Below are 49,080 nucleotides of genomic sequence, written 5' to 3'. Positions count from 1 at the left end.
CCGACCACTGCTCACCAGAAAGATCCCCACGCCCCACACCATGATCATCACGGCGCAAGGCGCGGGCCGGAACCCCGATCTAAAACACGGCCTAGTCGTCGGAGCGGGGCCGGTCGGTGGTGGCGAGCAGGGCGTGCACGGCCGTCTCCATGGTGCTCGCTGCCGCTTCGGCGCTCAGGCCGCTGCTGCGCCAGTGGTACCAGGCGCCCCAGGTGGTCACCGCGTCCAGCCCGTAGAGGACTTCGGTCCCGCGTGCGGCGGGCAGACGTTCGAGTTCCTCCGCGAAGATCTCGGCCAGCCGTGCCCGGGCGAGGTCCAGCACCTCTCGGGTGACCTCGGCAACGCGGCCCCCGGGGGCTTCCAGGCGCATCAGGGTCAGCTGGGCCGGTGTGATCCACTCCAGGATCCGGGCCCGCTGTTCCGTCAGGGCCGCTACCCGGGTGTCACGCGGGCCGGAGGTCGGAAGCGGCCTGATCTGCTCGATCAGCTGCTCCAGCCGGCGGGTGATGGCCGTCTCCACCAGCTCGGACATGTCGGCGAAGTGGTGGAACACCAGGCGCCGGGACACGCCCGCGCGCTCGGCCACCCGCTCGGCGGGGAAGCTGGATTCCCCGTCGTCGAGCAGGGACAGTACGGCCTCGGCGATCTTCACCCGGGACTGGCGGCCGCGCTCGGCACGGCCGTCGGCGGCACGGCCGTCCATGGCGCGCCCCTCGGTCCGCGGCCGTCGAGCCGGCTGATTCACGGTGCCCCTCCCAACCTCGCCGGGTGCCATTGTCGCAAACGAGACGGCGGGTGGCCGTGTGGGCGGGTGCCGACCGTACGGGTGGCAGACCGCGACCGTCCCGGGGAGCCGCGTGGCGCGCCTGTTTGGTTCGACACGTACGTGTCTACGAATCGCGGGCCGGTGTTCGAGGAACGGCCCGGCGTGCCCTCCGCTTCCGAAGGAGACCACCCCACCATGCCCAGAAACCCGCGATGGCTCGTCGCGCTGGCGGCCGGAGCCGCCGTGCTGAGCGCGGGCCCGGCCGTAGCGTCGGCAGCGCCGCCGGCCGCGGTCAACCCGGCCCCCTTCTCCACCATCACCGTCGACCGCAGCACGGTGGCACACGGCGAGAGCTTCACCGTGTCCGCCAGCCGCTACTGGCCGAACGAGGAGGTGTACGTACGGCTGATCCCGGAAGGCCGGGCCGACGAAACCCGCACCGTGGAGGGATCCGACGGGAACGGCGACCTGCGCGCCGGCCGGCGCATCGTCACCCTCGCCATCCTCCTCGCGAACGGCGACGGAGAGGTCTCCGGCACGGTCAGGGTCCCCGAGCGGCACGGCCGGTACCACCACCTCCGGGGCGAGTACCGCCTGGAGCTGGCCGGGCACAGCTCCCAGCTGTGGCAGTCGATCGCCTTCAGGGTGGTCCCGGCGGAGTTCGGCGGGCACCAGAAGCCGGGGCACCGCCCGGCCGAGGAGCACGGTCAGGGTCCGCACGAGGAGCCGGCGACGAATCCCCGCGAGGAGCCGACGACGGATCCCCACGAGGAGCCGGACACGAAGCCCCACGGGGGCGCGCACGAGGACTCTCCGGAGAAGTCTCCCGAGGCCTGACCGCGGTACGGCGGCGCCCTGGAACGACGGTGTTCCGTGGCCGCCCGCACGACCTGCGTGCGGGCGGCCACGGAGCCTGCGGGGACTGCGAAGCCGGTCCCGGGCAGGTCGCGCGGCGCGGAACCCGCACTGCCCGGCGCAGCGGCGGCTCATTCCGAGTCGCCCTAGGCCGGGCGTCGTATGACAGTCACTCAAAAGGGAGCAGAGCGGACGCGGACGAGCCCCCAGAGGGTAACGATGGCGCGACCCGCTCTCCCCTTCCCCCAAGAAAGCAGAAGCTCCTTGATGCGCTCTGATCTCCCTCGGCGAGGCCGTTCGGGGCCGTTGCCCGGTCGGCGGATCCCCCAAGTCTGCGGGGCTTTCGCAGTGCTCACCGTGGCCGCGGCCGGGCTCGCGGGTACCGCGGCATCGTCCCCGGTGCAGGCGGCGCGGTCCTCGGCCGTGGCGCAGGCGGACCCCGATCCGAACGGGCTCTGTCCGTCCTGGGTGAACTGCGGACCCTTCCTGTCCGGACCCCCGCACGACCGGCCGCCACCGCACCGCGAGGACGGCCCGCCGCAGGACGAGGATTACGAGGACGGACCGCCGCACCACGGGGACCACGACGGACACAAGCGTCCGGGTCCCAGCGGCCCGCCGGGCCCGGTCGGACCCAGCGGTCCTTCGGGTCCTCCCGGTCCTTCGGGTCCTCCGGGTCCCAGCGGTCCTGCGGGTTCCACGGGGCCTTCGGGTCCTCCCGGTCCCAGCGGTCCTGCGGGTTCCACCGGGCCTTCGGGTCCTCCCGGTCCCAGCGGTCCCGCGGGCTCCACCGGGCCCTCGGGTCCTCCCGGTCCCAGCGGTCCCGCGGGCTCCACCGGGCCCTCGGGTCCCCCCGGTCCCAGCGGCTCTCCGGGTGCCACCGGGCCGGCCGGGCCCGTGGCCACCACCGAGACCGTCGGCGATCCCATCACCGTGGCCCCCGGCAATGAGGCCACCGTGTTCGCCACCTGCCCGGCGGGGAGCACCCTCGTGAGCGGCGGCTACCTCATGAGCGGCTCGCTGCAGGTCCTGCTGACCTCGCGGGCGGCGACTCCCAACACCTGGACCGTCACCGTCCTGAACCCCTCGGCAACGGCCTCCGCCACCGTGGCGGCCGTCGCACAATGCGCGCCGTGACCGCACGCCGGGCCCATCCGCCCGCCCCTGAAGGGAATTGCATGCTCAGATCGGAAAGGGTCGTCAAGGCCCTGGGGACCGGCGCATGCCTGGTCTCCGTCCTGGCACTCTCCGCACCGACCGCCTCGGCGACGACGACCGACATCTCGTGCGGCGAGATCCAGTCCGGCGTGGTGTCCTGCCAACTGCCGGACGGCCTCTCCTCGTACGACACCACGGCCCTGCTGGCGGCGGCGCAGAACGCGACGCAGACCCCGCTGACCACGACCACGCCCATGGTCGTGACGGCGTACGGCGGTGCCGGACGGTACGGCAGCAACGGCGGCGGCCTCTACCGTGGCGGTGACGGCGGCTACGGTGGCAAGGCGCAGACCGTCACGTCGGTCGCGAGCTTCCAGACCGCGTTCGGACAGACCCTGTACTACTACATCGGCCAACTCGGCGCGACGTCCGCCGGCGGTCGCGGCGGTGCCTCCACCCTGGTCTCCGGCGTGGACCTCACCACGCAGAACCCGTGCATCGAGGGCTACGGCTCGTGCACCACGACCACGCTGCTCGCCGACGCCGGCGGTGGCGGCGGTGGTGGCCAGGGCAATGCCAACGGCAACGGCGGCGCCGGCGGCAACGGCGGCACCGCGGTCTCGGGTCAGATCATCTCGGGCGGATCCGCGGGCAGCGACGGCAAAGCGACCACCGGCAGCCTGACGCGCACCGGCGCGGGTGGCAGCGGCGGCAGCAACGGTGACGGCGGTTCAGGCGGCCGTGGCGGCTCCGGGGTGGACCACAAGGCCGGGACCAGCGGCATCGACGGCATCGGCGGTCTGGGCGGCCCGGTCCACACCGGCAACGGCCCCAACGCCGGTGCGACGTGGACGAACAACTCCTCCCTCTTCTTCGGCAATGCCGGGCAGGGCGGCGAGGGCGAGTGGCGGACCAACGGCACCAACTACGGCAGCGGCGGCGGTGGTGGCGGCGGCTGGGGTGGCGGCGGTGGCGGTGGCGGCGGCGGTGAAGCCATCACCGGTGGTGGCGGAGGCGGTGGCGGCAGCTGGGCGGTGGCGAACACCGACACGGCCTCGAGCGTCCCGGTGATCTCCAACGGCAACAGCGGTGAGAACGGCGCCGTCTACGTGACGTTCGTCGGTTCGGGCAGCTGACACCCGGCGCGGCCGGCGAAGGCGCGCCCCGTGCCCCGGGGCTCCCTTCGCCGGCCGTGCCCCGCTGTGGGGACGATCCCGGTTCCCGCGACGCAGCGATGGACGCACGAAACGCCCTGCGGCCCCGCCCCCTCTCGGGGCGGGGCCGCAGGGGCGTCGACGGGGCGGGGTCAGCCGACGCAGGACGTCACGGGTGCCGGGCTGTAGAGGCAGTTCGTCGGGGTGTTGTTGGCGATCGTGGTGGTCGTGACCGAGGTGATCGCGGTGCTCGTCCAGATGCCGCCGGGCGCGGGGGCGTCCGGCGCGACGTTGAACTGGACCGAGGCGTCGGTCAGGTTGTAGGTGCCGGACGCGTTGTAGATGCCGCCGGCTCGTGAACCGGTGCCGGAGACCTTGTTGCGGTCGACGGCGGAGCCGTTCACGTTCACCGCCGGGGTGGTGGCGAGGCTGGCCGTGTAGATCCCGCCGCCCAGCGAGTAGCGGCCGGCGGCCAGGTTCTCCGTCACGTCCGAGGCGTTCAGGAGGTTCAAGGTGCCTCCCAGCGCGTTGATTCCGGCCCCGTGACCGGCCTCTCCGATGAGCTTGTTCCCCTTCACCTTGGTGTTGTCCAGCGTGAGCGTTCCGCCGTGCACGGAGATGCCGCCTCCGCCGTCGTCCGCGGATTGGACCGTCACCGTGTTTCCCTCGATGACGGAGTCGGTGATGGTCCGGTTGCCGCTGAACCCGATGTACACCCCGCCGCCGGAGCCCGACCCGAGACCGCCGGTGGTGACGCGGTTGTCGGTGACGGCGGTCCCCGTCATGTTCAGGGTGCCGCTTCCGTCGGAGGAGATACCGCCGCCGAAGTCGAAGGCGGTGTTGTGCTTGATGCTGCCGCCGTTGACGGTGAGCGTCCCGGCGGAGTGCCCGATACCGCCGCCGACGCGCGCACGATTGCTCGTGATGTGGGTGTTGGTGAGGGTGAGCTGCCCGTCGGACTGCAGCCCGCCCCCGCCGCTCGCCCCACCGCTGGTCTGGTTGTCCGAGATGCGGCTGTCGGTCAGGGTTCCCGTGGTGCTGGACCGGAACCTGATGCCGCCGCCGAGGTTCGCCGTTGCTCCCTGGAAGGCGACGTTGGTTCCCGCGAAGGTGCTGTTTTCCCTGACCAGCACGTTGCCGCCGCCGATGGCGTTGGAGGGCTTCCCGTTCATGACGGTCAGGTCGTTGAGTGTCAGGTTGCCCTGGGTGACGGGGTCCGGAGCGCCCGTACCGACCTCGAACAGGCGGAAGGATGCGGAGCCGACACGCTTGATGGTCGCGTTGTGGCCGTTGATGGTCACGCCGGTGGTGTTGTTGGTGATAGGCGGAAGTCCGGTGTCGGTCGAGTACGCGGCCGAGACCTCGTAGAGGCAGTACGGCTCCAGGTCGATGACCGTGTCCACGCCCGCGTTGGCGTTGACGATCGCGGCGATCAAAGCCGCGGTGTCGCACGGCACGGTGACCGCGTGGGCGGGGACCACGGCGGTCGCCGTCGCCGCGCCGGTCAGGGCAAGGGTGACAAGGGAGCTCAATCCCCGGTGACGCGTGCTGCGCCGTCTCATCGTCGTACCTTTCGTGAAGCCGTTCGTGGAGCCGTCCGTGGTGCGGTACGCGGACCGGCGCGATGCCGTCAGGCTCTGCCGCGCTCCTGCGCCGAGGAGGCCGGGACCCGGGGAAGGGGTAACCGTCCGGGGCGCGGTTCATGCCCCGTACCGCAGCGTGGCCGCGGTCTGTCACACGTCCGGGCCCAGCCGGAGACCCGTACGGCGGGTCGGGCAGCGGGTCGGGCGGCCGGGTGGGGCGCCGGGTCGGGTGCCGCGTCGGGCTGGCCGTTCGCGCGGGTCAGGAGTCCTTGATCCGGACGAGGCCGCCGACCACGCCGACATAGGCGGAGCCGTCCCTGGCCAGGGTCACCGGCGCGTAGTGGTTGTTGAACAGGGGCCCGGCGCCGACCAGCCGGCTCCACACCCGCTTGCCGGTCCGTACGTCCAGTGCCGTGAGGTACCACGCGTCGGGCATTGCGGCAGTGCCCGTCCGGTGGGCGGAGCGCAGTTCGTCCGCGGTGGGGTGGGTGAAGGTGTACAGGAGGCCCGTCGCGAGGGAGACCTTGCTGACGACGCTGGGAACCCGTTCGGTGCTGTCGGACCAGGCCAGGGAACAGGTACGGGTGGTGTAGTCGACGTGGACCCGGGCCAGGCCGGGTTCGGTGTCGACCTGGCGCCCACCGAGCATTCCCTTCAGGAGGGCGTGCTCTGCGACGACGTACCCGTAGTTGTTCTCCACGACGAGGTCACCGCCCACGGCGACGAGGCTGTTCTCGTCGGCACTCCTGCCCGGGGCGAAGACCGGCTGTTCGCACACCTTCGCGGGCCCGGTCTTCCCGCGCTCCATCACGAGCACCTTCATCCGGGGGTCGGCGTTGTCGGTGACGGCGACGTACCCTCCGCCCGGGCCGGATGCCGGGCCGATGAGCGTGGGAGTGGTCCCACTGCCCTGGCTGAGCTGGCCGGGCTTCTGCCGCGAGCCCCTGTCGTACGGGGCCCGCCAGGTGACGACGGGTCGGCCCTCGGCGGACGCGTCGAAGCGGTAGAGGGCGTGGTCGCTGACGACGAAGACGCCGCCGGACTCGTCGACCGCGATGCTGTTGGCGATTCCCTCCCCCCGCAGCACGTGGGTGGAGACCGCGCCGGTGGCGGGATCGAGGACGCCGACCACACCGCTGCCGGTCACGAACCACGTCCTCCCCGACCAGTCGGGGAGGACGGACACGATGCCGCTGGTGCCGATCACCGGCTTGAGGTCGTAACGCGCCTCCGTCACGAGTGCGTCGCGCCGGACGGCCACGACCTGGATGGTGCCGTCCTTCGTGGGGACGACGGCCCGGTCGAGCTGATCGAGGTAGAAGTAGCCGCCTCCCGAGACTTCCGTGGGGCTGGTGCCCGCCGTTCCGGGCAGCGTGAGGGAGGAAACCGCTGCGAGGTCGTGCGGATCGAGCAGCATCAGCCGGGGAGAGCGTCCGGGGGTCATGCAGACGGTGACGATCCGGCCCCTGGAGTCGAAGGTGACCGAGCCGCAGAGCCCGCCCTGGAGCCTGCTGCGTACGGCGAGATCGCGGCCGGTGGGGCCGGGGCCTTCGTACGTGTCGCTCTGGTAGGCGTCGCCGTGCAGGTTGCTGGAGCCGTTTGCGGCCATGAACGGGTGCTGCGGGACCGGGGGGACGGAGACCGGCCGAGGCGCGACGGCGTGACCGGTGAACGGGTCCAGTCCGGCTCCGCGCGGATCCCCGGGTATGGACAGGGCGGGCACGGTCACCGCTCCGGCCGGGGCCGCGGCGGTGAGGGACGGTAAGACGGCGGCTGCCACCAGGACAGCCAAGACACGGAGGAACGTACGCATACGTGGGCCTTTCCTTCCGCCGAAATCATTGCACTACTAGTGCAAGAATGATGATGCGGTAGGGGCCGACGGGCTGTCGAGGGGGCGGGATGGCTCGGTAACGCGCCCCGAGCCATGGCTTCGCGGCCTGGGCGTGGGGGCCTTGACCTGTAATGTCGCCGTCCGGCAGGCGGCCGCCGGGGCCTCCGTGCATGCTGGGGAAACCGGGGCGCCGGATTCGGCCGGCGACCAGTGTCAGAACGACGACGGCGGCGGATCGCACGAACGGTCCGCCGATCCCGCGAGCCGTGCGAGGACACATCATGAGCCAAGCCATGCTCCGGCAGATCCTCGACTACTCCAGCCGCGCCGATCCGTACCCGCTGTACGAGGAGCTGCGCAAGACGCCGGTGTTCCACGACGCGGACGGGCCGTATGTCGTCAGCACGTACTACGAGATACAGAGCCTGCTGCACGATCCGCGCATCAGCTCCGACCCCCGCAACCTGACACTGCCGTCGAGCGACCCGCTGGCGCAGGAGGCCGGGGACGACTCGGCGCTGCCCCCGGTGTTCCTCAAGCTCGACCCGCCGGACCACGACCGGCTGCGCCGCATCACGAACCGGCCGTTCGGGCCGCCGCACTCGCCGCACAAGGTCCATGACATGCGCGGCGAGCTGGCCGGCATCGTCTCGAGCCTTATCGAAGGCATCGTCGACGCGGGATCCCCGGAACGGATCGACCTGGTCGACCAGTTCTCCTACCCCTTCCCGGTGACGGTGATCTGCCGGCTGCTCGGTGTGCCGCACGAGGACGAGCCCCGCTTCCACGGCTGGGCCGACACCATCGCCGCCAGCCTGGACCCCGATCCCGACGCCGACCCCGGCGAGAAGCCGAAGGCCGCCGCGGACGCACAGATGGAGCTCGGCATGTACCTGGCCGGGCTGATCGAGGAGCGCCGCAAGGATCCGGGCGAGGACATGCTGTCCCAGCTGGCGGCCGCCACCGAGGAGGCGGACGGGTCCATGAGCACGCTGGAGGCCATCAGCACCGCGGCGCTGCTGCTGATCGCGGGCCACGAGACCACGGTCAACCTGATCACGAACGGCATGCTGACCCTCCTGCGCCACCCGGACGTCCTCCAGCGGCTGCGCGAGGACCCGCAGCTGTCCGTACCGATCGTCGAGGAACTGCTGCGGTACGAACCGCCCGTGCAGCTCCTGCCGCGGCGCAGCACGCTCGACGACATCGAGGTGGCCGGGGTGACCATCCCCAAGGGGGCCACGGTTTCGCTGATCCTGGCCTCCGGGAACCGCGACCCGAAGCGGTTCGAGCACCCGGACCGCTTCGACCCCGACCGCGGGGACATCCAGCACCTCGGCCTCGGCAGCGGCATCCACAGCTGCTTCGGCGCCCCGCTGGCACGCATGGAGGCCCAGCTGGCCCTCAGCGAGCTGGCCCGCAGACTGGAGAACCCGCGGCTGCTGGAGGACCCGCCCCCGTACCGCCAGAACGCGGTGCTCCGCGGGCCCCGCCATCTGCCGATCGCCTGCGACGGCATCCGCCCCTGACTCCAGGGGGAACCGCCGCACCCCCACGGGAACGGGCGCACCCCCACCCCGCTCAGGCGGCCGCTGTGCCGGGCTCGAGGACGGCCTCGACGTCGACCGTGACGTCGACCATGGGGCTGACGACCACTCCGCCGCGGTCGACCACATCGTTCCAGCTCACCCCGAACTCGTGTCGGTCGATGCGCGCCGTGGCGACGAATCCGGCGCGTCGCCGGGGGCCGAGGTCCCGCCCCTCCTCCCACCAAGGGGTGTCCCACTGTCCCAGGTAGGTGACGTCGAAGGTCACGGGGCGCGTCACGCCGCGTACCGTGAGATCTCCGGTGACCTCGAACTCGGTTCCGCTCACCTGGTGAACGCGCGACCCGACGAACGTCCACGTCGGGTGGTGCTCGACGTCGAAGAAATCGGCACTGCGGAGGTGGGCGTCGCGCTGGGGCTGACCGGTGTACACCTCGGTCGCGTCGATGGTCGCCTCGACGCGTGCCTCCTCCGGCCTGTCGGGATCGACCACCAGCGACCCGTGCACGTTCTTGAGCTGTCCCCGCACGTACGTGACCATCATGTGTCTCGCCCGGAACTCCGCCGCGGTGTGGCCGGGTTCGAAGAGCCATGTGGTCATGGCCATAGGCGCCCCTGACGAGCCCTCTTCACCGGTGTTCGTGTCCGGTCACGCCGTCGGCCACGAGGGCGACGCCGATGCCCAGCAGCCAGAGGTCCTTGGCCAGGGTGATTCCCTGCTCGGTCGGGCGCAGGCTGCCTTCCTCCCGCATCCCCGGAGTACGCAGGTAGAGCCCGAGGGTGCCCACGGAGAACGCGGTCAGCGCGGCCCCGGCGACAGCGGCGGGGACGAACGGTACGAGCAGTGCGGCGGCGATGGCGAGCTCCCCGGCGGAGAGCAGCCTGGCGAACTTCTGAGCGTCCTGCTTCTTCAGGAACGGGTAGGTCATGGCGGCGAACTGCTGCAGCTTCTCAGCCGTGGCCTCGTCCGCACCGAGCTTCGAGATCCCGGAGTTCAGCAAGAACGCGCCCGTCGTCAGCCGCAGCGGAAATTGTCGCGCGGCAGCACACCGTGCCGAAGCGGATAGCATGCGGAACCTCCCAACACGTACCCCACGTACCACCCTGCCACCCCCTCGGGGCATGTCAAACGGGGGTCGAGCAGCCCCACCCCCGCCGGCTACCAGGAGGCACCCCGCCCGAGCAGTTCCCTTCCCGGCCCGGAGGTGAGCGGGAGGAGGGGGGTGTCCGTGGCGAGGAGGGCCCGGAGGGCGGGGATGTCCGCCCAGGCGAGGCCGAGGGAGCGGGCGGCGTGGCGGAGGGTGATGTGGTCGGCTCCGCCAGCCGCTTCGCACAGGGTCTTCATGGCCTCGTCCCGGTCGAGGAGGGCGATCCCCCCGGCGGGCGGGTCCGGCCGGGGGGATCGGGTGCGCTCGCTCTCCAGCCCCGGGATGCCGGTGATCCGGCGGGAGAGGTCGGCGGCGGCGTCCAGGGTGGCCGGGCGCTCGTCCACGAGGGCCCGGGCGACGGGGTTGTGGCCGATGGCCTCCCGGAGCGGCAGGGGGTACAGCCGCGGGGAGACGTCCGTGAGGCGGATGACGCTGTTCACGGTGCGGACCGTGCCCCGGGCGCCGTGCACGGCGGCCGCCCACAACGCGGATGCCTCGGAAGGGTGCCAGGCCAGTGCGCGGCCGGCCGCCGCTGCCGCGTCCCGGTCCGGGGTGAGGGGGCGGCTTCCGGCGAGGCGTTCGAGGAGGGGCCGTTCACCGATCTCTCCGTCGAGGCCGGGGCCCGCGATGTGGACGGTGGCGGGGATGCCGGTGAGGCGGCAGGCCGCGAGGGTGAGGGCGTCCCCGAACGGACTGCACAGGCCGGGCTCGTTGCCGTGGGTGAGGATGTCGCCGCCGATGTCGACGACGCGGATCCGGCCGCCTGTCGCTTCGGCCATCGATGAGATCTGCCGTGCCAGGGAGGAGAGTCCCCGGGCGGGGTCGAGGAGCAGCAGCCGGGCGGGCAGGTCCCTGGCGAGGGCGGGCATGGTGGACCCGGCCGGCGGGCGGGCGCGGGTGGCCGGTGTGAACGTCGCGAAGCCGCCCCCGAAGCCGCCGCCGAAGTCGCCCCCGAGGCCTCCGTCCTCGTCGTGGGCGAGGCCGTCGAAGTCGCCTGCCCCGAGGGGGCGGGCGGTCGGGTCGACCTCCGGGCGCTCCCACGCGTAGGTGGCGATCCACGGGGGATCCGCCGGGCCGGCCCGGTCCGCCGTGAGGGCGCGGGCGGCGATGAGGGTCCCGACGGGGTCCCCTCCGCCGCCCGCCGCGATGTACAGGTCCCTCACGCGGCTCCCTCGCGCTCCCGCAGGTCGATGCCGGTGATCCGTACCGGTGTCGCCCCCATGTTCTTCCGGGCGCGCTTGTTCGCCGCGTGGAGCTCCTCGTAGTACTCGCGGTCGAGGTCCTTGACGGACCGGGAGTAGAACATCCAGGACAGTACGTCGCGGTACTTGAAGCCCTTGGGGGTCAGCTGGACGCGGCGGCCGAGACGGTGGACGAGCCCGTTGGACTCGGCCGCGTCGAGGACGGGCTCGAACTCGGCGGCGTGCTTCCGGTAGCCGAACCGGTCGAGCTCCGTGAGGTCGAGGTCGAACATGTCGAGGACGAGGCGCTTGCGGACGAGCTCCTCACCGGTCAGTTCGAAACCGGTGACGGGCGAGAGCTCGTGGTTCCTGGCCCTCTTGATGTAATCGGCGACCTCGGCCGCCGAGGGCTTCACGCTGCCGCACATGTAGTCCAGCACGCTGGTGTACGAGCGGGCGCCGACCCCGAGACCGAGCAGGGGAACGCCGTGGAAGGTGAGCACCTTCTGGACGTAGCCGCCGCGCCCGGGCTTCTTGTAGCGGACGGAGCCCTCCTGGACGTAGCCGTGGTCGAGGAAGACCTGGCGGGCGTAGTCGTAGCGCTCGTAGAGCTCGGGCTGCCACATGTACTGGTAGGCGCCGGTCCTGGAGAACCAGGCGTCCGGCCGCACCGTGAGGAAGTAGGTGCTGATGGTGGTGGGCCGGAGCGCGGCCAGCTCGTCCACGCTCTGGCGCCAGGTTTCCGGGGTCTGTCCCGCGAAGCCCATGATCAGGTCGGTGGACAGGTCCGGCAGGCCGAGTTCGTGGGCGGTGCGGACGGCGCGGCGGATGACGTCCTCGTCCTCGCTGCCGCGGCCGGCCTCGCGGATCTCACGCGGGACGAGGGACTGGATGCCGACGTTGGCGCGGGTGAGGCCCATGTCGATGAGGGCCTTGAAATCGCCGGGCGCGTCGGCGATCGACGACGGGGTGGCTTCCACGGCGACTTCCTCGGCCGTGGAGCGCCAGTTGGGGTAGATCTCGCCGATGGTGGTGAAGATCTGCTCGAAGTGGCGGGGCTTCAGCAGGGCGGGGGTGCCGCCGCCTATGTAGATCGTGCGTAACCGCCGGGCCTGGATGATCTCCGCGTGATCGCGGATCTGCGTACAGAGGGCGTCGGTATAGGCGTCGTAGACGTCCTCGTCGGTGCTGATGATCGTGTACAGGTTGCAGAAGCCGCATTTGCGGTCGCAGAAGGGGACGTGCAGGTAGAGATTGAGCTCGGGGACCTGGTGGTTGGCGAGATCCCTCGCCCACACGTCGGGGACGCTCCACCTGCCCTCCGGGAGCGGGCGGTACGTGGAGCGGGGCGGGTACGAGTACTGGTAGGGCGGAATGACGCCCTGGTCGATGTGGTCGGCGAGCTCCTGGTGCAGGCTGCTGGTCACGGTGTTGCCCTCCCGTACGGGGTGCCGGCGCGGGTTTTCCCGGCCTGGCGATCCGATCACGGGACACTTGTCCGGTTCCATCGGGTGGGCGCACCAAATACCCATCCCGTACTGGCCGGTTCGTTGGCAGTTGCTCCAAAGGCCCACGCTGCGGGGGGACTTCTTTTCGTCTGTCAGGCCGATAGCCGCCGCGCCCGCCCCCCGGCTTTGCTGGAGGAATGACAATCGGGGTGGGCCCGCGCGGGCCGGGAGTGCTGGTGATCGAGCCGATGGGGAACGCCGGGCGGTTCCTCGTCGAGGCGGCCGACCGGCTGGGAGTGCGCCTGTACGCGGCCACCCGCAAGGACGTCCACGACGGCTATCCCGACCGGCTGCGGGCCGGCCTCGCGGGGGTGTGCGCAACGGACCTGGCGGACACGCCGAGGGCCCTGGACGACATGGCCGCCTTCTGCCGGCAGCACGCCATCACCGGTGTCGCCCCCTGCTTCGAGCTGCTGACCCCGCTCGCCGCACTGCTCGCCGAACGGACCGGCCTGCCCGGCAACGATCCCCGGCTCGCGCGGGCCGCCAGGAACAAGATCGAGATGGGTGAGGCGTTCGCGGCCGCCGGCATCCCCGCACCCCGCTGGGCGGTCGCGCACGATGCCGCCGAGGCGTACCGAGAGGCACAGGAGCGCGCGCTCGGATGGCCGCTGGTGGTCAAGCCGGCGGAGCAGGGCGGTTCGTGGGGCGTGTCCGTGGTCGAAGGCCCCGATCAGCTCGCCGACGCGGTCGGCGCGGCCCAGCGGTTCACGCACGCCCACCCGCACGGCCTGGAGCTCGATACGCGGGCCCTGCTGCAGGAGTACGTCCCAGGGGGGGAGTACTCCTGCGACACGGTGGTCGCGGGCGGGGTGGCCTACCCCCTGCCCGTCGTCGCGAAGGACACCACCGAGGGCCGGTACCGCATCGAGACCGGGCACACCTGCCCCTCCGGTCTGCCCGCGCCGCTGGTCAGGAAGGTGCAGCACATCGCGGCGCGGGCGGCGCTCGCCGTCGGCGTCCGCAACGGGATCGCGCACACGGAGCTGAAGATTCCGCCGGGCACGGAAACCCCGTACGTGATCGAGACCGGCGCCCGGCTGCCGGGGGACAACCTGTGCGAGATCGTCGAGGCCGCGACCGGCGTGAGCGAAGCCGAGGCCCAGCTCCAGGCCGTCCTCGGTCTGGTGCCCGACACCGTGCCCACCCGTACGGACGCGGCGTCGATCCGGTTCCTGCTGCCGGAGCGCGGAGGCGTGGTGCGGCAGGTGGTCATCCCGGAGCTGCCCGGTACGCGGGGCGAGGTGCATCTCGGGCCCGGGGAGGCGGTGCCGGACCCGGCGGATTCGGCCTGCCGGATCGGGCACGTGGTGGCCCGTGCGGAAACGGCCGAGCGGGCGCGCGGGCTGGCCGACCGGGTGGCCGCCCGGTCCCGAGTGGAAGTGGGCTGAAGCCGGTGCGGAAGATCGCTTTCTTACGGTCGGTGGGCATCCAGCGCGCCGATCCCTACGTCCAGCAGGCCGTACGCGGGCTCGCGGCGGACGGGATCGAGGCCGGGCTGTTCCACACCAGCGGCATCGCCGGTGACGAGGACTTCCCCGGCTACCGGGAACGGCTCGACCGGGGCGTGACGCCCCGGGAGCTCGCGGACGCGGTCGCCGCCTGGGGGGCGGACGCGGCGGTGTCGATCTCGCTGCCGTGCGAGAACGCCCTGCGCGACGCCGCGGCCAAGGCCTTCCTGGACGCGGTGGGCATCCCGACGGTCATGACGCCGCTCGCCGCGACGATGCTGCTGGTGGACAAGTGGGAGACCAAGCAGCTCTGCGAGCGGGCCGGGCTGCTGGTGCCCGACGGGTTCCGGGTCGACTCCGATCTGCTGGCGGGCCGGGGTCTCGCGGTGCCCGGCTACCGGGACGCGCTGCGCGTGCAGGCCGAACGGATCGGCTATCCGCTGATGTCGAAGCCCGTATGGGACTCGACCAGCATGGGCATCCGCACCCTGCGCTCACCCGCCGACCTCGATGCCTACCTCGCATCCGGCACGCCGGTGTCGGGGCGGTCGTCGGCGGTGGTGTCCGCGGTGGTGGAACAGGTCGTCGAAGGTGACCTGTGCAGCGTGGACATCGTGGGGCGCCCCGGCGCCTACCAGGTCCTTCCCCTGTGCTGGACCGGCCGCGCCGGGGCCGAGCCGGTGTTCACCTTCGCGGACCTGCGCTGGTGCGGCCCCCGCGAGGAGGCCGACGCCGCCTTCGCCGAAGTGGCCCGCACCCTGGTGGACTTCTGCGGGGGCCTGGGAGTGCACGGGTCGGTGAACATCGACATGATCTACACCGGCGGGCGGTTCGTGATCCTGGAGATCAACCCGCGCATCGGCGGCGCCACCACCCTCTCCTGCGCCGCGTCCGGCACCAACACCTTCACCTCCCTCGCCCGCCTGGCCCGCGGCCTCCCCTTCACCGGAGGCACGGCACGACGGGCCGGCTGGGCGATCGAATTCCTCGCCGGGGACGGCATCCCGCCGGCGGTACTGACCGAGCTCCGCCGGTGCGTCCGGGTGGTCACCGCGCACGACCTGGTCATCGACGGCGCCTCCCACGGGGACATCGTGGTGATCACCCTCGCCGAAGGCGAGGAGGACCCGACCGTGAAGGCCCTGACGCGGCTGCACGAGGCGACCGGCTTCCCCGCGGCCGAGGTCATGGGCAAGATCAGCTCCCTGCTGAACCGGTGAGCGCGGCCACCGACACCCGCCGCCCGCGCACCGCGGCGGACCGTCTCGGCCTGCCCGGACTGCGCGGGCACGGCCTCTTCGTCACCGGCAACCTGATCGACTCCGTCGGCAACGGCATGCTCCTGCCGCTGGGACTGCTGTACTTCACCGACGTCCAGGGGCTGCCCCTGGCGCGGGTGGGCGCGGCCATGACGATCGGTCAGGCCCTCGCCCTGCCCGTCACGTTCCTCGCCGGACGCCTCATGGACCGCGTCGGGCCGAAACGCGTCGTGGTGTGGGCGAACATCCTCTCCGCCGCCGGGTTCGCCCTGTTCCTGCTCGCCCGCGAGCCGTCGCACGTCGCCGGCGTGTACCTCCTCGTACAGGCCGGCATCAACATGTACTTCACCGCGCAGCGCACCCTGATCACGCACGTCACCCAGGCCGGCGAACGCCGCTCCTGGTTCGCCTTCACCGGCTCGCTGCGCAACATCGGGCTCGCCGCCGGGTCCGCCGCCGCGGCGGGTGCCCTGACCGTGTTCGGGAACGGCTCGCTGCGCTGGATGATCGCGGTCGATGCCGCCACCTACCTCGTGGCCGCCGCCTGCTTCGCCGCCCTCACCACCACCCCAGCGGAACCGGACGGGACGCCGCCGGGTGCCCTCGTGACCCGGGCCGACCACACCCGCCGCTACCTGCTGCTCGTGGCCGTCAACATCCCCTACGTCCTCGCGCAGGCCGTCCTCGCCGTCCTCGCCGCCGTCTACACCACCCGCGCCCTGGGGCTCCCCGCCTCGGCGGCGAGCCTGCTGTTCGTCATCAACACCGTCATCGTCTCCGCGTGTTCGACGGTCGTCACCGCGCACGTGGCGCCGAAGGTGCCCCGCCGCGCCGTGACCGCCGGATACCTGATCATGGCCGTCGGGATGTGGGCGTTCGCACTGCCCGCACTGCCCGCCCTGCCCGGACTGCCCGTACTGCCCTCGCCGCCCGGTGCCGCCTCCGCCGCCTGGGCGGCCCTCGTCGTGGCGGTCGTGCTGTTCAGCGTGGCGGAGATCCTCCTCGGCCCGGCGCTGAGCGAACTGTCCGTGAGCCTCACCCCCCAGGCGGCCGGCGGCTTCACACAGGGCCTGTACCAGTTCTCGTGGGCCGTCGGCATGGTCGCCGCCCCCGCCCTGTTCACCCTGCTGCTGGAGGCCGGCCCGCTCTTCCCGTGGGCTGTCGAAGCCGCCGCCTGCCTGATCGCCGTACTCGCCGCGCCCGCCCTCAAGGCCCCGAACCGCCACCGCCGGAGGAACCCCCGTTGATCACGAGCACCGTCGAGTCCGTCCATGAGGTCCCCGCCGCCGAGTGGGAGCACCTCGCCCGGCCGGCCGGCCTCTACCTCTCCCACCGGTGGCTCGCAGGCGAAGAGGAAGACCCCACCGCCACCTGCGCGTACGTGCTCGTCCGGGACCCCGGAGGCACACTGCTCGCCGCCACCCCCCTCTACCTGGTGCGGGACGAGCCGAACGACAGCTACCAGCCCGAGACCGTACTGCCCCCGTACCTGAGGCCCCGCGTGATCGCCGGCGCCCGGCGCGGCTACCACAACACCCCGCTCACCGCCCCCGGCCTCGGCCCCGGCCGGCGCGACGCCTGCCTCGCCCTCCTCCGGGACGCCGTACGCCGCTTCGCCGACCACCACGGCACGACGCACTGGTGGCCCTACCTCACCGCCGAGGCCGCCACCCGGCTCGCCCCCCTCTACCCGGACCCCGCCCTGCACCTGGAGGACGACGCCCTCATCCCGCTCCCCGGCACAGACTTCGACGACTACATCTCCTCCCTGCCCTCACAGCGCCGCGCGGGCATCCGCCGTGAGCGCCGCGAATTCGCCGCGGCCACCGGCCTCGACGTACGCCGCCAGGTACTCGCCGACTGCTGGGAGGACGCCGCGGTCCTGCTTGCCGGACACCAGCAGGGCCACGGGCACGACCGGGACGGCCTCGACGCGATGACCGGCCTGCTGAAACGGCAGGCCACGGCGATGGGCAGCGAAGCGCGTGTGGTGGCCGCCTACGACGGACCCCGGATGACCGGCTTCTGCCTCTTCTACCACTACGGGACCACGACGTGGATCCGCGCGGTCGCCCTCGACCGCCGCCACCCGGCGCCCCGCCTGTACTTCAACCTCATGTACTACCTGCCCATCGAGGACGCCTACGCCCACGGAACGACCGCCCTCCACGCGGGCATGAAGGCCATCGAGGCCAAGCGCCGCCGCGGGGCCGGGGTGTCCGGCCTGTACGCCCTGGCCGACCCACCGTCCTGATGTTCCGCGTGCCGCACCGGTGCTCACGGAGAAGCACGGAATGCTGTGGGTGCGCCGAGGGCGGGTGCCTGCCCGCCCTCACCGGCCGGGCCACGAGGCGGCGGCCGCGCCCGTACGCACGCCCTCCATCCGGGAGTTCCTGATGTCCAGAGCCATCACCTTCTCCGAGTACGGCGCGCCCCAGGTGCTGCGCCTGTCCGACGTCACCCCGCCGGAGCCCGGTCCGGGCCAGGTCCGGATCCGGGTGCGGGCCGCCTCCGTGAACCCGTTCGACATGAAGCTCCGCTCCGGTCTGATGGCCGGCGCCGTCCCGGCCCGGTTTCCCGTGGTCCTCGGTCTGGACGCGGCCGGCGTGGTCGATACCGTGGGTGAGGGAGCCGGCGCGGCCGCGGGAGACGAGGTCCTCGGCGTCGCCGTCGGCGGCAGCTACAGCGAGTACGCGCTGCTCGACCGGTTCGTGGCCAAGCCCGGAGCCCTGTCCTGGGAGGCCGCGGCCTCCCTGGTGACGGTCGGTCAGACCGCGTTCCGTGTCCTGGAACAGCTGGGCGTGCGGACCGGGCAGACCCTGCTCGTCCACGGCGCCGCCGGCGGTGTCGGCACGGCCGCGGCGCAGTTGGCCGTCGCCCGGGGCATCACGGTCGTGGGAACGGCCGGCGAGCGCGATCTCGAACGGGTGGCTGCGCTGGGCGCCGAGGCGGTCCGTTACGGCGGCGGCTGGCCGGAGCGGGTGCGCGCCGCCGCTCCCCAGGGGGTGGACTTCGTCTTCGACACCTCCGGCGCGGGCGTGCTGGCCGCATCGGTGGCGCTGACCGGTGACAGCACCCGTGTCGTCACCATCGCCGACATGTCGGCGGCGCAGCACGGTGTGCTCTTCAGCACCGGAAGCACGGACCGGACCGGGGACTCCCTGCCGGAGCTGGCACGGCTGGCCGCCGAGGGGAAGGTCTCGGTTCCGGTCTGGCGCACCTACCCGCTGGCGGAGGCCGCCCAGGCCCACACCGACCTGGAAGCCCATCGCAACCGCGGCAAGGCCGTCCTGCTGCCCTGAGCCGTCCGTACTGGCCTTCGGCGCCGACGCCTGGGGCACCCTCGACCACGGGCGCGGCCGGTGGCCCCGCTCGGTGGCGTGGAACTGGGGCGCCGCCTCCGTCCCGCGGCGACCACCTGGCGCCGTGGTCGATCCGCAGCCCCGGATCGGCCCGGGTGGACCTGGTGTTCACCCCGTTCCACAACCGGTCCACCCCCAACGGCATCGGTCTCCTCGCCAACCGCACGGATCAGTGCTTCGGCCACTACACGGGCTCGATCCGCACGGGCGGCGAGCGGATCGTCGTGGACCGGCTGCTGGGATGGGCCGAGGACGTCCGCATGCGCTGGTGATCCGCCCCACCGGAGTCCGTGCCCGCGCGCACGCCCGGCCCGTGGTTCCGCCTCGGACCGTGGGGCTCAGCCGGTCCTGGTGGCGAAGGGGCCGTCGCCCGCGAACGCCAGCCGCGCGAAGTTCTCGGCGATGCGGCGGTGTCCTTCGGGGCCGGGGTGGACCGCGTCCGGCAGCGGGAATTCGGCGTGGTCGCTCTCGCCGTACAGGTCGCGCCCGTCGAGGTGGTGGAGGTTCGGGTCGTCGGCCGCCCGCTGTTGCACGATCGCGGCGAGTGCGTCGCGGATGACGGTGAGGGTGAGTCGCCCGGCAGCGCGTTCGGCCGGATCGCCCGTGGCCTTGAACCGCAGGGTCCCGCCCTCGAAGTCCGGCGCGAGAGGGCCGGGGGTGTCCTCCTGGACCGGGCACAGGATGGGGGAGACCACCAACAGAGGGGTCGTCGGACGGCCCTCGCGGATGGTGTCGAGGAAGCCGTGGACGGCGGGGGTGAAGGCACGCAGGCGCATCGTGTCGCCGTTGACGACATTGATGCCGATCTTGAGGCTGATCAGGTCCGCGGGGGTGTCCCGCATCGCGCGCGCGGTGAACGGGTCCAGCAGCGCACTGCCCCCGAACCCCAGGTTGACCAGGTCCACTCCGCCCCGCGCGGCGGCCAGGGCGGGCCAGATGGCGCTCGGGTGGACGGCGTTCGAGCCGTGGCTGATGGAACTGCCGTGGTGCAGCCACACCCTGCGCCCGCTGCTGCGTGCCGGTTCCACCGGGGCTTCGGTGCGCAGGGCGATCAGCTCGGTGATCTCCGTGTGCGGAAGCCAGATCTCGATGTCCTTGTCACCGGCCGGAAGTCCGGTGAACCGGGCGGTGCCCGCAGGCCCTTCGGTCAGCTCCGAGGTCTGGCCGACCAGGTCGGTGACCGTACGGACGTTGCCGCCGGCCACCGTGGCCTGGGCGGCGAGACGGCCGTCGACGAACAGGTCGTAGACGCCGTCCGCCGGGGGCGGGAAACCCTGGTAGACCCGCTTGGTGGGCAGCGTGTCGAGTTCGACGACCGTGGCCCGGGTGCGGAAGACCAGCCGTACGCCCGAGGGCTGCGCCTCGGCCACGGCCAGTCGGTCGTCGGGGATCTGCAGCCGCGCCCGGGCCGGCAGCCGGTGCGGCAGCAGACCGTGCGCGGTCCTCTCCACGTCGAGGTGCCCGCGCAGCATGTCCGCGGTGACGGGAGTGGTGATCCAGCCCTGTTCGGTGCTCATTGCCTTTGCCTCAGCCTGCTGTTCGGGGTGTTCGGGGTGCGGGCCGGGTCGGTGCGCGCGGCGCGCCGCGCGTCAGGGGGTGTTCCGGCGCCGCAGCATGGCGTCGAGGGATTCCAGGGTCCAGGCCCAGGAGTCCTGCGCGTCGACGGCCGTGTGGCTGAAGCCTCCGGCCGCCTCCAGGCTGACGTAGCCGTGGAAGACGCTGCCCAGCATGCGGACCGCGTGCGTCTGGTCCGGCTCCGCCAGGTCGTAGCCGCGCAGGATCGCCCGCGTCATCTGCGCGTGCCGCACCCCTGCGCTCGCCGCGGCCGTCTGCGGGTCGAGCCTGAACCGCGCGGCGTCGTAGCGGCCGGGATGCGCCCGGGCGTAGTCGCGGTAGGCGTTCGCGAAGGCGATCAGGGCGTCCTTGCCCGCACGCCCGGCCACGGCGGCGGCGACCAGGTCGGCGAGTTCCTCCAGCGCGAGCAGGGCGATCCTGGTCCTGAGCTCGTGGGAGTTCTTCACGTGCGAGTACAGACTCGCGACCTTGACGTCGAAGCGCCGGGCGAGCGCCGAGAGGGTCACCTGCTCGAATCCGGCCTCGTCGGCCAGTTCCGCCCCCGCCAGGGTCAGCCGCTCCGGCGTCAGCCCCACCCGCACCATCACCTTCACCTTCCTTCGATATGGCTACAGCCATTAGGTATTTACCTAAAGATAATAGGTAAACGTGGCGCCGAGCGAATCCGATGCCCGCGCGGCGATGAGTCCGCGGGCGCCGGCCGGTCTATCTCTTGACGGAGACGACGGAGACAACCGATTCATCGGGAGTGAGCCATGGGCCTCATCCACATCGAGCTGTTCGCGACCCTCGACCTCGTCGGGCAGGCGCCCGGCGGCCCCGACGAGGACCCGGTGGGGTTCCCGTTCGGCGGCTGGCAGGCGCCCCTGCTGGACGAGGTCGCCGGGGCGCAGGTCGGTGCCGCGTACGAGGGCACGGACGCCCTCCTGCTCGGCCGGCGGACGTACGACATCTTCGCCGCCTACTGGCCCCACCAGGAGGGTGGTGAGGACAACGAGATCGCCACGCTCTTCAACCGCATCCCGAAGTACGTGGCCTCCCGCGGCAGGCCCGACCTCTCGTGGGCCGGGTCCACACGGCTCGGCCCGGACCTGGCCGGCGCGGTCCGCGAGATCCGCTGCCGCCACGAGCACGTGAAGGTCGTCGGAGCCTCAACCTCGTACAGACCCTCCTGCGCGAAAAGCTCTTCGACCGCCTCGACCTCTGGCTCCACCCGATCGTGCTCGGCGTCGGGAAGAAGGTGTTCGACAGCGGCGCGGTGCCCGCCAACCTCACGCTCCTCGCGCCCCCGGCAGCCGGCCCGAAGGGCACCGTCTACCTGCGCTACGGGCTCGCCGACGGCATTCCCGCGACGGGGGACATGAGCGCACCCGACCGTGGTGCCGGAAGCTAGTGCTGTGGGGCGTCGTCCCCCGTAGCCGCCCCGCCGCCCCGTCGGGCTGCTCGGAGAAGCTCCTTCGGCGTTCGACGTATGCCGTGCGCCGTAGGAACCCGGCTCGGCGGGACGGTGCCGCAGGCCCGGCATACGCTGGTTCGGGGGGCCGAGATCCGGGCGGCGACGCATGCCGGAAGGGACGCCCTGATGGACGAGTACCCGCTGATCGAGAACCACGGCCTGATAGGCGATCTGCAGACCGCGGCGCTGGTGACCTCCGACGGAGTGGTCGACTGGTTCTGCTGCCCGCGTTTCGACTCGCCCAGCGTGTTCGGAGCCCTGCTGGACAAGGGCAAGGGCGGCCACTGCACGGTCCGCCCGGCCCACACGACGTACGCGACCAAGCAGTTGTACCTGCCCGACACCGCGGTCCTGGTGACCCGCTTCATGACCGAGGCCGGCGCCGGCGAGGTGGTCGACTTCATGCCCCTGACCGGCACCACGGTCACGGCCCGGCACCGGCTGATCCGCATGGTCCGCTGCGTGCGCGGCAGCATGACCTTCGACATCGACATCGCTCCCCGGTTCGACTACGGGCGCAAGTCGCACGATCTGCACCTCACGGAGAACGGGGCGGTCTTCACCGCCGACGGCACCACCCTGACCGTGCACACCATCCGGGAACCGGACGACGAGCGACTGGGCCACCTCCTCACCGGCGGCGAGCGCGACGTGCGCCTCACCCTGAACCTGGAAGCGGGCCAACAGCGCGGGCTGCTCCTGGAGTCCGCCGCCGACGGGCCGCCCCGGCGGATCCCCCTCGCCGAGTACGAGGAACTCTTCCAGGCCACCATCGGCTACTGGCGGAAGTGGCTGAGCACCTCCACCTACACCGGCCGCTGGCGCGAGCCGGTGGAACGCTCCGCCGTGACCCTCAAGCTGATGACATACGCCCCCACCGGCGCCGTGATCGCCGCGCCCACCACCGGGCTGCCCGAGCAGCTCGGCGGCGAGCGCAACTGGGACTACCGCTACACATGGATCCGGGACGCCTCGTTCTCCGTGTACGCCCTGCTCGGCATGGGGTTCACGGAGGAGGCGAAGGCGTTCATCGGATGGCTCGGCGACCGGATCGCGGAACGCGCGGGCGGCGAGGGGGACACCGGGCCGCTGAACATCATGTACGCGGTCGACGGCTCCTCCGACCTGAAGGAGGAGACCCTGGACCACTGGGAGGGCTACGAACGCTCGTCGCCCGTCCGCATCGGCAACGGAGCGGCCACCCAGCTCCAGATGGACATCTACGGCGAGGCGATGGACAGCATCTCGTTCGCGCAGAGGCACGGCATCCACCTCGGGTACCGGGGATGGACCGGCCTGATCCGCATGCTGGAGTGGCTGGCGGAGCACTGGGACTCGGCCGACGAAGGGCTGTGGGAGACCCGTGGCGGGGCCCAGGACTTCACCTACGGCCGCGTGATGTCCTGGGTGGCGTTCGACCGTGCCCTGCGGCACGCCGTGTTCAGCGGCCGCCCCGCACCGGTACCGCACTGGAGCGCCACCCGGGACCGGATCTTCGAACAGGTCATGGACCGCGGGTGGAACGAGGAGCGCGGCGCGTTCGTCCAGCACTACGGCAGCCAGGTCCTGGACTCCTCGCTCCTGCGCATGCCCACCGTCGGCTTCCTCATCCCCCAGGACCCGATGTGGGTCTCCACCCTCGACGCGATGGAGCAGGAGCTGGTCAGCGACAGCCTGGTGTACCGCTACAACCCCGAGGCGTCACCGGACGGCCTGCGCGGCTCCGAGGGCACTTTCTCCCTGTGCACCTTCATGTACGTCGACGCACTCGGCCGGGCCGGACGGATCGACCAGGCCCGGCTCGTCCTGGAGAAGATGCTGGGCTACGCCAACCACCTGGGCCTGTACTCCGAGGAGATCGACCTGACCGGACGCCAACTGGGAAACTTCCCGCAGGCCTTCACCCACCTCGCCCTCATCGACGCGGCGATCACCCTGGACGCCGCCCTGAACCGGGGCTCCGCGGCCTAGGGTGCGGCCCGTTCGAGGGCGTCGACGGTGCCGTGCCCGATGCGCACCCCGGGCATGACCGTCGTGCCGTAGCCGAACCAGACGTCGTTGCCGACGAGCGTGTCCCCCCCCCGGGTGGGCAGGCCGGCGAGCAGGTGGAGCACGGTCGGGTCCGCGGGAAGACGGTTCACGGCAGTCGTTCCGTCAGGCCTCGGATTCCGGGCCGGCGCCGCCCCGCCGCAGGTCCGCGTCGCTGAGCGGTTCCAGCGCGCCGCGGGTGTCGAGCCGGTACAGGAAGGCCACGGCGGGGAAGACCAGGATCGTGGCCACGACGGTCACGATGATCAGCCAGTGCAGGGTGCTGGGCGCCCCCGCGGCTTCGGCCACCGTCAGCCGGCCAGGGATGAGGTACGGGCGCTGCGCCACGCCCCACGCGAGCACGGCCGAGGCCATGAGGACGACGGCCGCCGGCCGGGACCACGCCCCGGACGTGCGCAGCAGCAGCCATGCCGTGACGAGGGTGGCCAGTACGGCCACGATGACGAGGACGAGCCCGGCGCCGTGGGAGAGGCCGTGCCACAGGTGGGGGGCGTCCGCGTGGGCGACGACCAGCGTGACCGCCCCCAGCACGGCGAAGGCGGCGAGGGCGGCCAGCGCCCGCCGCCGGAAGTAGGCGTGCAGGTCGGGGGCTTCGTAGCGGACGGCGTCCGCGGCCAGGAACACCGCACCGAGCAGCGCCGTGCCGACGACGGCCAGCAGGCCGAAGAAGACGGAGGTCGGGTTGAACCAGGCGTGCGCCGTCGGTTCGGTGCCCGGTCCCACGCGCCCCGAGGCGATCCCGCCCGCGGCGGCACCGAGGAAGAACGGGGCGAGGAGCGAGGAGACCGCGAACACGGCGCCGTAGACGCGCCGTCCCGCGATCCTGCGGGTCGGCTTGCGCAGCGCGAAGCCGGCGCCGCGCAGCACGATGCCGATGACGGCGAGGGCCAGGGGCAGCCACATCGAGGAGAACACGGTCTGGAAGAACACCGGGAACCCGGTCCACATGATGACCAGGACGAAGATGAGCCAGACGTTGTTGACCTCCCACACGGGGGCCATGGCGTGGTCGATGAGCCACCGGGGGCGCTCGCCGCGTTCCGCGCCGCCCGCCGTCAGGTCCCAGAAGCCCGCCCCGTAGTCGGTGCCGCCGGCGCAGGTGTAGGCGGCCACCGTGAGGAGCAGGACGGCGGCGACCACACCGGCGGCGGTCACGGCGTGCCGTCCTCGGTCGGTGCCGCGCCGGTGCCGCCGCCCGGAGCGGGGGCGTCGCCGGCCGGGACGGCGGAGCGGGGGCCGTAGGGGGTGTCGGTCTCCGGTGTCGCCATCGTGCCCGCCTCAAGGCTTCGTTCGTCGTCCTGGCGCCATCGGGTGCGCATCTTCAGGAGCACGGCCAGGAAGGACCCGAAGATGAGGACGTACACGACGACGACCACGGCGAACATGGTCCACAAGGACCCGGAGCGGGCCCCGGTCACCGCTTCGGCGACCCGCATGTTCTCGTAGACGATCCACGGCTGGCGGCCCACCTCGGTGGTGATCCAGCCGCACTCGACGGCGATGACGCTCGCCACGCCGGCGCAGGCGGCGCTGCGGTAGAACCACGGCGACGCGGGCAGCCGGCGGCGCCGCCACCAGACGAACGCGTACCAGACGACCAGCAGCAGGAGCACCGATCCGATGCCCACCATGATGTCGAAGGTCCAGTGGATGAGGGTGGCCTGGGTGACGGTGGGCCGGTCCGCCGCCGGTACGGTCGCCAGCCCGTGCACCTCGGTGTCGGGGCTGAAACCGGCCAGGATGGAGTCGAGCTGGGGGATCTTGATGCCGCCGGTGACGGTCCCGTCGGGGTGGAGGCGGCCGAAGAGGTACTCCGGGACGTGCGTGTCGGTGTTCCAGACGATCTCCATCGCCGCGAACTTCACCGGCTGCTTCTGGAACACCGCCCGGGCGATGGCGTCGCCCAGCACGAACTGGACGGGGGTGAACACGGCCGCGACCGTGAACGGAACGGTGAAGCCGAGGCGGTGGTAGCGGTCGCGGCGCCCGCGCAGCCAGCCGGTGGCGTACACCCCGGCCACCACGAACCCGGCGGTGACCAGCATCGCCACGACGAAGTGCCAGTACTGCGGCCCGAACATCGGCGTGAAGATCGCCTTGCGGACGTCCACGTCGACGGGGTTGCCCTCGGAGTCGAGGGAGAAGCCCTGCGGGGTGTTCATCCAGGAGTTGGCCGCCAGGATGCCGAAGGCGCCCAGCAGGGCCGTCGCCGGCAGGGGCAGTCCGAGCAGGAAGTGCGTACGGGCGGGCAGCCGGCGCCACCCGTAGAGGTAGATCGCGATGAGGACGGCCTCCAGGAAGAAGGCCCATGCCTCGACGCCGAAGCCGATCCCGAACACATCGCCCCACCGGCCCATCAGCCCCGGCCACAGCAGGCCGAACTCGAAGGACAGGACGGTGCCCGTGACGACGCCGATGGCGAACTGCACCGCCATGACCGCCGACCAGCGGCGCGCCAGCAGCAGGGCGGTCGCGTCGCCGCGCCGCAGCCCGTAGCCGTGCATGATCAGGGTGATCAGCGGCAGCGCCACGCCCATCGGCACCAGGATGATGTGCGAGGCCAGGGTGAAGGCCATGAGCGAGCGGGCCGGCAGCATCTGCGGTGGCGGTGCCTGCGCCAGCAGGTGGAGCGTGGTGTGCATGCGTCCCTCCCCGGGGCCGAAGCGGAAGGAGGTCAGCCGCCGGTGGCGAAGCCCGGGAAGAGGGTCATTCCGCCGTCCACGTAGAGCGTGGCGCCCACGACGTAGTCCATGAGATCGGAAGCCAGGCCCACGGCCGCGTGGGCGATGTCCTCCGGATCGCCCACCCGGCCGTACGGGATCAGCTTGAGCAGGTCCTGCTCGGCCTGCTCGGTGTCCCAGGCACTGCGGTTGATGGGCGTCCGGATCGCGCCGGGGGCGATCGCGTTGACGCGGATCTTCTGCGGGGCGAGTTCCTGGGCCAGGGTCTCCATCATCATCTGCACACCGCCCTTGGAGGAGGCGTAGTTCACGTGCCCGGCCCAGGGGATGATCTGGTGCACCGAGCTCATACAGATGATCTTGCCGGCGGAGCTGGAGACCTCCGGTACGACCCCGCGCCGCAGGAACTCCTTCGTCGCCTCGCGGGCGCACAGGAACTGTCCCGTCAGGTTGACGTCGATGACCTTCTGCCACTGGGCGAGCGTCATCTCGGTGAAGGCGGAGTCCCGCTGGAGGCCGGCGTTGGCGACGAGGATGTCGATGGTCCCGAACTCCTCGACCATGCGCTCCGTCATGGCCACGACCTGGCCCTCGTCGGACACGTCCGCCTCGTACGCCGCCGCGCGCACGCCGAAGGAGGCGATCTCCGCGACGACCTTCTCGGCCTCCTCCCGTCCGGCGACGTAGTTCACGACCACGTCCGCCCCGGCCCGGCCCATGCCGATCGCCGTGGCCTTGCCGATTCCGGAGTTCGCACCCGTCACCAGTGCCTTCTGGCCCCGGAGCAGGTGCGCGGGGATCACGCCCCGGGGTACGCCCTCGGTCGAACTCACGGCGGACTGCCTCCTTCGCACCGCCGCCCCGTGCCGTCGGGGTGACGGCACCCCGGCGGGTCCGGCGTCACCCAATCACCGCATCCGGCGCGCGGCGGCCCGCCGCGATCCGTGTTGCGCCACCCGGTGCAGGATCTTCGCCCGGTCGGCGGTGTCCCCGCCGGGGTGTTCCGGCCGGGGTGTCCCGGCCGCGGTGCCTTTGGCTCGGGTCAGCCCATCCGTTCCAGGAGGTGGTCGCCGACCCGCAGGGCGTTCGCGATGGCCGTCAGCGACGGGTTCACCGCGCCGATGCTCGGGAAGAAGCTCGTGTCGACCACGTACAGGTTGTCCAGTTCGTGCGCCTTGCAGTTGAGGTCCAGGGCCGACGACGCCGGGTCGGTGCCGAACCGTACGGTGCCGGCCTGGTGCGCGGTCGCACCGATCGGCATGCCCTTGTGCAGGTAGATGCTGTGGTCCAGCAGGTGGTGCTCGTGCATGCCCAGGCGCCCCAGCATGCTCTGGAGCTTGTGCCGCAGCCGCCCCAGCCCGGCCGTGTTGTGGGACTCGTCGAGCGCGAGGTGGATGCGGCCGTCGCCGTCCAGGGTGACGCGGTTGTCGGGCAGCGGCAGGTCCTCCCCGCACAGCCAGAAGTCCACCGCGTGGTGGGCCATGACCTCGAACGGCATGTCCGGCGTCACCGCGCCGGCCCAGCGCGGGGCCTCGCCATGGATCTGCTCGGCGTCCGACTTGCCGAGCATCTGGATACCGCCGAGGGGGTAGTCCCAGTCGTCCGCGCCCAGGTACCAGTCGTGCAGGGCGAGGGTCTTCTGGAACTGTGTGTCGTTCGGCTCCCGGGAGACGGCCATCAGGGCCAGGTTGTTGTGGCGCATGTAGAACCGCCCGACCACGTCCGAACCGTTCGCCAGCCCCCGCGGATGCCGGTCGTTCGCCGAAGCGAGCAGCAGCGCCGCCGAGTTGACCGCGCCGCAGGCCACGACCACCAGGTCGGCGGAGAACCGAGCCTCCTCGCCCCCGTCGAGGCGGGCGACGACCGAGCTGACCGTACGTCCCGTCGGATCGGTCTCCAGCCGCAGCACGTGCGCGTGGGTGACCAGCTCGACGCCCGGGTGCTGCAGCGCCGGCTCCACGCAGATCACCTGGGCGTCGGACTTGCCGCGCACCAGGCACGGGAAGCCGTCGACCCGGTTGCAGCGGATGCAGACGCTGGACGGGGTCGCCCGGCCGGTCGCGTCCTGGTCCAGGTCGACCCCGATGGGCAGGTGGAAGGGGTGCAGGCCCTGCTTCTCCAGGTCATCGCTCAACTGCTGGATCCGCGGCTCGTGTTCCACCGGAGGGTGGGCGTACTGGGCACTCGCCGGACCCTCCGTGGGGTCCTCGCCGTGCCGGCCGTGCACCCGGTAGAGGTGCTCCGCCTGGGTGTAGTACGGCTCCAGGACCTCGTAACGGACCGGCCAGGCGGGCGAGATCCCGTCGTGGTGGCGCAGCTCCCCGAAGTCCTCCGGGCGCAGCCGGAACAGCGCCGCGCCGTAGAACTTGGTGTTGCCGCCCACGTAGTAGTTGACCTCGGGAGGGAACTCGCGGCCGTGCCGGTCGAACCAGAACTCGGGCGCGCGGTACTTCCCCTTGACGAACACCGCCGTCGAATCCCAGTTGTCGCGTTCGCGGGGGAGGAAGCCACCGCGTTCGAGGATCAGCACCCGCTTCCCGGACGGGGCGAGCCGGTGGGCGAGCGTGCCGCCGCCCGCGCCCGTTCCGATGACGATGACGTCGTAGTGGGGAGCGTCGTTCAACCGGATCACCGTCCTCGGCTTGCGGTGCCGCCGACCCGGCGGGCCTGTCGCGGCAGGGTCCCCCTTCGAACGTATACGCCCCCCGCCGGTGCGGCACCCGGGGATGGGGGGAGCCGGTCTCGGGCGGTACGGGTCACAGGACGGCGATCGGGTTCACCGGGGAGCCGGTGGCCCCCGGCAGCCGCAGCGGTGCCACCGTGCACAGGAACCGCCAGCGCCCGAGCCCCGCGCACGCGTCGGCCAGTTCGTCCAGGTCCAGGTAATCCATCAGGTGCATGCCCAGGGCGTGCAGTGCCAGGACGTGCACGGGGAAGGAGACGCCGGGCACGGGGCTCGGGGCCGTGTCGTTGTTGCCGTCCGAGCCGAGGACGGCGACCTGCCGCTCGGCCAGCAGCCCCATGCACGCCGGATGCAGGCCCGCCCGGGCGTGCGCCGCGTCCCAGGCGCCGGTCTCCCGGCGCCGGCGGCGGTGGCCGACCCGTACGAGGAGCAGGTCGCCCGGCCCGATCCGGACGCCCTGGGCCTCCTCGGCCGCCGTGAGGTCGTCGGCGGTCACGAAGTCCCCGGGCTCCAGCCAGGAGACCCCGCGCAGCCGCGGGACGTCCAGCAGGACCCCGGGGCCGACGATCCCGTCGCGCACCAGGTCGAGGGTGATCCCGCGCGCGCCGCCCGCCGTCAGGCGGCTCTCCGGGAGGCCGCCGTGGAGCTCGCCGTCGAACACGACGTGGCACAGGGCGTCGAGATGGCTGTGGGCGTCCCCGTGCACGTTCATGGCGAACCGGTCCAGGGCGAAATGCACCCCCGGGGTTCCGGTCTCCGGCGCGGTCGGCGCCGTCAGGCGGTAGACGGCGGGCTGCGGATCGTCCGGCCCCGGCTGTGTCTCGATGGGGGCGGCCAGCGACACGGTGCGCCCGAGGCGCACCTCTGCCGCGGCCGCGGCCACGCGCTGCGGGGTCAGGTGGGCGAGGGTGCCGCGCCGGTGCTCAGGGCCGGCGGGTGCACGCCGGCACAGCTCGGCGTGGAGGGAGCGGAAGGCCGCCTCCGACATGAAAGGCGGAACCGCCCGGTCGGGTGTCGGGTCGTCGTCCGTCACGCGGGTCCTCCCGGTCTGCCGAAGGCCCCGCCTCCACTGTCCGCCGCCGCGGCGCCCCGTGCATCCCGGCGGCCGCGGCGCCCGCCCGTCCGCGGAGCCAGGGAACCTCAGGAGCGGTGTCCGGCGACCGACCGGTGCCCGACGGGGAAGTCGAAGTACGTGTCGGGGAACAGCTCCGGCTTGTGCGTGAAGTGCCACCACTCCTCGGGCAGGTTGACGAATCCCTGTGCCGTCAGCGCCGACCTCAGCAGATCCCGGTTGGCGCGCTGGGCCCCCTGGACGCGCGGGTCGTCGGTGTGCGACAGCGTGTCGAAGCAGTCGAAACCCGTGCCCATGTCCACGGAGTTGTCCGGATACCGCTCCGCCCGGGGCGCGTAGCAGGGCACCGACTCCTGCCCCGGCCGCGGCCGGGGGGCCGGCAGCGCCGGCAGCCGCACCAGCGTCACGTCCATGGTGCTGCCGCGGCTGTGCCCCGACTTCTTCGCGATGTAGCCGTCCTCGAACAGCCGGGACTTGTCGACGCGCGGATAGAACTCCGCCTTCCGCCGCTCGTCGCCGAGGTCCTCGGCCCACCGTACGAAGTGGTCGACGGCCCGCTGCGGCCGGTAGCAGTCGTACACCTTGAGCGAGTAGCCCTGGCGCAGCAGGTTCACCTGGGCCCGGTGCAGGGCCTCGGCGGCCGGGCGGGTCAGGATGCAGACGGGCTGCCGGTAGCCGTCGACCGGCTCGCCGACGAAGTTGTGCGCACGCACGTACCGCATGTCCTGCAGGATCGTCGGGTCGACCGAGCTCAGTGCCACGAACGCGCGCGGAGCCTTCGCCTCGGGCGGCGGTGCGCTCGCCCCGGCGGTGGCGGCCCCGGCCATCGTGAGAGCGGCGGCCGCGGCCGTCACGGTCACGGCGAGGCGTGCCCTCATCGGCGCCCATAACGTGGAAATGGTCATCCAACCCTCCGGCGGCGGTGCTGCGGGGACGTGATCGGGCACCATGCTGCCCGACGCCGGGGCCCGTCCCGTCCGGATCCGGCCGCACCCACCCGAACTGCGTCCACCGCGAGGCGGACCTACGCTGATCAGGTGACCGGTTGCGCCGCAGGAGCGGTGATGCCTGCCGCCGTACCGGATGCCGCCCGAGGAAGGTGATGCCCGATGTCCGCACCCAGGGCAGTCGCGTTCCGCTGCGCGACCGCCGGAGCCGCCTGCCTGCTGGTCCTCGCGGGCGGGGGCACGGCCGTCGCCGATGACAACGGCGTCGCCGACGAGAGCGCCCAGGCCATCGCACAGGCCTCGCGCGAGGCCATGTCCGAGGTCACCTCCATGCACATGGTGGGCAAGGTGACCGACACCGCGGGCACCACCACGCTCGACCTGCGGTTCGACGGGCAGGGCGACTGCGTCGGCACCGTCATACCCCCCGGCAACGCCGGCAAGGCCGACATCGTCAAACGCGGCGACGACGTCTGGATGAAACTCGACGACGCCCTGCTCAGAGCCCAGGTGCCGGGTCCCGCGGCCGACGACGCGATCGCCCTCATCAACGGCCGCTACCTGCACGGCACCACGGACAGCGCCATGCTGAGCGATTTCGCCCAGGTCTGCGATCTGGACTTCTTCAAGAAGGAGTTCTCCTCGAAGCCGCCGAGCGAACAGCTGGTCAAGGGCGCCCGGACTACGGTCGACGGCCAGCCCGCCATCACGGTCACCAGCAGGCGCGACGGCCGGACGGGCACGTACCAGGTCTCCACCGAGGACGAGCCGTACCTCCTGCAGGTGCGGGGCACCGATGAGTCCGGCCGGCGCGTGGACGCTTCCTTCTCCGACTTCGACAAGCCCGTCACACCCCGGCCCCCGGCACCGGCCGACTCGGTCGACCTGTCCGAGCTCCAGTAGCGGTGGGTCAGCGCAGTTGCCGGCGGACCAGGCCGTGGAAGATGCCGGCCGTGTCGGCGAGCAGTTCTGCGGGCGGGCCCTGCTGGACGATCCGGCCGTCCGCCATGACGATCACGCGGTCGGCGTCCATGACCGTGGAGAGCCGGTGGGCGATCACGAGGCGGGTGGCCCGCAGGGCGCGGGTGGATTCGGTCACCACACGCTGGGCCTCGTTGTCCAGCGCGCTGGTGGCCTCGTCGAGGAACAGGACGCGCGGCTTGCGGATGAGGGCCTGAGCGATCATCAGCCGCTGGCGCTGACCGCCCGAGACGGTCCCGCCGCCGTCGGACAGGATGGTGTGCATGCCCATCGGCATGGCCTCGATGTCCGCCGCCAGGCCCGCCATCGCGGCGGCCTCCCACGCCTCCTCCGGCGAGAACGTCCCGGTGCCGCGGATGCAGTCGAGGATCGAGCCGGTGAGGGGCTGGGCGTGCTGCAGCACGACACCGCACTGGCGGCGTACGGCCGCCCGGTCCAGCGCCGCCAGGTCCTGACCGTCGTAGAGCACGCTGCCCGAGACGGGCCTGTCGAAACCGATGAGCAGCCGCAGCAGGGTCGACTTGCCGCAGCCACTGGCCCCGACGACCGCGACGAACTCGCCCGGTCCGATCCGGAGGCTGACGTCGTCGAGGACGAGCGGGCCGTCGTCGGTGTAGCGGTAGGACAGGTTCTTGGCTTCGACGGCACCGGTCAGCTCTCCCGGGCGGGTACTGGAGCGGTCCACCTCGGGGGTCTCCCGCAGGAGCGGCCTGATCTGCTCGAACATCGGCAGGACCGCGGCGGCCGAGACGAGCGCCCCGGTCACCTGCGTGACCGACGACAGCAGCATCGTCAGCGCGGTGCTGAAGGTGAGGAACTCACTGGCGGACATGGCGCCGCGGGCCGGCCCGGCCAGCAGCACGAACATCACCAGCGTGCACAGCGGCAGGTATACGGCGCCGAGGACCGTGCTCACGTTCTGGATCCGGCCGATGCGCTGCTGCAGGTCGCGGGTACGGGCGAACTCCCGTGCCCAGGCCGCGTACGCGAAGCTCTCGGCGGCGGCGACGCGGAGCTTGGGCAAGCCCCGCAGGGTCTGGAAGGCCTGGTTGCCCAGCCGGTGGCCGAGCGTGTTCAGCCGGCGCTCGTACCGCAGCTGCCACAGCCCCAGGCCCAGGAAGACCACCGCGATGACGGCCAGCATGCCGAGCGCGGTCATCGCCAGGGGCACGCTGTGGACGAGCAGCAGTACGAAGCTCACCACGCCGACCGCGCCCGCCTGTACGCAGACCGGGCCGATGCCGGACAGCACGCGGCGCATCGCGCTGATGCCCATCGCCGCGCCGGCCAGCTCGCCCGTGGAGCGGCCCGCGAAGAACGTGGCCGGCAGCCGCAGCAGCCGGTCCCACACGGCCGGCTGCAAGGTGGCCTCGATACGGCCCTCCATGCGCAGGAGGGAGGTGTTCTGCAGCAGCATGAAGACGGCCGCGACCACGGCGGCCGCGACCAGCGCCAGCCCGGTCTGCACGATGAGCCCGGTCTCGCCCTGCGGGACGTACCGGCCGAGGACCTGGCCGGTGGCGACCGGTACCAGGGCCCCCAGCACCACCGCGACCAGCCCGCCCAGCATCAGGCTGCGCAGCTCGGGAAGGGTGCCGCGCACGCTGAAGCGGAGCAGCGCGGGCAGACCCACCCGCCCCTCGGGCAGGGGGCGGTACAGCATGACGGCGCGCGGTTCGAAGGCGGCCTGGTTGGCTCTGCTGACGCGCTCGCGCCTGCCGGTGGCGGGTTCGACCGCCTCGTAGCCACCGCGCCGCCACAGCAGGGCGACCGGCGTGCCGTCCTTCTCGCGCCGGCCCACCAACGGCCCGTAGTTCTCCCGCCACCAGCGTCCGCCGAGACCGACCACGCGGGTGCGGATCCGCGAGGCGAGCGCGATGCGTTCGACGGGATCCAGCTGCTCGGACATGGTGCCTGCCCCGCCCGGTGCGGACAGGGCGATGCCCGCCGCGCCGGCGACGACGCGGCACGCCGCGAAGGTCGCGTCGGCGTCCGCGCTCCGGTGGCGATCGCGGCGGCCGGCTCGGACGATGGACGCCAGCAGCGTCCGGTCCGCCTGGGTACGGGCGGCCCGGCCCGCCCGGATCCCGGCGGCCGTGCGGTCCTCGTGGGCGCGCTCCAGCTGTTCGATCCAGCCGTCCAAGGCGTACAGCAGCCGGTACTGCTGGTCGACCATGCCCTGCCACAGCGCCGCGTCGACGAGGAGGGTGCCGACCGGCTCCGTCTCGTACACGGCGCCGTACTGCACGCTGCCAGGGGCGATCGGCATCCACAGGATGTCGTCGTCGGCTCCGCCGCGCCCGGTGGCGGCGGCAGCGTCCAGCGGTGCCTCGCAGAGCACGCGCAGACCGCGGCCGATGCCGCGCGCGAACGCGTCCTCCAGCGGGCTCGGCCCTCCTGCGGCAGTTGCGCCGTAGGACCCCTCACCGGCGTACGCGGGATACTGCGGGTCCTGCGGGAACGGCGCGTACTCCGCGCGGTACAGCTCCCGCAGTGCGATACGGCGCAGCCGGCACCCGGGCAGGGGCCGGCCGACCAGGGTGTGGCCGGGGCCCTCGGCGGGCCCGAGCAACAGCGTGCCCGGCTCCAGCCGGCCCAGGAAGTGCCAGTGCCCGCCCTGCACGGCGTCCACCGCGAACAGGTCCAGCTCACCCGCGACGACCAGCCACAGGACGAGCGGACCTTCCAGGGACAGGCTGCGCAGGCCCGTGCAGTCCACCGGCGAGCCCAGCGCGCCCAGGGCCGCGACGACCGGATCCGGAGCTCCGGCCGGCGTACCGGCGGTGGCAGCGGCAGTGGCAGCCGCAGTGGCGCGGTCCGCGTACGTCACCTCAGTGCTCCCTGACCAGTGCGGCGTACGGGCCCCGCGCGCCGACCAGGTGTTCGTGGCGCCCGCGTTCCACCACCGTGCCCCGGTCGAGCACGACGATCTCGTCGCTGTCGCGCACCGTGCTCAGCCGGTGGGCGATGACCACACAGGCACAGCCACGGCGGCGCAGGTTGTCGATGATGGTCTGCTCGGTCACCGCGTCCAGGGCGCTGGTCACTTCGTCGAGCACCATGACGCTGGGGCGGCGCACCAGCGCCCGTGCGATCTCCAGACGCTGGCGCTGACCGCCCGAGAAGTTCCGGCCGTCCTGCTCGACGCGGCTGTGGATGCCACCGGGGCGGCGGGCCACCACGTCGTGCACGGCGGCGTCCTGGAGGGCGGCGACGACGGCCTCGTCCGTGAGGGAGGGGTCCCACAGCGTGACGTTGTCGCGGACGGTGCCTTCGAAGAGGAAGACGTCCTGGTCGACGAAGGACACGGAGGCGGCCAGCGCGCCGCGCGGGATGTCCTCCAGCCGCATCCCGTCGATGCGGATGGCCCCGGCCCAGGGGGCGTGGAGGCCGGAGACCAGCCGGGAGACCGTGGACTTGCCGCTGCCGGAGGCCCCGACGAGCGCGACCTGCTGCCCCGGTCCGACCGTCAGCGAGAAGTCCTTGAGCAGCGGGGCGTCCAGCGGGTTGTAGCCGAAGGTGATGCCGTCCAGCTCCACAAGGCCCTTGAGGCGCCGGGTGGAGGCCGCGGGCTCGCGCCGTGAGTAGACCCGGTCGACCGGAAAGTTCTCGACGTCGCCCAGGCGGGCGACGTCGGCCGCGAAGTCCTGGATCCGGCCGGCGACGCCGCCCAGCCGGGAGACCGGCGCGGTGAAGCTGGTCACCAGGGCCTGGAAGGCGACGAGCAGGCCCACGGTGAGGTGGCCCTCCACCGCCCGCAGGCCGCCGATCGTCAGGATCAGCGCACTGTTGAACGCCGCGAGCGTAGGCGCGACGATCGCCAGCCACGCGCCGGGCACGCCGAGCCGCTGCTGCACGTCGAGGGTCACGGCGTGCTGCCCGGCCCAGCGGCGGAAGAAGCCGTTCTCGCCGCCCGTCGCCTTCATCGTCTCGATGAGCTGCAGACCGCTGTACGCGGTGTTGGTCAGCCGGGCGCTCTCGGCGCGCAGCTTCCTGGTACCGGTGGCCCTCAGCCGCATCGCGATGCGCAGGGCGACCACGTTGAGCAGCGCCACGGCCACGCCGACGAGGGTGAGCTGCGGATCGTACCTCCACAGCAGCACCGCGTAGAGCACGACCACCACGGCGTCCACCCCCGCGGCGGACAGGTCCCGGGCGAGGGTCTCGGCGACCGCGTCGTTCGACTGCAGGCGCTGGACCAGATCGGCCGGGTTGCGCTGGGAGTAGAAGGTGACCGGAAGCCTGAGCAGGTGCCGGAAGAAACGGGCACTGCTCAGGGTCGAGGAGATGATGCGCCCGCGCAGCAGGTTGGCCTGCAGCAGCGCGGTGAGGGTCGCGGTGAGGACGAGGGCGACGGCCATCGAGGCGAACAGCACACCGAGCAGGGACGTCTGCTCGCCGATGAGGAACATGTCGATGTACGTACGGCTGAGGGCCGGCACCGCCGCGCCGACGGCGACCAGGAGGAGGCTGGCGACCACGGCGGCGGCCATGGTGCCCGAGGTGCCCCGCAGGCGGGCCGGCACGGCCCCCAGGACGCCCGGTCCGCGGCCGCCGCGGCGGAACCCGTCGCCCGGCTCGAAGGTGAGGACGACCCCGGTGAAGCTGGTGTCGAACTCGTCCATGGGGACGAACCGCCGGCCCTTGGCGGGGTCGTTGACGTACACGCCCGTGCGGCCCCGCCGCCGGGCCGTGCCCTCGTAGACGACGTAGTGGTTGAACTCCCAGAACAGGACGGCCGGGGCGCTCACTTCGGCGAGCGCGGCCAGGTCCATCTGCATGCCCTTTGCCGTCAGCCCGTACCCGCGGGCGGCCTTGAGGAGGCTGCTGGCACGGGAGCCGTCGCGGGAGACACCGCACGCGATGCGCAGTTCTTCGAGCGGGACGAAGCGGCCGTGGTGGCCGAGCACCATGGCCAGGGCGGCGGCGCCGCACTCCACCGCCTCCATCTGCAGCACGGTGGGGGTGCGTACGGGGCGGGGCGTCCTGCCCCTCGGTACGGGTGCGGGTGCGGGTGCGGGCCTGCGGCGGGAGCCGCCCCTCGGCTCGGGGCGGTGGCTCCGGCGCCCGGCGGGAGGCAGGTGCGGCGCCGTCACGGCAGCAGCCAGTCGACCGGGCGCTGCGCGGCGAGGTGGACGGCTCCGGTGACCGGCGTCCTCGAATCGACGGCGTACGGGGGCCCGTCCGCGGAGGACCACCGGTAGCCGGACGGGGTGGAGGAGGAGCGTTCGAGCCGTACGACCACGGCCACCGGGCTGCCGTGGCGGGAGAACTGTTCGGCGAGCGCGCTGTCGCCGAGGAAGCCGCCGATCTGCGCCCGCGTCTGGGGCGCGCGGCCGACCGCCGTGACGCGCCCGCGCAGCATGCCGAACCGCTGCTGCGGGACGGACTGGACGTTCAGGTCGACCGGGGCGCCCACGGTGATCGCCGCACCGCTGCCGCCCGGCACGTACAGCACGGCCACCAGCGGGTCCTGCGGATCCTTCGCACGTTCCACGGTGGCCACGTCCGCACCCGTGGCGACGACCGACCCCACCTTGGCCACCAGGGTCGTCAAGCGGCCGCCGGTCACCACGCGCACGGGCCGTTCCCCCTGCTCGGTACGGACGTTGAGCAGGGGCGCACCGGCCGCCAGCAGCTGGCCCTCCTCGGCGAGTACCCCGGTCACCTGTCCCGCGACCGGCGTCTGCAGCACGTAACTGCCCTCGGCCCGGGTGAGGATGCCCGGTGCGCTCAGCTTGGACGACACGGCGCCGGTGAAGGCCCAGTAGGCCGCGGCCGCCATGACGGCGACCGTGACGGTCAGGACCAGTCGCCCCTGCGGGCGGGCGAAGCGTACGGGCAGGTCCAATTCCTCGGGCGATTGCAGCTTGGAAAGAGCCTTTTGGCGAAACTGCACGAACTGTTCCTTCGGCTGCATTCGTATCGTGGAGCGGACATACGGGCGGACACACGGGCGGCCGTGAACCCCGGAGCCGTGGGGGATGATCCGGGGTTCACGGGTTATTTCCGATCAGAGACCGGCGCGGCCGGAGTTCACCGAAACACCGGTGATGCCCGTGACGAGACCGGGGACGTGGGACACGATGCCCGTCGCGGCCTGGACAGTGTGGAGGGAGCCCACGACGCCCACGACATTGCTGACATCGCTGGTCACGGCGCCGGCCAGGCCACCGGACACGCTGATGATGCCGCCGGACACGGCGTCCAGCTCGGTGTCGTCGATCTCGCGGGTCTCCAGGTCGTTACGCATGGCGCGCACCTTTCATTGGGGGGAGGAATTCATCGCCGCGCGGTCGGCGGAACGAAACTCGGCCGCCGTTCCTGACTGCTGCGATGCGCAAGATGAAAGCACGCGAACGCGCCGTCCACCCAATCCCGCTGACTTCCCGTCACGGGCGGACGGTCACCTCTGCCGACGGACGTGCAGCTTGATTCACCGAATGGTGGCGACTTCTTCACAGGATCGAGTAACAGATGGGGGAGGTGTGCTGCGGGCATGGAACCGAACGGGACGAATCGTCACTGAAAGGACGGTGCACATCGTGACAAATTGCCCGGCCGGAGAGGTCCGCTGTCGAGATCGCGGACGCCATGTGCAGGTTTCCTGCGGGTGCGGGGGGTGACGGGGCCCTCACACCCGGTCGCCGGCCGCCCATGGGCCGCCCGGCACATGGGCGCGGCACCCTGCGCCCATGGGTGCAGGGTGCCGCTGCCCGGCTTTCCGTGCGGCTGGTACGGCTACTGCCAGTCGTCCCAGGGCGGCGGAGCCATCTCGTCCAGGTCGAAGGGCGGCTCGTCGTCGTCCGGCGCCGCCGCCGCGGGCCGTCCCGCAGGTCGTGCCACCGGCGGTGCCTCCGAGAGAGCCGGGGCGGCGGAGCCGGCCGGCGGTGCGGACGCGGCGGCCGAGGCCGTGGCGCCGCACTCCGCCAGGGTGTCGAGGACGCCCTCGGCGTACTTGGCGAGCTTCGCCTCGCCGACGCCGCCGATGGTGCCCAGCTCCTCCGTCGTGGCGGGCAGCCGGGTCGCGATCTCCCGCAGCGTCGCGTCGTGGAAGACGACGTACGCCGGTACGCCCTGCTCCCGCGCCGTCTCGGCCCGCCAGGCGCGCAGGGCCAGGAAGACCGGCTCCGCCGCGGCCGGCAGGTCGACCGGCACCCGGGCACCCTTCCCCGAGCGCGAACCGGACTCCTTGCGGGCGGGTCCGGCGGGCGCCTTCTCCTTCCGCATCGGGACGCTGCGGCGTCCGCCCAGCACCTCGCCGCTGTCCTCCGTCAGCACCAGCGTCCCGTACTCGCCCTCCACCGCCAGCAGCCGCTGCGCCAGCAGCTGGCGTACGACCCCCCGCCACTCCGCGGTGCCCAGGTCCGCCCCGACGCCGAACACCGAGAGCGCGTCGTGGTCGAACTGGATGACCTTGGCCGTCTTCTTGCCCTGGAGGATGTCGATGATCTGGCCGGCGCCGAACTTCTGCCGCCGTTCGTTCGCGAGCCGCCACACGGTCGACAGCAGCTTCTGCGAGGCGACCGTCGCGTCCCAGGACTCGGCCGGCGTCAGACACGTGTCGCAGTTGCCGCACGGCGTGCCCGACTGGCCGAAGTACTCCAGCAGCCGCACCCGGCGGCAGTCGACCGTCTCGCACAGCGCCAGCATCGCGTCCAGGTGCATGCCCAGGGAGCGGCGGTGCGTCTCGTCGCCGTCGGAACCGTCGATGAGCTTGCGCTGCTGCACCACGTCCTGCAGGCCGTACGCCAGCCACGCCGTGGCCGGCTCGCCGTCCCGGCCCGCCCTGCCGGTCTCCTGGTAGTAGCCCTCGACCGACTTCGGGAGGTCGAGGTGCGCCACGAAGCGCACGTCGGGCTTGTCGATGCCCATGCCGAAGGCGATCGTGGCCACCACCACGACCCCGTCCTCCCGCAGGAACCGCGCCTGGTTCGCCGCGCGCGTCCGGGCGTCCATGCCGGCGTGGTACGCCACGGCGTCGATCCCCTGCTCCACCAGGAAGGCCGCGGTCTTCTCCACGGAGGCCCGCGAGAGGCAGTAGACGACTCCGGCGTCACCGGCGTGCTCGCCGCGGATCAGCTCCAGCACCTGCTTGAGCGGGTTGTCCTTCGGGGCGATCCGGTACTGGATGTTCGGCCGGTCGAAGCTGGCGACGAAGTGCCGGGCCTCCTCCAGACCGAGCCGCGCCACGATCTCGGCGTGGGTGGCCTCGGTGGCCGTCGCGGTCAGCGCGATCCGGGGCACCTTCGGCCAGCGCTCGTGCAGCATCGACAGCGCCAGGTAGTCGGGCCGGAAGTCGTGACCCCACTGGGCGACGCAGTGCGCCTCGTCGATCGCGAAGAGCGAGACCGTCCCCCGGTCGAGAAGCCGCTGGGTGCTCTCGGTGCGCAGCCGCTCGGGCGCCAGGTAGAGCAGGTCCAGCTCGCCGCCGAGGAACGCCTGCTCGACGGCCTGCCGCTCGTACGGGTCCTGCGTCGAGTTGAGGAATCCGGCCCGCACCCCGAGGGCGGTCAGCGCGTTCACCTGGTCCTGCATCAGCGCGATGAGCGGGGAGATGACGATGCCCGTGCCTTCTCTGACCAGCGCCGGGATCTGGTAGCAGAGCGACTTGCCACCGCCGGTCGGCATCAGCACGAGGGCGTCGCCGCCGCCGACGACCTGCTCGATGATCTCCTGCTGCTCACCGCGGAAGGAGCTGTAGCCGAACACGCGGTGCAGTACCTGCAGAGCGTCGGAGGTCTCCGAGGTCTCGGAGGTGTCGGGGGAAGCGTCGGGGAGTGCCATCCATGAAGCCTATCGACACCCACCGACACCGGATCCCGTCCGCCCGGACGCGGGAAAGGGGCGGGCCCCGCCCGGCGACGCCGAGTAACCTCCCGGGATGGCGAAGACGATCAAGATGCTGAGTCCGGAAGCCGGGCGGACCGACACCGCCGGCCTGCGCGCGTTCGACGCGGACGCCCTCGCGAGGTGCGCGGCCGACACGGCCCAGCCGTGGTGGCGCCGCCAGGCCTGCGCGGAGGCACTGGCGGGACGGGTGCCGGAGCGGCGCGTGCCCCAGTTGACCGCCCGCGTCCAGGACACCGGTGACGTGAGCCATGTGCGCATCGCGCTGCTGGACCTGCTCGCGGACCGCACCGAGCTGCTGCCCTGGCTGCGGCACGAGGACCGGCAGCAGGACGGCGCGTACGGCTTGGCCGAAGCGGTCCTGGGGGCCCGCGGCGCGCTCGGCGACCTCACGGCGGCGGGCGCCCTGGCGACGCTCGCCTTCAGCCCGTGGCGTCACCGGCGGGAGACCGGCGAGGCGGGGCTGGACGCACTGGCCGCACGGTACGGGTTCGAGGCGGTCCTGGCCGAACTCGACGGGGGCCGCCCCGAGGACCGCTCCACCGGCATCCGCCTGCGCCACCACGCAGGCGAGGACGTCACCGATGCGCTCGCCGACCCCGACCGGGCGGTCGCGTACCGCGCCCAGGGGTTCCTGACCGACCCCGAACGGCTGCGCGGCTACCTGGCCGGGGCACCGACCGAGGAGGCGAAGCTGTGGGCCGTCCACGCACTGCACCGGCTGACCGACGACGCCACCGAGACCCGCAGGCTGTACGAGGAGCTGGGGCGGCCCCGCGTCGAGGTGGCCGGCCTGGACGAGGAGCTGCGCGCGGCGATCGTCCACGAGTACGGGCAGTGGGCCGAGGAGCGCAGCGATCCGCGGTGGCGGATCGAGGCCGTGTGCGCGGAGCCGCCGCCGGCTCCCGACCCGGCCGAGCGGCTGCTGCGGGCCACGGTCGCCCTCACCGCCGCGGGCCTCGCACCGAAGCCCCCGGTCTCCTGCGGAGAGGACCACGGCACGGGGGACGGTACGTACGACGTGATCGGCTACGGCACGAACGACAGCACGGTGTTCATCAGCACGCTCGGCCGGTTCGCCACCGGTGACGACGACGATCCGGACGTGTGCCGAGCCCTCGAATCCGCCGGGTTCCGCTGGATCGACCGCGCCGCCGCCTCGACCGAGGTCACCGGCCTCTGCGTGTACCACTTCGGCAGCCGCGACCCGTTGACGGTCGGCACCCTGCTCTTCTACTGGCAGGACTAGGGGCCCGACAAAGCGTCGCGCACGGACGGGTGAACCCGCCGTCAGCTCTGGGGGCCCGCTGCTTCCAGCTTTTCGATGACGCGGACCGTGACCACCGCGAAGATGCCGTGCGGGACGATGTCCGAGACCCAGGCGGAGGCTGTCCAGGTCCGTGGATCCGAGATTCCCAAAAGAAAAAGCGGCAGATTTGTGACAGTCAGCGCAAAGAGGGACGCAGCGGCATAGCGGGAAGCCTTCGTCGGGAGCCGGCCGGCAGCCTGTGCCGATGACAGCGCCACCCCCATGCCCATCCCCACGCTGTAGCCGGTCAAGGGAGCGAGGCCCGCGATCCGGTTCTCCCGGATCTGGCCGTCCCCGGGAATTCGAATATGGAGCTTCTCGGCAAGGGTGCGGACTGTGATCTCAGGCGTATCACTGATGGGCCGGCCTCGAAGCACGATATCGGCGTAACCCGCCATGTTGAGTGCGGTCGTGCCGGCGAGTCCCGCAGCGGCGCCGTAAAGAATCGGCCGTACAACGCTGGTCATGGGCGGTCCTCTCGGTCCCCCTGCTGCTCGGTTCTGGCGGCCGTCATCGTCCAGGCAGTCGCTCCCGGACCTCCTGGAGCAGCCATCCATTTCCGTCCGGGTCATTCATATCCATGGCCGCGTTCGTTACGTCGTCCTGGTTCGCGGTGCCCATAACGACCTCCCCTGCGATGGGGTTCATGGCCTCTGAAAGCGTGCACCGTCGCCGAGGAAGAGTGCCCGGTGCGCAGGTGAAGCCGTGCGGCCGGACGTGCCGCACAGCTTCACACACTGATCAGTCAGCAGTCGTCGCCGTAGCCTCCGTAGCCTCCGCCCCAGTCGTCATCGTCGTCGTCGTACCAACCGTGGTCGTGGTCATGGTCCCAGCCACCACCAGTGACGTAGGTGACAGCGTGGGTGGGGGTTGCCGCGGAGGCGGTACCGGCGGCGCCGAGGGCAGCGCCACCTGCCATCAGAACGCCGATGGCAGACACCGCGAAGAGACGCTTGATTCTCAGTGCTTGCATGATTCAGCACCCTTCATTGTTGTGTGTTCTGTGCCGTCTCGGTCCTCGCCGGTCGAGCGCCCGCCGAATTCCAGCGCGCGCCGAATTCCCCTGAGCAACGTATGAGGAACGGCGGCCGGACCGGTACGGAACGGCCCGCAGAGCAGACCGACATGACCTGGCGTGCAGCGCACAGCCCACATGCCTCATGCACCAGATGTCATGAGATTTTGTCGGTCCATATGCGGAGGTGAGGCTAGCCACGGCCGCTGTCGCACTGTGTCGACCGGCCGCGGACTCGGACCAGCGCGTGGACATCTCGCCGTCGCGCCCTGGCGCGTAACCACGGGATTTGGGTGACTCCCGCAGTTGCGGCCCCCATCTCCTTCCGAGTGTAGTCCTCCATCCAAGGGCTGTCCCGCAGGAGTTCCGAGGCCGGCAACGCCGGCCCGGTACGCGCCCTGCCGGCACGCTTGCGTTCCGCCCTATGATCGTCACTCCGCGTACGAGGGGGCTGGTATGGGGGCAGGCGGGGCGGCATCGCAGCGGGCGCAGGACGCGCGGCGGCAGGAGCGGTTACTCCGGGAGCAGTGGCAGGCCGCCCGCCGGCAGGCCCAGCGGTGGGGCGCTGTCGGTGAGGGCGAACAGCGGGTCCTCGCCCAGCTGTTGGTACTGACGGCCCGCGGCTGGCGGTTGCTCGTCGACCGGCAATGGTCCGGGACACGGACCGCCGACGCGGACATGCTGCTGGTGGGGCCCGGTGGTGTCTTCGTCATCGACGTCACCACCGGCGGCGAGCCGGACGACGGACAGGCGGCCGGGCTGCTCGCCGCCACGAAGGCCGCCGAGAGCGCGGTGGCGTCCCTCGGCATGTCACCGGTGGCGGTCCAGCCGCTCAAGGTGTTCGCCGGGCAGCGTGCCGACACGAGCCGCGGCCGGATACGGCTCCTGGGCGAACACGAGATCGGCCCCGTGCTGCTGTCGCAGCGGCACCGGCTGCGCGCGGAGTCGGTCCGGGCGATCGCCGATCATCTGGAGCGGGTGTTCCCGGGCTACGCGGGGTCGGCGGTCGACCAGCAGCTGCCGCAGACGCCCGAGCACCACCGACCCGGCTCCCCGGACGGGCTGTTCGACCTGGAAGGCCTGCGCGACGCGGCCTTGAAGGGAGCGATGCAGGCGCCGATCGAGCAGTGGATGACCTTCCTCCACCCCGACCAGGTAGCACTGGTGCGCCGCAACTGGGCGGGCCCGGCCCGCATCAGCGGACCGGCCGGTACCGGCAAGACGGTCGTCGCCCTGCACCGTGCGGCCCACCTGGCCCGGCGGACGACCGGCCGCATCCTGTACGTCACCTTCGCCAACAACCTGCCCCGGGTACAGAGCACTTTCCTCCGGACCATGGCCCCGGCCGTCGCCGACCGGGTGGACTTCCGCAGCCTCCACTCCTGGGCGCAGGAGTTCCTGCAGGAGCGGGGCATACCGGTACGGCTGCACGGGGACAAGGCCGAGACCGCCTTCAGCCTCGCCTGGAAGAACGTCGGCCGACAGGGCCGCCTGGCCGAGCTCGACCCGGCCCCCGCCTACTGGCACGAAGAGATCGACTACGTCATCAAGGGGCGGGGCCTCACCCACTTCGAGGAATACGCGACCCTCCCCAGGCGGCGGCGCAAGGCGCGCCTCCACCGTACGCACCGGCAGTCGGTGTGGGAGCTGTACGAGGCGTACGAATCGCTGCGCGGCGAGCGCGGCGTCCACGACTTCAACGACGTCCTCTCCCTGGCCCTGGCCGAAGCGGCACGCCGGCGCGAGCGGCCCCCGTACGCGGCCGTCATCGTGGACGAGGTCCAGGACCTCACGCTCGTCGGCGTGCGCCTCCTGCACGCGCTCGTCGGTGATGTGCCGAACGGTCTGCTGCTCGTCGGCGACGGCCAGCAGACCGTGTACCCGGGCGGCTTCCGCCTCACCGACGCGGGCATCGACATCCGCGGCGACCGCGGACAGGTGCTGCGCACCAACTACCGCAACAGCAAACAGATCCTGGACGCGGCCCTCACCGTCGTGGCCGACGACGCCTTCGAGGACATCGACGGCCTGCGCACCCCGGGGCGCCGCGACGTCGACCTCACCTACCACGACGGGGACGTCGTACGCGTGACCAGGCCCACGGTCGACGCCCACGACGGGGAACTCCTGGACGCCCTGCGTTCCCTGCCCGACGGTGCGCGGGCCGACACCGCCCTGCTGTGCCCCTCCATGCGCGCTTTTCGCCACTACCAGCGGCTGCTCACCCAGGCGGGCATCCCGGTGTGCCAGTTGGAGCACTACGACGGCCGCGCGGTCGACGCGGTGAAGCTCGGCACCTATCGCAGGGCCAAGGGCCTGGAGTTCAAGAACGTCTTCCTGCCCCAGCACGATGCGGTGTCCGCGAAGGGGACGCCGGCCGGGCCGACGGGCGGTACCGCGGGCGGTACGGAGACCTCGGAGACGGCCCGGGAGCGCGAGGAACTGCTCCGCAGCCAGCTCTTCGTGGCGATGACCCGCGCGCGTGACCTGCTGTGGCTCGGCAGCGTCAATACGTAGGGAGTGGAGGTCACTCTGGGTGGCGAGGCCAGTGTTCGTGGTCCGTCCTCGGACGGATAGGTTCACCGTGGTGTGTTCGCGCCACTTCTGGAGGGGTCACCGGTGGACATCGTCGCGATCATGGAGGCGCTGGCCGAACAGGGCATAACCGTGCTGTTCAAGGCTGATGCCGAGCGGATGGCAGAGAGGCGAAAGCCCTGGACGTTCGTGGCCGGTGGCGCCCCGTTGCGTGATGACATCCTCGTGCGTACCGATGCTGCGTCGGTGGAGCAGTGCCTCGAAGCCTGCCTGCCCCGCCTGCGCGAACTTGGCTTCACTTTTCCCGAGTGACGAGCGTGCCAGCGGGAGTGGCGCGACAACTCACCGCGTGTGGTCACCGGGGGCGTATCGGCTCCAGGTTCCGCCAGCCTCGGTGACCAGGCGGGTGGCGGTCTTGTCGTGGTAGCCGAGTGCTTTCGCGATGACGGGGGCCGGGGCTCGGAGGACGAGTTGACGGATCGCGGAGGTCCTGCCGCGCTCCGGCAACGCCGGGGCGATACGGCCGGTGCCGTCGTCGAGGAGGCGGGTGAGCGTGTCGGCGAGGGTGCAGTGCTCGCAGAGGCGGCTGGCGGCTGGCCGCGCAGGGCATCACCGTTCTCGGATCCCCACGAGAACCAGGCGAGCACGCACACCGGCTCCGGCCAGGATCGACACCGCCCGACCCGGACGTTCGCATCATCCGACTCGCCCACCGGATTCCCGCGCAGCGCTCGGCCAACGACGACGGCCCGAGCAGGGCGTAACACCACCGATGGACCGTTCGGATGCACAAGGTTCGCCAGTGGTACCCCAGCACGCAGGAACACGAGCATCGCGAAGCGGGCGGTGGTCTGCAGGGGTCCGGGGCGCTCGGCGCGGATCCGGAAATGGTGGTGGACCGGTTGGTCCTGCCGGACGGGGCCGAAGTCCTCCGTGGTGCAGGTGAGTTCGAAGGGTGAGTGGGGCGCGTTGAGCAGGGCCGCCACCCGATGGCGATGCATGGCAGGAATGTACCCATGAATGTCTTTGTGGACTCTGGGACCGGGAGGCCGTCCCGGACCACAGTGGCCCCATGAGTGAAATCACTGAGACGGGCGCGCTGAAGACCGTCGTCCAGGTCGATGAGGTCACACCGGTCGAGGTCGCCCCCGGGATCGTGCGCCGCAGGCTGCCCAGGACCGAGTACGTCGGTGGCTGGCTGATCGACTTCGCCCCGGGCACCGAGTGGCCGGAGGTCGATGTGCACGCCACCGAGGAGCGCTACTACGTGCTGAGCGGCGAGGTGATCGAGGGAGACGAACGCCATGGAGCCGGTGCGTACGTGGTATTCGCACCGGGCAGTCGCCACCGGCCCCGCACCGAGACGGGGGCGCGGATGCTCGGGATCACCGTGCTGCCCCGCTGACCCGCACGGCTCCGCCGGTGCGCGTCGCATCGGCGGAGCCGTGCGGGTCAGCGAGTCCACCGGGCCCGTCGCAGTCAATGAGGCGCGGCGTCAGGATCGGCCGTCGGGCGGGGACTTCGGCTCCGGGTTCGATCAGCCAGGCGCAGCCCAGCACCAGCGCGTGGACGCGCGTGTGGTGGATTGCGCCGCGGGTGTGCAATGTGCTTGGGAAGTTTATCGGTCCCGGTGCGCGATCGACCTCGCCAGCGGGGCGAAAATTCAGCGGACGCGAGGTCCGTCGGAATGTTATTTGAGCGCCCTGCTGGTCTCAGGGGGGCGGATGGCGTCTCGAACTGTTGCTGTCAGCATGGCGAAAAGAAAGAAGCGAAGAAGTTGATCAAGAAGAATCGCATTCGACAGTCCGTCATCATGCCTGCGCTCGGGGTGATGATGGCCGGTGCCTACGTGCTCGCCGCGGGAGGGAGCGCCACAGCCGCCGGGAGCGGCACCCAAGCGCACCCCAGTAGCTGCCACGTCGAGAAGAAGGACTTCGGGTCAGTCGCCAGGTGCAAAAAGGACCATGGCGGCCACTACCGAGCTCTGATCGTCTGCAAGGACTCCAGCAATGGGAAGCTGCTGGACTTCCACGGCGGGTGGCGGAATGCCGGTTGGTCCTACGCGTACTGCCAGGGCTCTTATCTCACGCCCGTGAGCGAGGGCTACGAGACCAAGGTTTCTTGAGAACAGCAAGACCGAATCGAGGAAAAGGATCCATGAAAATGAAGAAGCTGAGCACGGCACTGTTCGCCGCTGCAGCGATCACGGCTTTCAGCCTCCAGGGCACGGCCGTCGCGACCGAGGCAGGCTCTCAGGGAGACTCGGGCGACGTGTCCGTCAAGAGCTGGCCGACCGGGTGCACCGACGGGAAGTATGCGAAGGCCCTCGGTGGCTACACCGCGCTTGGCTGGCAGGCCACATGTACGAAGGCCAATGGCGGGCACTACAAGGCCACCATTATTTGCGCACCGCTTGACGGCGGCCCCAAGTTCACTCGCGACGCGCCGGTGTGGAAGACCAGCGGGAAGTCTGTAGTCTTCTGCCCGGAGTTCAGTCTTCGCGTTGTCGGCGGCATCATCGAGAAGGCCTCCTGACCTCTCCCGATCTCAATCTTGCAGAATGGCCCGCCGACGGAGTCGGCGGGCCATTCGACTTCACAGAAGTTGTGCCAGAGCCCCTTCTCGTGAACAAAGCCACGCGGCCGAATCGGAGACCACTGCCTGACGCCCTGGCTACTGTCAGAAACGAACCTTTCCCGGAGCAAGATCGGAAACGGTCGGCGGGGACGGCCCGGAGCGAGGATTCACTGTCAGAACCCGGTCTCACTCAAAAGTGGAGCAGGGCATGTTCCCGGACCATGCCGCTCGCGCTCCGGAGCGGTCGCCGGCACTTACGACACCGGCCGCTTCACGAAGGTGCCCCGCCTCGCCAAGCTCCTGCGCGTGCCGACCCACACCCGGGGACTGCGCGCACGCTGGGAGCTGTCCGTCGCCGGGCCGGCCGCGGGAGCAGTGGCGGCCGGGGGTTCTGCCGTGCGCCGGACCGTACGGGCGGCCGAACTCGCCCGTGGACGCATGCCCGTTCGCTTCGCGGGAACCCGACAGGACGGGGGGATCGAGCAGGAGGGAACAGGAATTGATGGCATCCGCCGCCTCGTCGCCGGAGGACTCCGTGCCGGCC

At 71.7% G+C, this 49,080-nt stretch carries 42 protein-coding genes and 2 pseudogenes (1 of these 44 running past the window's edge); 21 read left to right on the top strand and 23 right to left on the bottom strand.

Annotated features, from left to right (window positions below; translation table 11 throughout):
- Window positions 1-91 precede the first annotated feature (91 nt).
- On the bottom strand, window positions 92-703 hold the full coding sequence (locus ACZ573_RS10440; RefSeq protein WP_471301747.1) for a TetR/AcrR family transcriptional regulator: 612 nt from the start codon (window positions 701-703) through the stop codon (window positions 92-94).
- Between the two features lie 258 nt (window positions 704-961).
- Between ACZ573_RS10440 and ACZ573_RS10435 the strand changes: the two genes are divergently transcribed.
- The 3 genes from ACZ573_RS10435 (at window position 962) to ACZ573_RS10425 (ending at window position 3,915) form a co-directional block, all read left to right on the top strand.
- A complete protein-coding gene (locus tag ACZ573_RS10435) occupies window positions 962-1,603 on the top strand; it encodes a hypothetical protein (RefSeq protein WP_471301746.1) in 642 nt (213 codons plus the stop codon).
- 915 nt (window positions 1,604-2,518) lie between these two features.
- A complete protein-coding gene (locus tag ACZ573_RS10430; protein ID WP_471301744.1) occupies window positions 2,519-2,758 on the top strand; it encodes a hypothetical protein in 240 nt (79 codons plus the stop codon).
- Between the two features lie 41 nt (window positions 2,759-2,799).
- Complete coding sequence (locus tag ACZ573_RS10425; protein WP_471301741.1) at window positions 2,800-3,915, top strand: hypothetical protein; 1,116 nt, start codon at window positions 2,800-2,802, stop codon at window positions 3,913-3,915.
- Window positions 3,916-4,085: 170 nt separating this feature from the next.
- Here the strand turns inward: ACZ573_RS10425 and ACZ573_RS10420 are convergent, their stop codons facing one another.
- Complete coding sequence (locus tag ACZ573_RS10420) at window positions 4,086-5,465, bottom strand: hypothetical protein (protein WP_471301739.1); 1,380 nt, start codon at window positions 5,463-5,465, stop codon at window positions 4,086-4,088.
- A gap of 310 nt (window positions 5,466-5,775) precedes the next feature.
- Window positions 5,776-7,329: an NHL repeat-containing protein gene (locus ACZ573_RS10415; protein ID WP_471301736.1), complete on the bottom strand. Its 1,554-nt coding sequence runs from the start codon at window positions 7,327-7,329 to the stop codon at window positions 5,776-5,778.
- A gap of 302 nt (window positions 7,330-7,631) precedes the next feature.
- Here ACZ573_RS10415 and ACZ573_RS10410 point away from each other — a divergent pair, with 302 nt between their 5' ends.
- The gene (locus tag ACZ573_RS10410) at window positions 7,632-8,879 is read left to right on the top strand and encodes a cytochrome P450 (protein ID WP_471301733.1); all 1,248 of its coding nucleotides are present in this window, start codon (window positions 7,632-7,634) and stop codon (window positions 8,877-8,879) included.
- 52 nt (window positions 8,880-8,931) lie between these two features.
- Here ACZ573_RS10410 and ACZ573_RS10405 read toward each other — a convergent pair whose 3' ends face one another.
- The 4 genes from ACZ573_RS10405 to ACZ573_RS10390 form a co-directional block, all read right to left on the bottom strand.
- Window positions 8,932-9,504 carry a YceI family protein gene (locus ACZ573_RS10405; RefSeq protein WP_471301730.1) on the bottom strand — a complete coding sequence of 191 codons (573 nt, stop codon included), beginning with the start codon at window positions 9,502-9,504 and terminating at the stop codon, window positions 8,932-8,934.
- Between the two features lie 22 nt (window positions 9,505-9,526).
- Window positions 9,527-9,967 carry a hypothetical protein gene (locus tag ACZ573_RS10400; RefSeq protein WP_471301728.1) on the bottom strand — a complete coding sequence of 147 codons (441 nt, stop codon included), beginning with the start codon at window positions 9,965-9,967 and terminating at the stop codon, window positions 9,527-9,529.
- Window positions 9,968-10,056: 89 nt separating this feature from the next.
- On the bottom strand, window positions 10,057-11,208 hold the full coding sequence (locus ACZ573_RS10395; protein ID WP_471301725.1) for a DUF1152 domain-containing protein: 1,152 nt from the start codon (window positions 11,206-11,208) through the stop codon (window positions 10,057-10,059).
- Window positions 11,205-12,653, bottom strand: a complete 1,449-nt coding sequence (locus ACZ573_RS10390) for a coproporphyrinogen-III oxidase family protein (protein WP_471301723.1) — start codon at window positions 12,651-12,653, stop codon at window positions 11,205-11,207. The genes ACZ573_RS10395 and ACZ573_RS10390 overlap by 4 nt, the downstream gene beginning before the upstream one ends.
- 218 nt (window positions 12,654-12,871) lie before the next feature.
- Here ACZ573_RS10390 and ACZ573_RS10385 point away from each other — a divergent pair, with 218 nt between their 5' ends.
- The 6 genes and pseudogenes from ACZ573_RS10385 to ACZ573_RS10360 all read left to right on the top strand — a co-directional run.
- Window positions 12,872-14,125, top strand: coding sequence for an ATP-grasp domain-containing protein (locus tag ACZ573_RS10385; protein ID WP_471301720.1), 1,254 nt, complete (start codon window positions 12,872-12,874; stop codon window positions 14,123-14,125).
- Between the two features lie 5 nt (window positions 14,126-14,130).
- The gene (locus tag ACZ573_RS10380; protein ID WP_471301718.1) at window positions 14,131-15,405 is read left to right on the top strand and encodes an ATP-grasp domain-containing protein; all 1,275 of its coding nucleotides are present in this window, start codon (window positions 14,131-14,133) and stop codon (window positions 15,403-15,405) included.
- Window positions 15,402-16,691, top strand: coding sequence for an MFS transporter (locus tag ACZ573_RS10375; protein WP_471301715.1), 1,290 nt, complete (start codon window positions 15,402-15,404; stop codon window positions 16,689-16,691). The genes ACZ573_RS10380 and ACZ573_RS10375 overlap by 4 nt, the downstream gene beginning before the upstream one ends.
- Window positions 16,688-17,698, top strand: a complete 1,011-nt coding sequence (locus ACZ573_RS10370) for a GNAT family N-acetyltransferase (protein WP_471301712.1) — start codon at window positions 16,688-16,690, stop codon at window positions 17,696-17,698. Before ACZ573_RS10375 ends, ACZ573_RS10370 begins: the two co-directional genes overlap by 4 nt.
- Before the next feature lie 142 nt (window positions 17,699-17,840).
- Window positions 17,841-18,746 (top strand): NADP-dependent oxidoreductase, encoded by a 906-nt coding sequence (locus ACZ573_RS10365; RefSeq protein WP_471301711.1) that lies wholly within the window; start codon window positions 17,841-17,843, stop codon window positions 18,744-18,746.
- A 19-nt stretch (window positions 18,747-18,765) separates the two neighbouring features.
- A pseudogene (locus ACZ573_RS10360) lies at window positions 18,766-19,078 on the top strand (DUF2804 family protein); the annotation flags it as partial.
- Window positions 19,079-19,144: 66 nt separating this feature from the next.
- Here ACZ573_RS10360 and ACZ573_RS10355 read toward each other — a convergent pair.
- Window positions 19,145-20,323, bottom strand: a complete 1,179-nt coding sequence (locus ACZ573_RS10355; protein ID WP_471301708.1) for a GDSL-type esterase/lipase family protein — start codon at window positions 20,321-20,323, stop codon at window positions 19,145-19,147.
- A gap of 72 nt (window positions 20,324-20,395) precedes the next feature.
- Window positions 20,396-20,965, bottom strand: a complete 570-nt coding sequence (locus ACZ573_RS10350; RefSeq protein WP_471301810.1) for a TetR/AcrR family transcriptional regulator — start codon at window positions 20,963-20,965, stop codon at window positions 20,396-20,398.
- A 635-nt stretch (window positions 20,966-21,600) separates the two neighbouring features.
- Here ACZ573_RS10350 and ACZ573_RS10345 point away from each other — a divergent pair.
- Both ACZ573_RS10345 and ACZ573_RS10340 read left to right on the top strand, forming a co-directional pair.
- Window positions 21,601-21,774: a hypothetical protein gene (locus tag ACZ573_RS10345; RefSeq protein WP_471301706.1), complete on the top strand. Its 174-nt coding sequence runs from the start codon at window positions 21,601-21,603 to the stop codon at window positions 21,772-21,774.
- A 189-nt stretch (window positions 21,775-21,963) separates the two neighbouring features.
- Complete coding sequence (locus ACZ573_RS10340) at window positions 21,964-23,808, top strand: glycoside hydrolase family 15 protein (RefSeq protein WP_471301704.1); 1,845 nt, start codon at window positions 21,964-21,966, stop codon at window positions 23,806-23,808.
- 23 nt (window positions 23,809-23,831) lie between these two features.
- Here ACZ573_RS10340 and ACZ573_RS10335 read toward each other — a convergent pair.
- The 7 genes and pseudogenes from ACZ573_RS10335 to ACZ573_RS10305 form a co-directional block, all read right to left on the bottom strand.
- Window positions 23,832-23,939, bottom strand: a pseudogene (locus ACZ573_RS10335) (antibiotic acetyltransferase); the annotation flags it as partial.
- Window positions 23,940-23,991: 52 nt separating this feature from the next.
- Window positions 23,992-25,041 carry a cytochrome d ubiquinol oxidase subunit II gene (locus ACZ573_RS10330; protein WP_471301702.1) on the bottom strand — a complete coding sequence of 350 codons (1,050 nt, stop codon included), beginning with the start codon at window positions 25,039-25,041 and terminating at the stop codon, window positions 23,992-23,994.
- The gene (locus ACZ573_RS10325) at window positions 25,038-26,528 is read right to left on the bottom strand and encodes a cytochrome ubiquinol oxidase subunit I (protein ID WP_471301699.1); all 1,491 of its coding nucleotides are present in this window, start codon (window positions 26,526-26,528) and stop codon (window positions 25,038-25,040) included. The genes ACZ573_RS10330 and ACZ573_RS10325 overlap by 4 nt, the downstream gene beginning before the upstream one ends.
- 32 nt (window positions 26,529-26,560) lie before the next feature.
- Window positions 26,561-27,355, bottom strand: coding sequence for an SDR family oxidoreductase (locus ACZ573_RS10320; RefSeq protein ID WP_189745448.1), 795 nt, complete (start codon window positions 27,353-27,355; stop codon window positions 26,561-26,563).
- 254 nt (window positions 27,356-27,609) lie between these two features.
- Complete coding sequence (locus tag ACZ573_RS10315; RefSeq protein WP_471301696.1) at window positions 27,610-29,190, bottom strand: GMC oxidoreductase; 1,581 nt, start codon at window positions 29,188-29,190, stop codon at window positions 27,610-27,612.
- Window positions 29,191-29,323: 133 nt separating this feature from the next.
- Window positions 29,324-30,238 (bottom strand): cyclase family protein, encoded by a 915-nt coding sequence (locus ACZ573_RS10310; protein WP_471301807.1) that lies wholly within the window; start codon window positions 30,236-30,238, stop codon window positions 29,324-29,326.
- Window positions 30,239-30,390: 152 nt separating this feature from the next.
- Window positions 30,391-31,200: a M15 family metallopeptidase gene (locus ACZ573_RS10305; protein WP_471301805.1), complete on the bottom strand. Its 810-nt coding sequence runs from the start codon at window positions 31,198-31,200 to the stop codon at window positions 30,391-30,393.
- Between the two features lie 231 nt (window positions 31,201-31,431).
- Between ACZ573_RS10305 and ACZ573_RS10300 the strand changes: the two genes are divergently transcribed.
- On the top strand, window positions 31,432-32,172 hold the full coding sequence (locus tag ACZ573_RS10300) for a hypothetical protein (RefSeq protein ID WP_471301693.1): 741 nt from the start codon (window positions 31,432-31,434) through the stop codon (window positions 32,170-32,172).
- Between the two features lie 7 nt (window positions 32,173-32,179).
- Here the strand turns inward: ACZ573_RS10300 and ACZ573_RS10295 are convergent, their stop codons facing one another.
- The 5 genes from ACZ573_RS10295 to recQ all read right to left on the bottom strand — a co-directional run bounded on the left by ACZ573_RS10295 (window position 32,180) and on the right by recQ (window position 41,037).
- Entirely contained in the window at window positions 32,180-34,990 is a 2,811-nt protein-coding gene (locus tag ACZ573_RS10295) for an NHLP bacteriocin export ABC transporter permease/ATPase subunit (RefSeq protein WP_471301802.1), read from the bottom strand.
- A 91-nt stretch (window positions 34,991-35,081) separates the two neighbouring features.
- Window positions 35,082-37,346, bottom strand: a complete 2,265-nt coding sequence (locus ACZ573_RS10290) for an NHLP family bacteriocin export ABC transporter peptidase/permease/ATPase subunit (protein ID WP_471301690.1) — start codon at window positions 37,344-37,346, stop codon at window positions 35,082-35,084.
- On the bottom strand, window positions 37,343-38,149 hold the full coding sequence (locus ACZ573_RS10285) for a hypothetical protein (protein WP_471301687.1): 807 nt from the start codon (window positions 38,147-38,149) through the stop codon (window positions 37,343-37,345). Before ACZ573_RS10285 ends, ACZ573_RS10290 begins: the two co-directional genes overlap by 4 nt.
- A 114-nt stretch (window positions 38,150-38,263) precedes the next feature.
- Complete coding sequence (locus ACZ573_RS10280; RefSeq protein WP_351154853.1) at window positions 38,264-38,503, bottom strand: hypothetical protein; 240 nt, start codon at window positions 38,501-38,503, stop codon at window positions 38,264-38,266.
- A gap of 488 nt (window positions 38,504-38,991) precedes the next feature.
- On the bottom strand, window positions 38,992-41,037 hold the full coding sequence (gene recQ / locus ACZ573_RS10275; protein ID WP_471301683.1) for a DNA helicase RecQ: 2,046 nt from the start codon (window positions 41,035-41,037) through the stop codon (window positions 38,992-38,994).
- A gap of 97 nt (window positions 41,038-41,134) precedes the next feature.
- On the opposite strand from recQ, the gene ACZ573_RS10270 reads away from it, so the two are divergent.
- Window positions 41,135-42,349, top strand: coding sequence for a hypothetical protein (locus ACZ573_RS10270; RefSeq protein ID WP_471301680.1), 1,215 nt, complete (start codon window positions 41,135-41,137; stop codon window positions 42,347-42,349).
- Window positions 42,350-42,390: 41 nt separating this feature from the next.
- Here the strand turns inward: ACZ573_RS10270 and ACZ573_RS10265 are convergent, their stop codons facing one another.
- On the bottom strand, window positions 42,391-42,876 hold the full coding sequence (locus ACZ573_RS10265; protein WP_471301678.1) for a hypothetical protein: 486 nt from the start codon (window positions 42,874-42,876) through the stop codon (window positions 42,391-42,393).
- A gap of 278 nt (window positions 42,877-43,154) precedes the next feature.
- Window positions 43,155-43,382: a hypothetical protein gene (locus tag ACZ573_RS10260; protein WP_471301675.1), complete on the bottom strand. Its 228-nt coding sequence runs from the start codon at window positions 43,380-43,382 to the stop codon at window positions 43,155-43,157.
- Between the two features lie 498 nt (window positions 43,383-43,880).
- Between ACZ573_RS10260 and ACZ573_RS10255 the strand changes: the two genes are divergently transcribed.
- From ACZ573_RS10255 to ACZ573_RS10225, 7 genes are all read left to right on the top strand, one after another.
- Entirely contained in the window at window positions 43,881-45,941 is a 2,061-nt protein-coding gene (locus tag ACZ573_RS10255; RefSeq protein WP_471301672.1) for a nuclease-related domain-containing DEAD/DEAH box helicase, read from the top strand.
- 102 nt (window positions 45,942-46,043) lie between these two features.
- Window positions 46,044-46,271, top strand: coding sequence for a hypothetical protein (locus tag ACZ573_RS10250; RefSeq protein ID WP_471301669.1), 228 nt, complete (start codon window positions 46,044-46,046; stop codon window positions 46,269-46,271).
- A 473-nt stretch (window positions 46,272-46,744) separates the two neighbouring features.
- Window positions 46,745-46,918: a hypothetical protein gene (locus ACZ573_RS10245; RefSeq protein WP_471301667.1), complete on the top strand. Its 174-nt coding sequence runs from the start codon at window positions 46,745-46,747 to the stop codon at window positions 46,916-46,918.
- Between the two features lie 113 nt (window positions 46,919-47,031).
- Window positions 47,032-47,364, top strand: a complete 333-nt coding sequence (locus ACZ573_RS10240) for a cupin domain-containing protein (RefSeq protein WP_471301664.1) — start codon at window positions 47,032-47,034, stop codon at window positions 47,362-47,364.
- Between the two features lie 372 nt (window positions 47,365-47,736).
- On the top strand, window positions 47,737-48,084 hold the full coding sequence (locus tag ACZ573_RS10235) for a hypothetical protein (protein WP_471301661.1): 348 nt from the start codon (window positions 47,737-47,739) through the stop codon (window positions 48,082-48,084).
- A gap of 38 nt (window positions 48,085-48,122) precedes the next feature.
- On the top strand, window positions 48,123-48,494 hold the full coding sequence (locus ACZ573_RS10230; RefSeq protein ID WP_471301658.1) for a hypothetical protein: 372 nt from the start codon (window positions 48,123-48,125) through the stop codon (window positions 48,492-48,494).
- Between the two features lie 544 nt (window positions 48,495-49,038).
- Window positions 49,039-49,080 carry the 5' portion of an MFS transporter gene (locus ACZ573_RS10225; protein ID WP_471301656.1) on the top strand. 1,443 nt of this gene lie beyond the right edge of the window, so the window shows 42 of its 1,485 coding nt (coding positions 1-42); the start codon lies at window positions 49,039-49,041; its stop codon lies beyond the right edge, outside the window.

The organism is Streptomyces sp. NPDC040545, assembly GCF_055595065.1.
The sequence above is the reverse complement of the archived record's forward strand: the minus strand, read 5'-3'. Positions and strand labels throughout refer to the sequence as shown.

Bases quoted from the DNA above. Each gene is read 5' to 3' on its own strand.
- ACZ573_RS10440 (WP_471301747.1), bottom strand. From the start codon at position 703: ATGGACGGCCGTGCCGCCGACGGCCGTGCCGAGCGCGGCCGCCAGTCC.
- ACZ573_RS10435 (WP_471301746.1), top strand. From the start codon at position 962: ATGCCCAGAAACCCGCGATGGCTCGTCGCGCTGGCGGCCGGAGCCGCC.
- ACZ573_RS10425 (WP_471301741.1), top strand. From the start codon at position 2,800: ATGCTCAGATCGGAAAGGGTCGTCAAGGCCCTGGGGACCGGCGCATGC.
- ACZ573_RS10415 (WP_471301736.1), bottom strand. From the start codon at position 7,329: ATGCGTACGTTCCTCCGTGTCTTGGCTGTCCTGGTGGCAGCCGCCGTC.
- ACZ573_RS10410 (WP_471301733.1), top strand. From the start codon at position 7,632: ATGAGCCAAGCCATGCTCCGGCAGATCCTCGACTACTCCAGCCGCGCC.
- ACZ573_RS10405 (WP_471301730.1), bottom strand. From the start codon at position 9,504: ATGGCCATGACCACATGGCTCTTCGAACCCGGCCACACCGCGGCGGAG.
- ACZ573_RS10400 (WP_471301728.1), bottom strand. From the start codon at position 9,967: ATGCTATCCGCTTCGGCACGGTGTGCTGCCGCGCGACAATTTCCGCTG.
- ACZ573_RS10385 (WP_471301720.1), top strand. From the start codon at position 12,872: ATGACAATCGGGGTGGGCCCGCGCGGGCCGGGAGTGCTGGTGATCGAG.
- ACZ573_RS10365 (WP_471301711.1), top strand. From the start codon at position 17,841: ATGTCCAGAGCCATCACCTTCTCCGAGTACGGCGCGCCCCAGGTGCTG.
- ACZ573_RS10355 (WP_471301708.1), bottom strand. From the start codon at position 20,323: ATGAGCACCGAACAGGGCTGGATCACCACTCCCGTCACCGCGGACATG.
- ACZ573_RS10350 (WP_471301810.1), bottom strand. From the start codon at position 20,965: ATGGTGCGGGTGGGGCTGACGCCGGAGCGGCTGACCCTGGCGGGGGCG.
- ACZ573_RS10340 (WP_471301704.1), top strand. From the start codon at position 21,964: ATGGACGAGTACCCGCTGATCGAGAACCACGGCCTGATAGGCGATCTG.
- ACZ573_RS10325 (WP_471301699.1), bottom strand. From the start codon at position 26,528: ATGCACACCACGCTCCACCTGCTGGCGCAGGCACCGCCACCGCAGATG.
- ACZ573_RS10310 (WP_471301807.1), bottom strand. From the start codon at position 30,238: ATGTCGGAGGCGGCCTTCCGCTCCCTCCACGCCGAGCTGTGCCGGCGT.
- ACZ573_RS10305 (WP_471301805.1), bottom strand. From the start codon at position 31,200: ATGAGGGCACGCCTCGCCGTGACCGTGACGGCCGCGGCCGCCGCTCTC.
- ACZ573_RS10300 (WP_471301693.1), top strand. From the start codon at position 31,432: ATGTCCGCACCCAGGGCAGTCGCGTTCCGCTGCGCGACCGCCGGAGCC.
- ACZ573_RS10280 (WP_351154853.1), bottom strand. From the start codon at position 38,503: ATGCGTAACGACCTGGAGACCCGCGAGATCGACGACACCGAGCTGGAC.
- recQ (WP_471301683.1), bottom strand. From the start codon at position 41,037: ATGGCACTCCCCGACGCTTCCCCCGACACCTCCGAGACCTCGGAGACC.
- ACZ573_RS10270 (WP_471301680.1), top strand. From the start codon at position 41,135: ATGGCGAAGACGATCAAGATGCTGAGTCCGGAAGCCGGGCGGACCGAC.
- ACZ573_RS10265 (WP_471301678.1), bottom strand. From the start codon at position 42,876: ATGACCAGCGTTGTACGGCCGATTCTTTACGGCGCCGCTGCGGGACTC.
- ACZ573_RS10260 (WP_471301675.1), bottom strand. From the start codon at position 43,382: ATGCAAGCACTGAGAATCAAGCGTCTCTTCGCGGTGTCTGCCATCGGC.
- ACZ573_RS10255 (WP_471301672.1), top strand. From the start codon at position 43,881: ATGGGGGCAGGCGGGGCGGCATCGCAGCGGGCGCAGGACGCGCGGCGG.
- ACZ573_RS10245 (WP_471301667.1), top strand. From the start codon at position 46,745: ATGCACAAGGTTCGCCAGTGGTACCCCAGCACGCAGGAACACGAGCAT.
- ACZ573_RS10240 (WP_471301664.1), top strand. From the start codon at position 47,032: ATGAGTGAAATCACTGAGACGGGCGCGCTGAAGACCGTCGTCCAGGTC.
- ACZ573_RS10230 (WP_471301658.1), top strand. From the start codon at position 48,123: ATGAAGAAGCTGAGCACGGCACTGTTCGCCGCTGCAGCGATCACGGCT.